Origin of the sequence: Amycolatopsis sp. (assembly GCF_035276945.1) — a bacterium.
Classification (GTDB): Bacteria; Actinomycetota; Actinomycetes; order Mycobacteriales; family Pseudonocardiaceae; genus Amycolatopsis_E.
This window is the reverse complement of sequence record NZ_DATELF010000157.1, coordinates 1-54555: the sequence shown is the minus strand read 5'-3', so window position 1 is coordinate 54555 and position 54555 is coordinate 1. Positions and strand designations below refer to the sequence as shown.

The window sequence follows — 54555 nt, the reverse complement described above, 5'->3', positions numbered from 1 at the left end:
CGGTGATCGGATCGTTACCCCGTTACTGGCTACAGCACGTCCCCCGTGTCTGTGCCAGTGGTGGTCGCGTACCCACCCTCTATCGCCATGCGCGCTCCGTCGAGGTCGCCGGAGCCCGGCCGAGCGGGATTTCGCCGAGTTCCGGACCAGGCTGTGCGCCCACTACATCGCTACCTACGTCGAGTGGACGCTCGCGGCGTCGTGGGTCAAGGTGTCTCGGCCTAATGCTTTGCGGGTCGGGCTCGATGAACGCGACGACCCGCTGCTCGCCGCCCGGGGTAGAGGCCGCCGGTGTACTTCGTCGAGATCCGGTCGACGATCCCCCGGCGGCGTCGCCAGTGGCGGGCACGCGGCGACCGCGAAAGCTCAGCTCGGGAGCTGCCACGACGTTCGCGCGCAACGAGAGAACAACCCCGACCACAACGCTGGCCGTGCGCCGTCGTCGACAGTTCCACGGTCGCTGTGACCAGCAAACCGTCCACGATCAACGGCCAGTTGGCAAGCGTCGTCTCATCCGCGCCGAACCGCATTGCGAATTCGCGCCCGTGCGGTGCGAGGCATAGGTAGGCATGCGAAACCCCGCTGTGCCCGGTCAGGTTCGAAGAGCCTGTTTGGCGCTGTGTGACGCGGCCTCGTAGCCGACTTGGCCGGCGAGCTCGACCCAGCCGTCAAACGCGTGGGCGAGGTTCTCCTCTCGGCGCGGGCCGTTCCATTTCAGCCCGTTGACGCAGAGGGTCGCCATGGCTGTGGCGGCTTGCTGAAGGTCGTCAAAGATGTTGAGCAGGGAGTCGATGATGATCGGTTCCATGACGTTGAGTTCGAGCTCTCCCGCGGCGACGGCGCAGCTGACGGTGTAGGCCGCTCCCCGAATTCGGTAGCTCAACTGCATGGCGTATTCCGGTACCACCGGATTGACCTTGGCGGGCATGATGGACGACCCTGCCTGCAAGGCTGGGATGGTCACTTCTGCCAGCCCGCCGTGCGGACCGGAGGAGCGTAGGCGCAGGTCCGCAGCGATCTTGGCAACAGTAATGGCTGCGCGGCCCGCCGCGTCGGCCACGGAGGCGTACGGGTCGAGGTGTGCCAAGGCGTCGAAGAGATCTTCTGCCCCGGTCACCTCCACGCCGAGCAGTGCCCGGAGCTCGTCGATGCAGGCCTGTGTGAAGCCCTCGGGGGCGCCGATAGACGTTCCGACGACAGTCGCGCCGATCGGCACCGCCGACAACTCGTGCACCGCTGTCTCCAATTCCCCGGCTCCCCGGCGGACGGCCCGTGCCTGGGCCCGCAATGTCTGACCCGCGCGGACGCTGACTGCGTCTTGCAGGCAGGTGCGCCCGAGATAGCGAGTCTCGTCGTACTCGGCCGCCTTCTCCAGCAATGTGCCGGCCAAGCTCCGCAACGCGGTGAGGGGTGCCCGAGCGAGGTCCATGATGGTCAACGCCATGACCGTCGGGATGGTGTCATTGGTCGATTGCGAGGCGTTGACGTGGTCGTTGGGGTGGACCGCGACTGACGCGAGCTGGGTGGCCCGTGCCGCGATGACCTCGTTGATGTTCATGTTCGTCGTGGTGCCACCGCCCCCGAGGACGAGGGCGGTGGGGAACTGCTCCACGTGCCGGCCTTCGGCGACCTCCTCACACGCCGCGATGATCGCCTCGGCGCGTGTGTCGTCCAGAACGCCGAGGGAGCGGTTCGCCGCCGCGGCCGCCCTCTTGATCAGAGCGTAGTTGCGGATCAGCGTCGGAATGTCACGGATGCGGCGACCCGGTGAGCCGAAGTTCTGCAGCGACAGTCGCGTCTGCGTGCCGTAGAGCACTTCCTCCGGTTCGGTCCGGGCAGGGTCTTGCGCCATGATGGGGATTCCTTCAGCAGGATGGTGGTGGTGATGTGACGCTAAGCAGCGGCCACCCCGAGGCGCAATTACTGTTGCTGTGGATGCACCAAGACGTGCTCGACCGCGCTTGCTTCGCTCAACTGGACCTAGGATGCTGTTGCGTTGACAGCACGGAGGTAGCGGAGCATGACGACATCGACCGCCGAAAAGGTGGCGCAGCTGCTCCTGGCGTTCGAGCCGGATGCCGCAGGCGGCAGTGTTGATCGCTCGGTCAGCGAGCTGGCGCGCATCGTGGGGCGTGAGCGCAGCCAGGTTTCCAGGATGTTGAAGTCCTTGAGCCAGGCCCGTGTCGTCGAGCAGGATCCCGAGTCCCGGCGTTACCGGTTGGGCTGGAGGGTTCGGGTAATGGCCGCTGGAGCCGGTGACCAGGTTCTGGTGCGCGCAGCCCGCCCGATGCTGCAGACCCTGGTCGCGCGCACTGGCGAGGTCGCGCTGTTGTCGGTCCAAGAGGCCAATCGGTCACTGACCGTTATGCGGGAGGAGTCGCAGAACTCGCTCCGGGGCGGCGGATGGGTGGGAAGGCGCTCTGCGATGCACTACACGGCCTCGGGTCGTGCCCTGATGTTCGACGCCGACGACGACATCGTCGAGGCGCTGACCGCAGACGACTTCGGCGCCGATCCGCGGTCGGCGCCGAAGTCTCCGCGCAATCTCGGCGAACTGCTCGAACGTCTGCGCGTTGAGCGCAGGCGGGGCTATGCGCTGGCGTCGGAGGAGATCGAGGTCGGGTTGACGTCGATCAGCGTGCCGGTGCGCAATGTGCAGGGGCATCTCGTCGCGGTCGTCAACGTGTCGGGCCCCACGCCACGCATGATCGACCGGGTGGAAGGCACGGCGAAGCTCCTGATGTCTGCGAGTGCGGCGATCACGAAATCCCTCGGCACCAGGCAGACGGGCTAGTCAATGGGGCGCGATAGGACGGTCGCGGTGGTGACGCTTGGCGGCACCATCGCATGCGCGCCGCACCCGCTCGGCGGCGTAACGCCATCGGACGACCCGGCCTTCATGGCCGGCGTGCTAGCCGACGCCCGCCTTTCCGCGACCGATCTTCCCGGGACCCACGTGATCTCGGCACCTCCGCTCGCGTCGGCAGTCCTCGATGCCCCGCGGCTGGCTGCTGTTGTCAGATCCCTCGAACGGGTCGTGGACGAGGGGGCGTGTGGAGTCGTTGTCACGACTGGCACCGACACGCTGGAGGAGGTGGCGTTCATGCTCGACCTGCTCTGGCGTCGTGCCGAGCCGGTCGTTGTCGTTGGCGCGATGCGCCACGGTGGGCTCCCCGGCGCGGACGGACCGGGGAACCTTCGCGACGGGCTCCGCGTGGCGGCACACGATCAGGCGCGCGGCATGGGCTGCCTGGTGACCTTGAACGGCCACATCCACCAGGCGTGGCAGGTTCGGAAGAGCCACACAAGCTCGCTGTCGGCGTTCGAGTCCTTCGTGTCAGGTCCGGTCGGGTCGGTTCACGAGGACACCGTCCGCATCACCTCGGCTTCTGTCATCGATCGGCCGCTGTTCATCCTCGACACCGTGACCGTGGTGCCTCCGGTCGCCTTGGTCACGGCGGCGTTGGCAGACGACGGGCGGCTGCTGGGTGTGGTGGGTGGCTTGGGTTATCGCGGGTTGGTCGTGGAGACGATGGGTGGCGGCTCGGTGCCGCCGCAATGGTCATCGCTGCTGGAACGCCTCACGGCGAGGATGCCAGTTGTCTACAGCTCGCGGACCGGCGGCGGACCAACCCTGCGTTCCACGTACGGCGGTGCCGGCGCTGAGCGTGACCTGCGCAGGATCGGCATGACGCCGGCCGGACTTCTGGACGGCCTCAAGGCGCGTCTACTGCTGGGGCTGCTGCTCGCAGTGAGGGCCGACCGGGCGTCCATGGACGAGGTCTGGGATCTGTTCGACTCGCCCACGACCCGTGGGCGACGATGCGAGTTCGTGGACCTCGCCGCACGCTGAGGAAAGTGGAGTCCGAGGTGAGCCGGTCGCGGACAGCCGGTGCGCATGATGTTGTTGCTGCTGCAACGCCCGCACTACTCTGTGTCCAGTCTGCTCTTGAACGGGAATCTTCGCCAAGTCCGCGTTGCTCTGAAAGCAACATCGGTCGGCACAAGGTCGCGTCGTCGCTACCTTGTTCAAACACATTCAGGTGGCCCGCAACACAGTCAGCGGTGAGGAAGAGATGACCGACAACCGACTCGACGCGCCGACGAACGACCCCGTGGTGATGGTCGAACTCAGAGACGTCCACAAACAGTTCGGAGACAACGTCGTGCTGCGAGGCGTGAGCCTGGCGGTCAACCGTGGAGACGTTGTCGCGGTCATCGGGCCGTCCGGTGGCGGCAAGAGCACCCTCTTGCGTTGCGTGAACCTGTTGGAGCGGCCCACCTCCGGTCAGGTCCTGATCGAGGGCATGGACATCACCGATCCCGCCACGGACCTGAATGCGATTCGGCGCCGGGTCGGAATGGTGTTCCAGCAGTTCAATCTTTTCCCTCATCTGAGCGTGATCGATAATCTCACCCTTGCGTCGCGCAAGCTCCTGAAGAAGGAGCGTCGCGTCGCCGAGGACCACGCGGAACAACTCCTGGCCCGAGTCGGTCTGACCGGCAAGGAAGGGAGCATGCCGCATCACCTGTCCGGCGGCCAGCAGCAGCGTGTGGCCATCGCGCGCTCATTGATGATGGAGCCCCACGTCATGCTGTTCGACGAGGTCACCTCGGCGCTCGATCCCGAGCTCGTTGGTGAGGTTCTCGACGTGATGCGCGAACTGGCCGACAGCGGCATGACGATGCTCGCTGTCACCCACGAAATGGGGTTCGCACGCGAGGTCGGGAATCGGGTGATCTTCATCGACGGCGGCGAGATCGTCGAGGATGGCGACCCTCGTATGGTCCTGACCGAACCTACGAGCGATCGCGCTCGTCGGTTCCTGAACAAAGTGCTCGCATAACCGGCCGAGCATCTCAAAACTCACCAAACAAGGAAGAAGAACAATGAGAATCACGCGCATTGCCAGCGCTGCCGCGTGTCTGGTTCTGTCAATCGCCGTCGCCGGCTGCGGCGGGTCGACAGCAACGTCGAGCGGAAAGCCCACGAGTCCGGTCGACGTCGGAGTCGTGGTACCTGCTGCCTTGACCAACCAACATGTGATCAAGGTCGGCGTCGCCTGCGACTACCCCCCGTTCGGTTACATCGACGTCAAGGGCAAAAACGCCGGCTACGACCCCGAGGTCGCGCGCACCCTTGCGGCTTACGCGTTCGGGGACGACTCAAAGGTCGAGTTCACCTGCGTTACGCCACAGAACCGAATCCCGTACCTCGAGACAGGCAAGATCGATCTCATCATTTCCACGCTCGGCTACACCAAGGAGCGCGAGAAGACCATCGACTACTCCGTTTCCTACTTCACCAGCGGCGCGAAGCTCCTCGTCCCCACAACCTCCGACATCACCGGGTGGGACAGCATCAAGGGCAAGCCCGTCATCACCAAGACGGGCACCACGTCGAGCACGTTCCTGACGAACTGCTACGCCGACTCGCAGCAACTGTTGCTCGATGGCACGAGCGATGCCGTGAAGGCCCTGAAGGCCGGCCGTGCCGCCGCGTTCGCGGAGGACAGCACGCTGTTGCTGGGACTGACCCTGAAGGACGACAGCCTCAAGGTCGTCGGCGTGGACAAGGCGCAGACACCGTGGGGCCTGGGCATCCGCAAGGGCGACACGGCAACAAAGAAATGGGTGGACGCCGTCCTGACTGACCTGCAGCAGAAGGACCGCCTCTGGGGTATCTTCACCCAGGTCGTGCCCAGCAAGGAGGCGGTCGAGGCGTTCGCCGGCAACATGCCGCGCCCCGGGCACGACATTGTGTACACCGACAAAGACACCCTGTCGGACTGTTCATGATGACCCCAGCGGCATTCACCAACCTCGCGGCCTTCGAGTACGCCGACGTCCTCTGGACCGGGCTACTGATGACGTTGCAGATCAGCCTGATCGGAATGGCGGGATCGGTCGTGGTCGGTCTGGCCGGCGCCGCCGCGATCACACTGCGGGTGCCCGTCCTCAGTCAGGCCATCCGGATGTACGTGGAAATCATCCGCAATACGCCGTTACTCGTCCAGGTGTTCTTCCTCTTCTTCGTCGCTCCACCGCTGGGATTGACCCTGAGTGCCTACGCGGTCGGCTGTATTTCCCTGATCGCGTGGGGCGGTGCGTACAACGTGGAGAACTTCCGCGCAGGGCTTGATGCGGTCGGACCTCGCTACCAAGAAGGGGCGCGGGCCCTCGGCTTCTCGCGGTTCCGCACCTTCGTCCACGTGACCGCACCGATCGGTGTGCGTCTGTCCATCCCGGGGCTGACGAACACGCTGATCTCGGTTCTGAAGAACTCGGCACTGATGCTGGGCATCGGCCTGGCAGAACTGACATTCGTCGTACAGAAACTGTCGGCGGACACTTTCCGGACCGTGGAACTGTACGTGCTCCTCGGTGTCGTCTACCTCGTTCTCGTACTGCTGCTGAGCTCGTTCATGCATCTGATCGGCCGACGCTACGCCCTGGCAGGAGGAGTCTGATGGACGACACCAGCTGGATCACCGAGACACTCGATCTCGTCGCCACCGGCGCCTTGCGCACGATCGCGCTCGCGGCCACGTCGGTGATCGTGTCCGTCGCGTGCGGTGTGCTGCTCGGGGTGCTCTTGTGCCTGCCGAACGGACGCTGGAGTACCCCGGCCCGGGGGATCCTCACGGCCTACTTACAGGTCTTCCGTGGCCTGCCCGTCCTCGTAACCCTCTTCATCGTGTTCTTTGTATCTCCCTCGCTCGGGGTCCAGTTGGCGTCCTTTCCCGCAGCGGTGGTGGGCTTGTCCCTATGGGGCAGCGCAAACGTGATGGAGGTCGTACGCGGAGCGGTGCGCTCGATCCCGACAGCCCAGTCCGAGGCCGCCTCCGCGCTCGGATTCGGGTGGACATCCGTCATGCGCTGGGTCGTGCTCCCGCAGGCGATCAAACGAATGCTTCCGCCGGTCGTGAACCTGATCGTGGACCTGATCCAGGCCACCACGCTGGCCTCGCTCATCGGGGTCGTAGAGGTCCTCCAACGATCTCGACAGGCCGTGGAGTACTACCAACTGTCCGAAGGTGACGGTCACGCGACACCTATCTTCGCCGCGGTCCTGTTGCTCTTCTTCCTCATCTGTTACCCACTCACTCTGCTCGCGAAGCGGATAGAGCGTCGGATCACAACCCCAGGGCGCCCGCCGTCCTCCTCGCTTCCGGCTGCCGAGCCGGCTCCAGCATCGACTGTTCACGCCGATCCGGCGAATCGCTGAACCGCACGAACATGGCTACGAGCGGTAGCCGCGAGGATCACCGCGCCCGCAACCGTCTGCTCCGGGCTGACCAGGCTCATGCGACGCATAGTCATCGCTGGTGAAGCGGCGACTGTGGCCCTCCTGGCGGTATCCCAAGCTCGAGCAGGCTTTCGTCGACAACAACCTCGTCCCGCACATGCGGGGCTCGAGCTACATCCACGCCTCTTCAGGCGGGCGCACCCTGATCTCTCCGTGGGAGACCGGCAGCGCCCACCCCGGCTTCCTCATGATCGACAGCCCGCAGAAGAACCTCGGCCAAGGCCGCGACCGTGACGCCGAGTTCGCCGACAGCGTCGCCGTCGCTGACTTCTACAAGCACCTACACGACTGGCCGGCCGGCCCCGGAGAAAGCGCCCAGATCTTTGTCGTGGATGATGTCCCGCCCCCTCTGCCGACAACGACATCGTCGTCCGCTTCTCGCGATGAGCTGACCAGCCACCGTACGGGCTGATCGAGGTCGAGGCGGCCTGATCACCGTGACGCCGAACCGCTTCACCGCCTGCTCCAGCCGGGCAGGCGCGATCGGCGCCCCATGATAGACGAGCAGCCGCAGACTGGAGGTGTCGGTTGTGTCGAGATCGGGATGATCGAGCAACTGGTACGAACACGACGGGAACAGCACCATCGCCGTGATCCGCTCCTGCTCGATGGTCCTGAGCACGGTGCACGCGTCAAAGCCTTCCTGGAGCACGATCGTCCCGCCGTGCAGCATCGTCGGCACCACGGACAGCCCCGGAGCCCCGATGTGGGCGATGAACCGCAACAGCCGGCACGATCCAGTGCTGTAGACGGCGTAGTCCGGGGTGTTCTCCCGCGCTGCGATGTTCCAGTACTCGGCCAGCGCCCCGATCCGCTCGAAGGTGTCGGTCGCGGCCTTGGGCTTGCCACCCGAACTGCCACCGGTGAACACCAACTCGGCAACGTTTTCGTTCCGTGCCAGCGGGGTCAGCGGATCCGCCGATCGCAGTGCCGCCAACTCCATCAGGTCACGCCCCGTGGTGCTCAAACCGAGCGAGAGCACCATGTCCACGCCGGACTTCTCCGCCAACTCGCGCATTCCTCCGGTGTCCAGCGCGGGCTCATACACCAGCGCGCTGGTCCGGGCATGGGCCAGCATCCGGGCCCGTTCCACGGTCGACGCGGCCAGCGGAACACCGACGTAGTAGCAGCCGATCAACTGCGCGGCGAAATGGACGAACATCATGCGCGGCGTATTGACGTTCAAGCCCGCCACCCCGTCTCCAGGCCGGAGCCCGCACTCGGCCAGGGCCCGCGCCAGACGGAATATCTCCGCCCGCGCCTTACCGTAGGTGATCTCCTGTCCCTCGTGCACGAACAGCGTTCTGTCCGTATACCGTTCGAATTCCTCGAGCAGAGCTGTCGGGTGCGCCACAGGGTGCGCCTGAGTGGTCCCGGAATGCATGTTTCGATCCTTTTCGCTTTGACAGCGCACACTGTCGATGGCGTCCAGGCAAATGATACGACAACCCTAGTTCGAAAATTTACCAGAAATGGTTCTTTCGAAAGAATTCTGATAATTTTTCCTAATATTACTGGGGAGGCCGCACGTCGACAAGCCGCCGACCGGACGAAATGAACGACAGCAGCAGAGAGGATCGCGGTAGGGACCGCCCTTGTTGCGACACGAGGTCGCACGTAGTGAGTGAGTTCGTCAAGGAGGTTCGACGTATGTCGAAGACGTAGCTACAGGTTTGTGTTCGACCTGTCCCCACCGCGACGTGCGTGGCCGGTTCCTGATCGGTCGGGTGCGAAGCTCGCGGGAAAGCCCAAGGGCCGCCGACCCGACCATGGCGGCTACAGGTGCGGGGAAGGGCTGGCATGGGGCGACTACCAGGAAACTCTTGCGGATGCCTCGACAAGTCCACATCCCGGGTTGGGTTGCGGTTCCGGGGTGAATAGGGACCGGCCGATGGAAGGCGGCAAGCGGCGGCCACGGACAAGGCGATGGCCAGCGAACACCGTTGTCCCCGGGGTAGAGAGAGCGCCCAACCCGGTCCGGGTCTCATGCGTGCGGAACGTGTAAACCCTGCCAGGGTCCGCAGCACATGCGCGGGTATGCGTGGTGCCTGCGGTAGGCCGACAGTGATGGGGGCGGAATCCCGTCTGGCAGGACAGGGTGTCCAAGAAGCGAACGCCGGCAGCCGAAAGGCAGCAGGAAACCGTAGGCCGAGTACCGGGAACTCCTCCCGGTGGTGGGCGGATAACTGGCCGGATACCGGGCTCGGTGCCCGGCCCTGAAAGGGGTGCTGACGTGGACAGGTGAGCCTTTGAATCGAAGTAGACGCATACGCCAGAACCAAGGGGCAAGTTGGACACTTCGGTGAACGGACCTGAGGGCCCGCACTCGGTCTTCGACGGTGATGCCTGGGATCAGGTGGACTGGCCAGAACACGAGGAACGGGTACGGCGGCTGCGGTGCAGGATTTTCAAGGCGGTCAAGAACGGGGACCTGGCCACGGCCAGGAACCTGCAAAAGTTGGTTCTGCGGTCCTGGTCGAACACGCTGATCAGCGTACGACAGGTCACGCAACGCAACACGGGCCGACGGACCGCGGGGATCGACGGGCAGGTCGCGCTGACCAGCCAGGCCCGGGCCGAGGTGGCGGTGCAGGTGCACGCCACCCGGGACTCGTGGCGGCCCCAAGCGGTTCGACGGGTGTACATCCCGAAAGCCAGTGACAAAACCAAAATGCGACCACTCGGCATACCAGTGATCATGGACCGCTGTCACCAGGGCAGGGTCCGTCACGCGCTGGAACCCGAATGGGAAGCCCGGTTTGAACCCCGATCTTACGGGTTTCGGCCGGGTCGCGGCTGCCACGACGCGATAGGTTCCCTGTTCCAAACCCTGTGCGGGAAATCCAAACGGGTGTGGATCCTTGACGCCGACTTGGCCGGCGCATTCGACAACATCGACCACGATCACTTGCTTAAGACGATCGGTGACTTCCCTGCAAGAAGGATGGTCGCCGGCTGGCTGAAAGCAGAGGTGATCGAGGCCGGGAAAGGGGTCTTGCCCACTACAGCGGGGACCCCGCAGGGTGGTGTTATTTCACCACTGTTGTTGAATATCGCATTGCACGGGCTGGAGGAGGCCGCTGGTGTACGTTACTACCTGACCGGCAGTCACGCCGGGGAGGTGGTCGGCACCAGTCCAACGCTGACCAGGTACGCCGACGACCTGGTCGTCTGCTGTCGTTCCAGGCAGCAAGCCGAACAGGTCAAGGCGAAGCTGGCCGCATGGCTGGCGCCCAGAGGGCTGGCCTTGAACGAGGCCAAGACCCGTATCGTTCGCCTCGATGAGGAGGGGTTCGGGTTTCTCGGGTTCCATCTGCGTCGCTACCCCAACGGCAAGCTGCTGATTAAACCGAGCGTCGAGGCCATCAAGAGGTTCCGCAAACGGCTCGCCCGGGAGTTCCGCGCGCTTCGCGGGGCCAACGTTGCGGCGATGCTGGCGAAGATCACCCCGATTGTTCGGGGGTGGGTCGCCTACTACCGCACGGTGGTGTCGTCCAAGGTGTTTGCCGCCCTGACCGACTACCTGTGGAAACTCACGTACAAGTGGGCGTGCTGGAGCCACCCGAACAAGCCGAAACGCTGGATCATCCAGCGGTACTACGGAAAGTTCAACAAGTTCAGGAACGACCGGTGGGTGTTCGGCGATCGGGACACCGGCGCCTACCTACCGAAACCAGCCTGGACGGAGATCGTACGGCATGCCCTGGTCAAGGGCGGGGCGTCTCCCGACGACCCCGACCTGGCCGCCTACTGGGCGCAGCGTCGCCGCAAGGTCACACCCCCACTGGATGCCTACACCGTGCGCCTGCTATCCAAGCAGGACGGGCGATGCACCCTGTGCGGGGAGAACTTGCTCATCCCCGACCAGCCACCCCAGTCCCCCGAGGGCTGGGAATGGTGGTTTCTGTGTGTGACGAAGAAAGCGATCAAGGTGGATTACCTGGTCCACCACAACGCACCCAACACGCCACGCGGTGACCGAACACACCTCGTACACGCCACCTGCAGCCGCACGGGCACACCCGCCCGGGCGGCGAACGCAAACACCGTGCTGCAGCCAACCATCTGAGCCGCCCTCGTGGCTTGCTTGGGCCGTGTGCCGCGACGAGTGGCATGCACGGTCCTGAGGGGACCCCGGTGCAGTAATGCACCGGGGTTACCCGGCCGGACGCCCTCCGCACAGATCCGAGCGCGCGGTCGGCGACCGGCCACCACCCGGTCGCCGATACCGCTGGCGCATGTCAGACCCGAAATACACGCTCGTCGGCATGAGCGGGCCTACTCGGCATCAATGCCGAGGCGCCACCGCCGAAACGACCACCCGGAGATGTCGACTACCCAACGCTACCGGTCGTCAGGAATTTCGACAGCCGCCACGCCGAACCTTCGCGTGAGCCGGCTTCACTGCCACCGGCAAGCCGCTGACCAGCAGGTTCAGATGTCGTAGTGATCCACTTGATCGCGACTGCTGAGCAACTCGATGCCGCATTACTCAGGTTGACGATCTTGGCGGTCGCTCGCGTTCGTCGGCCACCCGCTGTTGACTTGAGTGGATCTCGGTACGCACCGGCTGTCGAAATCCGTCCAACCGCTCGCCCCGCCAAGCTTGTGCCCTTGGGCGACCGAACCCGGGTGGGCGTCGGTCACCACATCACCGCGGGGCGGAGCACTGGTGTCAGAAGTCGGCTCGATGGTCGGCGGCCCACTGCGCGAAGGTGCGTCCCGGGCGGCCGGTGACCCTTCTCGATGGCGTCGGGGACCGGCGCCGGACGGTCGACGTGTCGTGCCCAGTCGTTGAGAGGTACGTCCGCAGGGGCGTGCGGACCCATGGCCTTCCTGGCCGCCTCCGGTGAAAGTTCCTCGTACCGCAGCGGCCGCCCGAGTGCCTTGCCCGGCAACGCGATCTGCTCCGCGTGGGTCAGGGACTGGGGGCCGGTGACCGTGTACGTCCGACCGGCGTGTTCGTCGTCGGTGAGCGCTTGGACCACGATGGCGGCGAAGTCGGCCGGGTGGATCGGCGCCCCGGCGGCCTGCGCGTACGGTCCCCGGACCACGTCGCCCGCCTTGACCTGCCCCGGCACGTCGAAGACCCATCGCAGAGCGTTGGCCGCGGACAGTTCCAGGCGCAGGACCGTCCATTCCAGACCGGAGGCGCGGATCTCCTGCTCGACGTCACGGTGGAAGGCGGCGATGTCGTGGTCCGCAGTTGTTCACATTAGTCGTGGGTTCACCCGGCAGTTGGTGTGGAGGTATCGGGCGGTGCTGTTCGTGAAGTCGTAGATCGCGATCGTCTGGGTGTCCTCCAACGGGTTCGCTGGCGGTATCAGGAAATGTGTTTCGCTCACCGGGAGCAGCTCATAGTTGATGTGGTCTGGTTTGTTGAGGAATTCTGCGTGCATGGGGTCAAGGACCAGGGTCAGGTACAGTTTTCCGTCTTCGGCTGATACCTCGTACCGGGCGCCGGGGCGTTCGTAGACGCCAACGTAGCTGGACAGGTCGAGGTTCAGCGTCGGGTCCGGTGTGGGCAGGTCGGGGATGGTGACCATGCCGAGGTCGGTCAGGATCTCGTTGAACACCTTGCGGTAGAAGCTTTCCCTTGGTCCGCCGTTGGTCAGCATCGCGATGGCGGTGTTGGAGTCCGGCAGGAGCCGTAGCCGGGCGTTCTGGCCGATCGTGCTGCCGTCGGTCGCGTAGACGGTTTCGCCGTGCCAGTCACACACGATGAGGCCGAGTGCCCATTCGGGCCCGAACATGTACGGATCCGGTACGGGCACCCGCGAACGCGTCATCTGTCGAATGCTTTCGGCCGAGACGATGCGCTGCCCGTTCGGGGCTGTGCCATCGTTGAGCAGGGCGTGCGCCATCGCGAGCACCTCGCGGGCCGTCGAGGTGATGTTGCCGCCGGGGCCGAAGGCACGCGGCAGGTAGTCCACCGGTGTGACGATGGGGCCTTCATCCATGGACCGGATCAGGTGCCCGGTTGCCGTCCGAGTTTCGTCCACCTGCTCGTGCCAACTGTTCGTGCTGGTCAGGCCCATGGGGTCGAAGAGGCGCTCCCGCATGACGTCGTCCCAGGGTTTGCCGTCGTGCACCTCCAGGATCCGCGCGAGAATGGCGTAACCCAGCGCCGCGCTGTATCCGTGGGTGTGGCCCAGCGGGAAGACCTGGGGCGCGTCGGCGATGTTCTCGACCATGCGCTCGTAGACGTCGTCGTCTTCGCCGGGGTCGCCGTAGGCTTCCTCGATACCGTTGGTGTGGTACAGCAGGTGACGAGGGGTGACCTTGGCACTCGCCTCGGGATCGGCCACCGTGAAACCGGGCAGGTAGGTCCGCACCGGCTCGTCCAGATCGACTTTCCCCTCGTCGACGAGTCGCATGAAGGCCAGCGCGGTCCAGGTCTTGGTCATGGAGCCGCACTGGTAGACGGTGTCCGTCGTCGCGGGTTCCCGTGTTTCCACGTTCTTGACGCCGACCGCGAGCTCGGCGAGCTCTCCGTCGTGGAGGACCCCGATCGCGGCGCTCGGGATTCCGTACTCCGCCAGCAGTTCGGCGACCCGGGCTTGAATTCGCGGTACGTCGATCGTCATCGCGGGAGACCGACCGCGTTCGCGGCGTCCGCTTCGAAGTACTCCGTCGTGGCGTAGGCGCCGGCGTGTGTTTCGAAGAAGTCCCGAACACCCTCGATGGAGTCGTGGGTGATGATGTTCACCGCCTTGGCCCCGTCCTTGCTCGCGACCGCCAGCTTCCACTTGGCGCCCTTGGGGAGCTTGGCGTGCGCCTTCTTCAGGCCGCTCCAGAACCTGCCATCGTCCGAGACGGTCGACACGGCCATCACGTGCATCGTTGTGTCCTCCCTTTCCGAATGAGCAAAAGCTACGTTGCGTTTCAGAAAGTGTCAACGAAACGAAGGCGCAAAATGTGATTTGAACGGCAATCGTTGCAACAGAAATGTGAGTGAATGCAATCACCTCAATCCCGCCGTTGCAATGTACTGTTGATGAACGCAAGGAGAGGAGGTGTGCCGGTGCCAGGAGGCAGGCTGACCCACGAGGACCGCCGGCGAATCGCGGCATGGCTGGCTGGCGGGCTCGGGTACGCCGAGATCGGCCGGCGACTGGGCCGACCGACGTCCACGATCAGCCGCGAGGTGGCGCGCAACGGCGCCCCCGCCGACTACCTGGCCGACCACGCCCAGCAGGCCGCCGGCCACCGTGCCCGCCGGCGCAAGCCGGCCCGGACCGCCGAACCGGCGACCGACGGACAGCCGACCGAGGTGGTGCGCGGCTTCGTGGGCCGGTTCGCGTCCCTGCTGGCCGCGACCGGCCTGCCCCGGATGACCGCCCGGGTGTTCGTGTGCCTGCTCACCGCTGACACCGGCGGCTTGACGGCGGCCGACCTGGTGCGCCGGTTACAGGTCAGCCCGGCGTCGGTGTCGAAGTCCGTCGGCTACCTCGAAGCCATGGAACTGGTGGTGCGCCAACCGGATCCCGGCCGGCGCCGCGAGCGGTACGTCATCGACGACGACGTCTGGCTCCGGGCGTGGCAGGCCGATACCGGCGCACACGGCGAGATCGCGACCGCCGCACAGCAAGGCATCGAGATCTTCGGCCCCGACACGACCGCCGGCGCCCGACTCAGCAAGATGGGCCAGTTCTTCGCCCGGCTCAGCGAGCAGATGAGCGGCAGCACCCTCACCGAGACCGCCGTGTACGACGCGCTGACCGTGCTCGCCGCCCTCGTGCACACCGGTCGACCGCTCACCCTGGACACGCTGGCCACCGCGCTCGGCTGGCCCCGGGACCGCGCCACCGCCGCCCTGGACGCGATCCAACACCAACCAGCCATCGCCGACCCCCTCGCTCTGCAGACCACCGGCCCCGAGACCTACACCTTCACGGCAAGACCGGACCGCCTGAGCCCGGCACAACGCGACGCACTCCAGAAGTGAGACACGCGAGTCCGCGGCCCGATACGGACTGGTGAAAGTCGAGGATCCTGTCCAGAACGATTGACCAGTTGGCTGTGGCACCGCCGTAGCTCCGATCACCTGCAGACCGCCGACGCGTGATCGTACGCGACGACCTGACCATCATCCCCGCTTCGATCGCGCTGTCCCGCGCGCTAGGTCATCACGAAATATGGCCGTTGATCGTGTAGCTCACCGATGTGGTAAACCCGGACGACGCGATCGGAGTCGCGCTGCTTGAAGACCTGTCCACCGTTCGGGGGGAACCTCATCCGGCAGTAATCCCGGAAGAAGCAGTACGTCATGTCCCTCCTTCACCGCGCTCGCAATGAACCTCGAGTCGAGCTCACACCGCAACCTCCGGACACCGACGCCACGGCGACAGCCGAACACGTGACACAGCCCGCCGAGACATCGCCAGTGCCGTCGCAGCGCGTGCCGCGCACCCGCACCGGAAGCGCTTGGGCCGGTATTGTGGCCGCGACTCTCATCGCCGTCGGTTTGATCGTCTTCCTGGCGCAAAACACCCGCAGCACCGAGGTTTCATTCCTGTGGATGACGACCAGTACCTCACTGGCCGTGGCGCTGGTGATCGCCGCCGTCGGCTCGGTCCTGCTCACTCTCATCGTCGGCACAGCGCGCATTACCCAACTACGCCATCTCATCCGCAAATCCCGCGGCTGACACCTGAGCAGACGCAGGTACCGTCCGGCTTCGCAAACACCCTTCGAAGCCCTCCCTCCATCGCACGGCAAGCGCTCTCGGAACAACACGATGGGAACGTGACGACACCTCTGCCAGGTCCTCAGTTGAGCGACGATCGCCCGACCGAACCACGGCCGCCATTCACGACCGAGGGCCACCAGACCGCTTCCGACCCGTTGGTGCCGCACGGTGATCAGATCGAAGGACGCGCCGCCGTGCCCGTCGGCACGCGCATACGTAGGGACTCCGGGATCGACTCACTACCCGACGCCAGAGCCGTCAGGACGGCGAAGACGTATCCGAGGGCCATCCGGCCAGTATGGTTCCGACGGTCCGTGCTGGTGTCCTGGGTTTGATCTCTCCGCCATCGCCCCCAGGGCCGTGATCTGCCACCGTTGTCGGCAGGTCAGCCGCGCCTCGACCGGCGAGTCGGTGACCGGTGGGCGACCTCGCCGCGTCCTCGGTCCAACTCGCCCAGCGCGGCGATGTCATCCCCGGCACCTCGCCTGATGTCGTCGTCGGCAAGGACTATTTTGACCCGGAAGGACGGCCGGGCGGAGTTGTCCGGGTGGCGGCCGGTTCTGGTGGGGATCGGGCCCCCGGGCGGCCTACACGCGACGACCATGGCGGCGCACGTCTGATGTTTGGTCCGGTCCGGTGCGTCGGTCCCGCATCGGCCCTGTCCGGCGGCACGGTGGAGGTCTATGCTGAGGGGGCGCCATCCGGCACGGCGTTCTGTCGAGCCTGCGGTATTCGACGGGAGCGGGGTCGTGGTGGATCGGGCGCCGCTCCGGACCTTGGCGACGCACGCGTCTAGTCGCAGACGCGCCAAGGAGGTCATGGACATGTTCTCGCGAACGATCAGCCGACGCTCCGCGCCGTCCCGCCAGGGCGTCCGCGTTGCCGGGAAATCCTTTTCTCCAGGCTTCGGTTCCATTCGAGTGGTTCGACGAAAGTCCGAAGTGGACTGTGTGGAAGCAACCGTGAGGTGATCACCGGAAACGTCCGTGACGGCGTTTCCGGAGCCCGATGGCACCGAACACCAAAGAAGGTGACTGCCACAACACGTCAGGTGAAAACCGCTCTGTTCGACCTGCCGCCGGAGCCGGACTTGATCTGTCCATTGTGGATTGATTGTGTCGGGACTGGCACCGAAATTTTCCCGGACGTTGGGAAAATCCCTGGTGGAGCGCGTAGTGTTTCAGGCAAGTGCCCTGGACCCCGGCATTCCGCAAGGCAACCGAGGGATTAGTCCTATGGCCCATCTCGACTTGATTCTCACTACCGCGCAGGTCACGGGGATCGCGGAACCTCATCGCAGCACGGTCGCGGCCATCCTGCGCGCAACCGAACAGGGTCTGTTCAGCGCCGCCGAAGCCGAACTGATGATCGACCGGGTCCGCACGCAGGTGACCACGTCGCCTTTGCCCACGGGCGGTCTCCCCTCCACGGGCAGCGGGCAAACATCGGGGGCCAGCATCCAGAACAGTCCAGATAGGGCAGTCGCATGACTTCGTCCACGGTAGTTCACCCGGCACCACGACCCGTCCCCGATCCGAAGCCGTTGATCCTTCCCGGCCGGTCGGTGCGCGAGCAGATCCTGGTCAAACTCTTCGTGCTGCTTCCGTTCGTCGCGCTGGTCGCGGCGGTGCCGATCGCCTGGGGCTGGGGGCTGGGTTGGACCGACCTCGCCCTGGCCACCGGCTGCTACGTGGTGGCCTGCCTCGGCATCACGGTGGGCTATCACCGGTATTTCACCCATCGCGCGTTCAACGCCAAGCGCGGTCTGCGCATCGCCTTGGCGGTGACCGGCGGTCTGGCCGCGCAGGGCCCCGTGATCGGGTGGGTGGCCGATCACCGGCGGCACCACGCGTTCTCCGACCGCGAGGGCGACCCGCATTCGCCCTGGCTGTTCGGCACCGGGCCGGTGGCGCTGGCCAAGGGGTTCTGGCACGCCCACATGGGCTGGCTGTTCGAACGGGTCAGCACCAACGCCGAACGGTTCGCCCCGGACCTGCTGGCCGACCGGGACCTGCGGGTCATCGACCGCCTGTTTCCCCTGTGGGTCGTGGTGAGCGTCGGGGTGCCCGCCGCGCTGGGTGGGGTGATCACCTGGTCCTGGTGGGGTGCGCTGACCGCGTTCTTCTGGGCCGGGCTGGTGCGGGTGTCCTTCCTGCACCACGTGACCTGGTCGATCAACTCGATCTGCCACCTGATCGGCGAGCGGCCCTTCGCCTCCCGCGACAAGGCCGCGAACTTCTGGCCGCTGGCGATCCTGTCGATGGGCGAGTCCTGGCACAACTCGCATCACGCCGACCCGACCTGCGCCCGCCACGGTGTGCTGCGAGGCCAGATCGACATCTCCGCCCGGGTGATCTGGATCCTGGAGAAACTCGGCTGGGCATCCGAGGTGCACTGGACCAACCCCACCCGACTGGCCCGCCTCGCCCGGAAAAACCGGACTGGGCACACCGGTGCCCCGACCAAGGAGACGACTTCATGACCGCTGTCCTCCCGTCCGTATCGACTGACCCTCCCTCGCCGGTAGTCGCGGTTCTGCCGACGGGCCGTCCGGGCAAGGCCCTCCTGACCCTCACGGCGCATCCGGACCCGCCCGGCGCGGTCGTGGTCGCCGTGCGCGGTGAGGTGGACCTGTTCACCAGCCCGCTACTGCGCGACGGTCTCCTCGCACACCTGCGACACACCGGCCCGCAGCTGATCATCGACCTCTCCGACGTTGGTTTCTTCGGAGCGGCCGGCATCACCGTCCTGGTCACCGTGGGGGAGGCGGCGATGGCGGCGGGAGTTGGGTTGTCCGTGATCGCGCGCACCCGCCCGGTCCTGCTGCCGCTGAGGATCACCGGGCTGGACGGCGTGTTGAACATTTACCCCGACCTCGCCCACGCTCTCCGCCGCCCGGGCGGCGGCCCGGACGGATGACACCATGCACAACCCCCGGGTCGCCGAAATCCTGTCGGTGATCGCCGACGGCCGAGGCGGGCAGGTCGCGCTGCCCGCCAGATTGTGTGCGGAATGTCTGTCGGTGTTGCCGGTCAGTGGAGCCGGGGTCGCATTGATGACCGCTGAAGGGCCTAGCGGAGTCGTGCTCGCGGCCACCGACCAACGGGCCAGGCAGTTGGAGGAACTGCAGTTCACCCTCGGTGAAGGTCCCTGCGTTGAGGCGTCCGGCAGTGGTCGTCCCGTCCTGCAACCAGACCTGGTGGCGGCTGGGCCGGCTCGGTGGCCGGGGTTCGGCGCGGCCGTGCTCGAGGCCGGCGTGCACGCCATCTTCGCGTTCCCGTTGCGGGTCGGCGCCATCCGCGTCGGCGTCCTGGATCTGTACCGCGACACTCCGGGGCACTTGACCACGCACGAACTCGCGGAGGCGGTCGCTTTCGCCGAGGCGGCGACGGTCGTGGTGCTGCACCTGCAGGACCACGACAGGCGCGACGGTTCGCATGCCGCGCTCGCGGGGCCGATCGATGGCCGAGCCGAGGTCCACCAGGCGACCGGGATGATCACCATCCAACTGGGTATCAGTCTCGCCGAGGCACTGCTGCGGCTACGAGCGCACGCGTACGCTTCGGGACGGACAGTGTCCGCCATCGCCGCGGAGGTGGTCAACCGACGTATGCGCTTCGACGACAGCGAGTCTGGCACCGCGACGGAGCGGGAACGGCCATGATCCGCAACGCAGCAAAGACAGTGGGCTCATGACGAGCCGGGAACAACTTCTTGCCAGCACCTTCGTGGATCTGGCCGATACCCTGGTAGCCGACTTCGACGTCATCGACTTCCTGCACACGCTGGCCGCACGTAGCGTGCAGTTACTCGACGCCGACGCCGCCGGGATCATGCTGGCCGACCAGCACGGTGGCCTGCACGTAATGGCCTCCTCCGCCGAGGAAGCCCGCCTGCTGGAACTTTACGAGCTGCAGAACAACGAAGGCCCCTGCCTGGACTGTTTCCGGTCCGGACGCCCCGTGGCACGGGATGACCTGCCCGCGATGCGCGCGTCGTGGCCGGCCTTCACCCAGCGGCTACAGCAACTCGGGTACCACTCGGCGCAGGCACTCCCGATGCGGCTACGCAACGAAACCATCGGGGCGCTGAACCTGTTTCGCACCGAACCCGGCCCGCTGAGCGAGGCGGACCGGGGGATCGGCCAGGCCATGGCCGACGTGGCCACCGTCGGCCTGATCCAGGAACGCGCCATCGCCACCCGCGAACTGCTCGCCACCCAGCTGCAGACCGCCTTGAACAGCCGCATCCAGCTGGAACAGGCCAAGGGCATGCTCGCCCAACGCACCGGCCTACAGATGAACCAAGTGTTCGAGCTCATGCGTGACTACGCCCGCGGCCGCAACCGCCGCCTCAGCGACGTCGTCGCACAGATCATCGACGGGTCGTTCGACGGCGAACTGCTCGAGAAGGGCCCGCGCACACGGCCCCGCACATCGCCCCAGCCATGACCGGCATCGCGCAACCTCGATCGACCCCACCCTCATCGGCACCATCTACGGAATGAACTTCCACCGCATGCCCGAACTGAACTGGGTGTGGGGCTATCCGTTCGCGCTGCTGCTCATGGCAATAGTCCGCATGGTCCGCATGGTCCGCGCCGGCCTGTACCGGATATTCAAACACCGCGGTTGGCTCTGACCACCGTGCTCGTTGTCCGTGGCAGCGAAATTTCGGCACCCCTGAAGACGAATTCCGGGAGCGAGCGTCGCAGGTTCTCGCGGTCGATCGGACGACGCCCCGGTGATCTGATTCTGCTGGCGATCGCCGGTGAGCTGGTGGCGTTACTCGCTCCGAGCGAAGCAGTGAGCTGATGAAACCTGGACCGGCAACGCGCGGGCATGGCAGGACAGGCGATTACACCGATGCCGGGTTTGGCGTCGACGACTGCGTCCAGGTTGGCGCGGCGGCCAGGATCGTGGGTGGTGCCGCCCCTGCCGTCTTCGACCTCACCTGACTCGAATGGTCTGAATGCCGAGATCGGTTCGCACCACGGCGGTCCGATGATCGGCGAGAGCGAGCTGCCGCACGGGCGATCCCAGTCGCACCACCAGGTCGACGCTGTTGTTGCCGTACCAACAGAGCAGCCTGCCGTCCTCGGTTCCCGCGACCACCAGGGACAGGTCGTCCAGGGCCGCGACAGCGACGATCTCGACCCACGGTACCCCGTGGAACTCGACGGCCACGTTGTCGCGCGTCAGGATGTCGGGGTTGCCCAGCCGTTCGGCCTGCACGACGGCGCCTCGGGGGACCACGATCACCGGCTCGCCAAGGTGCCGGGCTGCGGTCGGAACACGCTGCGTGAACACGCGTTCGTGAGTGAAACGCGCGGTGTCCAGCGAGACCGAGTGGGCGACGACGAAGGTGCCGTAGACGACGTGTCGTCCGGCCGATCCGGGTATCTCGATCGCCCAGTCGGGCCGGATCACGAACGCATCGGCGTCCTCCAGCGCGGTGGGCGTTCGGTCCCAGCCATGATCGGTCGGCGTGAGCAGCCACAGCGACGCCAGGACGTCCGGTTGGGACCACGCGATCGCCAGCAGGCCGTCGCCGCACGGGGTCAGGCCGCATACCTCGGTGTGGTCGGGAAAGGCGACGTCGAACGATGATCCCGCGTCAGCGTCGGCAGGCCATAGCCGGACTCCGCCGCTCCCGCCGCTCCCGTCGGACGCGCCGTCGGCGTCGGTCCCATAGAACTCGCCGTGCGCGCCGACCCACAACCGCGATCCCGTTTGCCACGTGCCGATGCCGAGCGGTCGCAGCCCCGTGGTGTCCAGCTCGCGGACGTCCGGACCGCGCCACAGATGGGCGGTGCCGTCCTGGAGGAGAATGGCGATGGTGTTCTCGTCGACACACGCGAAGTCACTCGGGGTGGTGTGCAGGTCGCCGATTTCCGGCGGTGGCGGCAGGCGCCACTGACGAATGAGGCCGGCCCTGGCGGACTCGGCCGCGAGCATGACTTCGTCGTCGTCGATCCGGGCGAACGCCACGGCGGAGATCGGCTCGCTCTCCAGTTGCACCGGGCCTTCGGCCGGCTCGCCGTCGACCAAGCCGAACAGTTCGACCCGACCGCCTTCACAGCCGGCGGCGACGAGCACCCGGTCGCCAAGGACCGTGGTCACGGCGACCGAGTTCACCCCTCCGGAGAGCTGCGCGATCTTCTCGGCAGGCCACTCGTCGGCCGCAGCGGCCTCGAACGCACGTGCCCTCTCGGCGGCGGTCGTCGACAGCCGGAACTCCAGACTGTGGCGGCTGCCGTAGGTGGTTGTGATTGCCCCGATGCGTTCGGGGTTTCCGACGTCGGCGAACAGTTCCTTGCGTACCTCCGTGTTGACGTACCAGGCGAACGCGTAGGTGTACTCACCGGACTCCCGGGAGATGATTTCGGTGAACCCACCGTCGGGCGCGACGGACCGGATCGTGGCGAGACTGTCCGCGCCATCCAGCACCGGTGTCTCGTACTCGCCCGTGCCGAACCCACCCCGGGTCGTCAGCTGAGCCACCCCGTCGCTGAAACCCACAGCGAGTGCGATCGCATCCTCGACCACCAGGCATCCGATCGCGGTGGTCCACGGCGGAAAGACGGTTGGCGACTCCCACTGCCGGCCATCCCTGGCCGCGGTCCATGGCCGTCCTTCCCGGCGTTCGGCCACCACGTACGCTTCGGTGGACACCGGCCACATGATCACTCGGCCGTCGGTGCCGCCGGACACCACCGCGTCGGCGTAGGCGCCGGCAATCTTCAACACCGGCCCGTCATGCCCCTTCTCCGGGGCGCGCACCGACTCACCAGTCAGCGGGTCGACGGCTTCGACCACGCCGTCGTGGTAGCCGAGGACGACAGCGTCCAACCCGTTCGCCTGCACCACGCCGACCGCGGTGACAATCGATTCGGCCCTGGTCGGAACCGCTCCGGCGATCTCCTCGCGCCACGCGTCGACCAGCCACACCGTCATCGGGCTCGCCACCACGATCCAGTGCTCGTTGCCTCGGCTCACCAGGGCGAGCCGGGCGGTCGCCAGCCGGGCGGGCAGCTCCACAGAGCCAACCTCGGTTCTGGTGGCCAGGTCCCACAGCCGCAGCGTGTTGTCCCCGCCGATGGTCGCGACCACCGTGCCGTCGTCGTAATGCAGCACCAGCAGGTCGAAGACCCCACCCGCGTGCGCACCGACGACGAGATTGGGTATCCGGCGCAGCCGCCACGCCTTCACGGGTCGCCACGCGCGTTCGAGGGAAAGGGCCGCCAACGCGGACGCGAGTTCGTCGTCGCCGACATCCTGGGCAGCCAGCTCCAGATAGGACGCGCGGGCGCCGCTGTCGTGACCGGCGAGCAGCCATCTTGCCTGCTCGTAGGCGTCGACGTGCACACCCTGCTGTGCCATCGCGTGCAGCAGGGCGACCGGTTCGGCGACGACCAGGAAGGCCGGGGCGCCGACCAGCGACGGGAGGTCGCCGACAGCGGCGGCATGGGTGGCGAGATGGTCGCAGGCGTACTCGTCCGCAGTGAGCCAGTCCGCGCCGTGACGTGCGACGAAGAAGTCGGTGACGGCCTGGTGCGCTTCCTGCTCGGAAACCTCGTCGGCGGCCAGGAACTCGCGAAACGAGTCGTGGTACAGCCGGAAGCGTTCGCTACCGACGAGGAACTGGCTGGACTGCTCCAGCGCGCGGCGCACCGAGCTGACCGGCAGTCCGGTGATGCCCACGAGCTGATCTCGGGTCAGGCCGTCCCCTCGGGCAACGGTCAGAGCGGACAGCACCGGCAGTTGACAATCCCACCAGAAGTCCCGCGATCGTGCCAGGACAGTGCGGACCCATGAGCGGTACAGGTCGGTCAGCCCGGACGGCAGCGCGTGTTCGGTCGGCGCGCTGGTCAGGCGGTCGTCCTGCGCGACCAGGTAGTCCACCGCGAAGCGCGCGTACAAGAAGTTCCCGTTGGCCGCGGCGGTGACGTTGTCGACCCACAGCCTGCGCACCAGGTTGTCCACGGTCGACAACCGCTGGTCGACGTAGCGACGGACGTCCTCGTTTCCGTCGGGCGGATCGGCGATCAAATCCAGCGCGGGTGGCGGCAGGTCGCGCAGCACCCAGGGGTCGGGACGGCTGGTCACCACGAACCGCAGCGGCGCTGGCAGCTCGGCGGGATTGCTGGCCACCACGCCGATGAGCCGGGCGATGTTGTCGTCCGAGTCGTAGCTGTAGCCGCCGGACAGATCGTCCACCACGACGAGTACACGCCGCTGGAAACCATCGGCAACCACGGCTTCCAGCGGACGACGAACAAGCTGCGCGAACGCCTGCCGGGTCGGCACATCCCGGGGCAGGCCGATCGAGACGTTCGTGACTGACGCCCCCGCCTCCACCGTGCCCACCGTCTGGCTCGCGTCGATCGAAATCATCGCGGACGCGCCGACCGCGGCACCGGCGAGGGCGTCGGCGAAGCCCGGTATCACGGCGGCCAGCCCGCGGGACAGCGAACGCACGAATTCCAGCGGGTCGAGCGTTCGCTCGTTGCTCGAGTCGCAGAAATGGGTCAACGCCAGTGCCGCCGCGGCAAGGTGCGGGTGGTCGCCGCCGCGGATCACCAGTTGGCGTACGAACGAAGTCTTGCCACTACCGGGCGGACCGGTGATCAGGAAGATGCGCGCGTCCTGCTCCCGCAGCCAGGTCTCAAGCCGCGTGAGCACCCACGACCTCGGTACGAAACCCGGATCATCGACCATGGTCGTCGATGTCGACGCCGACAGCCTGACCGCCGGCCGCCACCCGCTTGACCTTCAGGTCGGCGCGCACGTCGTCCGGGAGGACACCACGCGCGCGCAGCGCGGCCACGTACCCTTCGACGACGTCGGCCTCGACACTCACGTCCACCCTGCTGCCGGTCCGTTCCCGCGTCTCACCCCGGAACGTGATCCGCTGCCCGTATGCGACTTCCAGCAGCCGACGCAGGGCATCGACCGACTCCAGGAGTTTCGGGTCGTTCGGGTCCGGCACGACGCCCTCGTCGGCGTACTCGATGAGGGACCGCCGCAGTTCCGAAAGTGTTTCCGCGTGCTGCGCGACAACCGTTTCGGGCACTTCGGCCTCGGCCAGCGGAGCGTCCAGCCCCTCCGGGGCGGCGGCCTGCAGCGTGATCTTGACCCGCTTCTCCCGCCACTGCTTGAGCAGTTCCCTGGCCTGGTCGTACAGGAACTTAATGCCTTCGGTCAGCGCGACGGCTCCCACCGCGCCCAGGGTCAGCGGATCGGCCACGGTACCCACCACCTCTCATGCTGCGCTATTTCCTGTCGGCGCGCGGGTGGGTTCTGTTACCGACCAGGGCCGGACGGCGACGCTGCGGGGACTGCTGGCCGAACTCGGCTCGAACTTCGTGACCTGCGGCGATGCCGACGACGACCTCTGGTTCGCGAACACCGACCCGTGGCTGCGGCCCTTCACCTCGATCGTGCCGTTGCAGAGGCTCACCGCCGAGCTCGCCCGCGTGCGGGGCACGGATGACACCCTCCACGGCAACGTCGAACCATGGTGGTCGGCCATGACCAAACTGGAGCTGTGACATGACCACGACCGAGTTCCCCACGACGGTACCCACCGAGCGATACCGGCCCCGTCGGATGGAACCGCTCGGCGTGGTCGAGCGGGCCAGCTGGACGATCAAGGTAGGTGACCAGTCCTCGCGGCGGCTCCTGGCGAGAATCAACGCGGTGACCGCGGCGGAGACGGTTACGAAGCTCACCCCGTAGGTGAGGGGACCAAGACGGAGGATCCCGTCCCGATCGCTTTCACGAAGCGGTTGCCAACCTCACGTAATCAACGGCCGACTGGGTATCGACAGCGCGAGACTGGCCTCCACGACCAAGCGCCGTATGAGAACCGCAGGTCACCCCAGGTCCCATCCTTTGCCATGCCGCGAATACTCGAGGCCGCAACCGCCGAACCTTCAGCAGGCGCCTACGAGCACGAGCCGCGGAGTTTCACGGAAGGCTCTCGTCCAAGCGGAGGAACCTTGACCTCGGGACCGCCCGCGGCGGGCGAAGCTGGTGTGTTCAGAGTTTCTTTACCTGTTTTTTTCAAGGCGACCCGTGCGGGTCCGTTCATCCGGCCCTCATCCTGTCGAACCGCCAGACGCGGCAAGGAGAAGAAGAACATGCCCTCGCTGGGCAGGCAGGCTCCGGGATGACCCCCAAGCAGCGGCTTGGCGGGGACGAGCGCGTCCGGCGAACCCGGCCGTGGACCTCCTGATGCGTCGGCCGACTACGACTTCTTCTACGTGAATGGGTTTGGCTGTCACTCCTCGCCGAGAAGCACGTTGTAGACCTGAGGTGCGTAGAATCTGCGCGCACCACCAGATCCAGTAGGCAGTGGGGCGATTACTTCCAACTGCACAAGCTGACTTACGAGGCTATTAGCTCGACCGTAGGATATCTTCAACTCTTTCTCGACCGCTCTAACGGTAAAAGATACGTTTGAAACGGAAAAGTCAACCAGGGCGTGTGCGGTATCCGCCCGGAGTGTCGATTTTCGTACACGTTCTTTCATTTCCGCCTGTATCTCGACAAGTGTAATCATGCGATCGTGCGTTCGTTGCGCCGACGCTCCCAGGCCCTTCGCGAAAAATTGCACATATGGGTCCCATGCCGCTTCTGTGCTAACCGCGAACAGGTGGTCATAGTACTCAGTGCGCCGTGCCTCGAACCACGGCGACACCGTCAGTGTCGGCTCGAGCAAGACCCCTTGCTCATGCAAATTTACGACAATCAACATCCGGCCAATTCTTCCGTTACCATCATGGAACGGATGCAGGGTCTCAAACTGGTAATGAGCGAGTGCGGCAGTGACAACCGGGTCGATCTCACGCCCCACCTCTTTGTTTGCCATCCAATCAAGAAGATCACGGAGGTTTGCCTGGAGATCCAGACCGGGCGGTGAAGGCACAAAGCGCGCCGCATGTACGGGCAGGGCTCCGGGTCCTGCACCCTTGCGCTGCCCTATCACGACCTGGTGGTCGCGTACCTTGCCCGAAGATTGACCCTCTCCTTTTGTCTTGTGGACGAGGATTCGTTGGAGTTCTTCCAGCATGTTCACCGTCAAGGGGTGACCCGACTCGATCCAGTCGAATGCCCTTTCGGCCATCAGAACATAGTTGAGAACCTCCTGCATATCAGTGCTTTGCGGCCGTTCTTCGTCGGCCGTAAGCACTTCTGCCAGAGGTGCGTAAGTGCCCTCCAGCGCCGAAGTACTTTGCGCCTCGGCTCTCAACGAAGGCCTGCGAAAAAGGCGTGGATTCGGCAATCGCCGTGCAGTGCTGTCGAGCGCGGCAAGGGCAGCGCGAGCGTCCGCCACTGCGCGATAGGTCGCTCCACTTAATATCGGCGACTCCGCTGGCAACGGATTCGGCACAAATGCCTTGTGAGACCACTCGCCACGCTGTGGGTCCGTGCCATGGATTGCGACGAGGTTGCCAGGGGCATGTTCGGTGAAGGCGTGAAGGTCCACGATGTCACTCTAGCGCAGCATGTCCTACATCGTTCGGTTGTCTATCATCGCTGCGTTGGGTGACACGATGAGGCCGTTTGTGCGAGATCCGCCTGTCCACGTGTCTCCTGGATGCGCACACGTGGCATCCGAGCATGTCTGTCATGTGCAATGCAGGCGCCATCCATGTCACACAACCGCCGGATCACGGACATGGTTGGCGAGGCATGTCCGCGCGCCCTGCGAGTCCGTCAATCTCGGGAACGCACACATGTGGCATCCGAGCATGTCTGTCATGTGCAATGCAGGCGCCATCCATGTCACACAACCGCCGGATCACGGACATGGATGACCGGGTATGTCGGCGGATGACGCAGGTCGACCGAGGCGCATCGCAGGATGCTGCAGCAGGCCGAGCGGACCCTACTGGCGGGGCAACCGGCAAAACGCAGTCCTGGCGTCTGACGCTTCCGTGGCCTATCGGCGTGACGGACCCGCAAGTCCGTCACGATCCGTACCGTTTCCGAGAGGTCCTGCCCTACCTCGTCCTCGATGATCAGGGCCGGGTCGACGTGCTGAACGTGACGTGGCGCGGATACTGTAGCGCCCATCCCGCCAAGCAGGGCGCTCGATCTCCTACGCTTTACCCTCGCCAATCAACGGCGGATGAAGACGTTCGAGAGCGACAGGTCACCATTTGCATTAGCGATCAGGTCGGCTCATGGCCGATGTCGGCGACCAACTGGCAACAACGGCAAGCGCCACGCCGTAAAGCGGGTGTCGCAGGTTCGATCCTGCCGGGGCACAATTTCGCTGGACGATCTTGAAATCTGGGCTTTCAGCTGCGGAAACACCGAGCTACTTGCGGTCAGGCGGTCCAGTCGGCGTGCGAGCTTTACGCTCCGTAGTACCTGTGGCGGGGCTTGGCCGTATGCCACTGCGCGCTCATGCGGCTACTGCTTTGGCAACAACCGGGTGCATTCTGTGCCTGTTTGAGCTGACTGCCGCTTTAAGCTGACGGTCGCGCAGGACATGTGTCTCGCTGCTGTCCCCGCGTCGCGTGTCGCCGTCGTGCAGCCCACCACCCGCAACCGGGTCGACCTCGGCGTGTGATGGTCGATGTGACGCTGGGGGTCGCTTGGTGGTCGACCGGCACTTCCAGGGTGATCCGGTCGCGTGGGATACCGCCGCCTTCAGTGCCGCGAAGTCTAGCTCACAGTTCGGCCGGCCCGTGATCGTGTACGGCCCAAGTATCATCGTGCCACAATTATGCCCGAAAATCTTTACCGTAATGTCGAATTTCCGGGTGTAGCGCCCTCGGGAATAATTTCGTCAAGTTTCACCACCGACCTCTGGACGCCGCCGGGACCCTGCTGTGCGGCCGCGGTTTCGGCTACCAAGGCGTCGGCAAGCAGCGAGCACTGGGCAGAGTAAGCGCAGAAGGTTGCCGGGAGTCCTACCGCCGACGGAATCCAATTGACTCGATCCGCAGCGTACTCGACCATGGTCGCCCGGCCCTCTTATGCGTCGTCCCCTCGGTGCTGAGGCATGACGGCGATCTTTGGCGCCGTTACCAACGCCAGATCGCTACCACCAGTCAACGTCTACCTGAAGGACGCCGGTGCCGCCGACGACCAGACCGGCGCAGACGGCACCAGAACAGCGCGAGTGTGGGAATGCGGGAGCGGTGACCCCCACTGGTGTCGGGCTTGCGCGGAGGACGGCGAACACGGTGGTTTTTCCGATCTCCGGGTGCCCATGCGGAAGCGCGTGGTCCAACAGATCGCTTTGGTGCGAGGCGTGCCTTCCCGGGATCCGGAACACGCGCGGGGGTGCGGATTGGTCTGGTCGAGGACCCGCTCGCGCACGAGCACGCCGCACGTGCGGATGGGTGACCGTGGTTGCGTGCCCGATCATCGGCCGGTAGCCTTGGGGCGTCTTCCGCTTGCGGGCTCAGGACGATCGTCCCCCACAAGCATTCGTGAGTTCCCTGTTCTGCTCAGCTGAACGTGGCTTCGCTGAACGCCTTTTCCAGCGCGAACGGGGCCTCTCTCGGCGGTGTGTGCCGGAGTGTTCCGGCCGGTTACCGCATCCCCACTGATCAACCAGACTAGGAAGAATCCACTATGTACAGCAACGATACCCCGCACGAACCGCACCAGAACGATTCTCAGCTGCCTGTCGCCGGGGTCTTCGACACCCTGGACAACCGATCGTTCGTCCGTGTCAACGGCTACCTGGCTATGCCACACGATGTCTACGTCCCGCCAGCGCTGGTCCGCACGCACGGGCTGCGCCGCGGCGACACCATCACTGGTAGAGCGCACCCGGCCGGCAACGGTCACAAGCGCCCGTCCCTGGCCCAGGTCGACACGATCAACGGGCAACACCCTCAACGAGCGGCCGCCCGGCCGGCGTTCTCCGAGTTGGTCCCCGTCTACCCGCGCGAGCGCCTGCGGCTGGAGACCGAACCGCACGCCCTGACTACTCGCGTGATCGATCTGCTCATGCCGGTCGGCAAGGGTCAGCGAGCCTTGATCGTGGCGCCACCGAAGGCCGGCAAGACCTCGGTGCTGCACGCGGTCGCGCAAGGGATCAGCAAGAACCACCCGGAATGCCACCTCATGCTCGTGCTCGTCGGCGAGCGCCCGGAAGAGGTCACCGACTTCGCCCGCGCCGTGCCCGGCGAGGTCATCGCCGCCACCTTCGACCATCCACCCGGCGAGCACACCGCGCTGGCCGAACTGGCCATCGAACGTGCCAAGCGCTTGGTGGAGATGGGCCGCGACGTGGTGGTACTGCTGGATTCGCTGACGCGGCTGGGTCGCGCCTACAACCTGGCCGCGCCCGCCTCCGGACGCATCCTGTCCGGCGGTATCGATTCCACCGCCCTCATACCGCCCAAACGTTTCCTCGGCGCCGCCCGGGCGATCGAGAACGGCGGCTCCCTGACCATCTTCGCCACCACACTGGTGGACACTGGTTCGGCCGGTGACACACTGATCTTCGAGGAATACAAGGGAACCAGCAACGCCGAACTCACGCTGGACCGCACGATCGCGACCAAACGTGTCTACCCCGCGGTCGACGTGAGCAGAACCAGTACCCGCAAGGAGGAGCTGTTGTGCTCACCCGCGGAACTGGCGGCCACCCGTGCGCTACGCCGCGCCCTGCACCGCCGCGAGTCCCACCAAGCCATCGACATGCTCCTCGACGGACTGCGCACCACTCCGACGAATGTCGAGTTCCTCACCCAGATCATCAACACCACGTCACGCGACGGCGGCAATTCCGGCGCCGCTGGCCGGTAATCCCGGCAAGCATCCGCTACGCGACAGAAGAGGGCGTGTTCGCCGGGCAGTAAAAGGGAGCGACCGGCCCGTGCGACCATCGTACTGTGCACCCGCCCGACGATCCTTATCCCGACGCACTCGCCCGAATCATCCAGGCCCGCATCCGCGGCGACGAAGCCACAGCGCTTGCCTCCGTGACCCAGATCCGCTTCATTCCACAGGAAAAGAAAAAGCAACGATGGCCCGCGATCTCCGTCATCGCGAGGGTCTACGCTCGCGACCACTACCAGTGCCGGTACTGCGGTGAGCGGGTCATCCTGACCGCGGTGATGCGCCTGGTATCCAGACTGTATCCCGAACAGTTTCCCTACCATCCGAACTGGAAAGCGGACTCAACCCACCCCGCCTTCGTTTCCCGGTCAGCGACGCTCGATCACGTCCACCCCATCGCAGGCGGAGGCGATCCCACGGCACTGGACAACCTCGTCACCGCGTGTTGGAACTGCAACCGGCGCAAAGGAGACCTCGATCTCACCGAGCTCAACTGGCCCCTGGTCGAACCCCGCGGCAAGAACTGGAAAGGCCTGACCGACCTGTTCCGCCCGCTCTGGGAGGCATCCGGCCGACCAAAGCTGAGCGCCGACGACTCCGCCTGGATGAACGCGGTCAAGAACTCGAGCCCGACCTGCACAAACAACACCACATCCGAACGTGAGCACCACCCCTGAATGTGACCGTGATCGTCGGCGGTTACGGCGTCAACGTGCGCGGGCCTTCACCCGCTTCGGTGGGCCGTTCCCGGTTTCCAGCTTCATGGTTCTGGTGCGAGGGCGAGTTTGGCGTGGACAGTTTTCGCGTCAGGATGGTTGAGGCCGGTCAGGATGGTCAACGCCCGTTGCCAGAAGTCGCGGGCCGTGGTGAAGTTGCCGGCGGCGTGGTGGGTGTCGCCGAGGTGGGTGAGGGCGTCGGCTTCGTGGTAGTGGTCGCCGAGGACCCGGAAAAGGGCGAGGGCGCGCTGGTAGCAGGTGCTGGCGCGGGTGTGGTGGCCGAGGTGGTGATGGGCGCTGCCGAGGCTGTCCCAGGCTTTGGCCTGCCCGATGCGGTCGTCGAGTTCCTGGTGCAGGGTGAGGGACTGCCGACAGGCGGTGAGAGCCTGCTGATGATCGCCAAGCAGGACGTGGCACCAGCCGGTCCTGTTCACGGCCCGTGCGTGACCCCACCGATGGCCGGCGGCTTGGAACAGGCCCAAGGCCTGTCGGGCATGGTGCAGGGCCTCGGTATGCCGGCCCTGCCGCTCGCGCACCAGGCTGAGGTTGAAGTGGGTGTGTGCCTCCAATGCCGGGTCGCCGGCCTTTGTGCTCAGGTCGAGGGCGTGCCGCAAGTTGGTGTGCGCGTCGTCGATACGGTCCAGATACCGGGTGTGGACGCCGGCGAGAGTCAGATGGGCGCGGGCCTGTGCTGCCGGGTCGGCCAGCTGCCGGGCGGCGGTTACCGCGGCGCTCCCCGCCGCCGCCAGGTCGTGCCAATGCCCCTGGCGTTCGAGGAAAGTCCACAGGATCCAGGCCAGTTGCCAGTTGTGGGTGTCGAAGCCGGTGGCGGCGGCGTGGTCGAAGGTGGCCAGTAGCCCGCGGCGTTCGGTGGTGAACCAGGCCAGGGCTTGTCGCTGGTCGGCGGGGTGGTCGACAGTGACGCCGGGTTGGGGGAGAGCGAGGGTGATCGGGTCCCGGGCCCGGCTCAGCAGCAGGTCGGCGGTGTGGGCCGTGTGCAGGTAATGGTCGAGCAGGCGGTGGGTGGCCGCACGGCGCCGCTCGTCGGGATCGACGTGATGGGCCAACTCGGTGGCGTAGGTGCGGAGCAGGTCGTGGAGGGCGTACCGGCCGGGGGTGTGTTCGACGATGAGGTTGGCTTGGGTGAGTTCGGTCAGCAGCGCACTCACCCGCGCTACCGGCAGGGCGGCAAGGCTGGCCGCGGCCGTAACGGAGGTGTCGGGGCCAGGGTGCAGGCCAAGCAGCCGAAACAGCCGCGCCGCTTGGGCGGACAGCGCGTGGTAGGACCAGGAGAACACGCTGCGGATGTCGGTGACGGGGTCGCTGGTCGACAGGGAGTCCAAGCGGCTGGCCGTATCGCTGAGTTCGTCGGCCAGGGTGCGCAGGGGCAGTTGTGGGTGGGTGGCGGCTCGGGCGGCGACGATGACCAAGGCCAAGGGAAGCCGGCCGCACGCGGTGGTGATCGACTGGGCCGGTTCCGGTTCGGCGGCGACCCGCTCAGCGCCGAGGCGGCGGGTGAGCAGGTCACCGGCCTCGTCGGCGGCGAGTGCGTCGAGGGAGATCGGGCGGGCGCCTTCGGCTGCGACGAGGCCGGTGAGCTGGGTGCGGCTGGTCACCAGGACCAGACAGCCAGCGGCGCCGGGCAGCAGGGGGCGGACCTGGTCCACGTCGCGGGCATTGTCCAGCACGATCAGCATGCGTTTGCTGACCAGCAGGCTGCGGTACAGCGCCGCCTGCGCGTCGAGACCGGTTGGGATCCGCTGGGGCGGGACGTCGAGGGCGTCGAGGAAGGCTCGGATCGCTTCCGTGGCGGGCATCGGCGTGCCGGTCGGGGCGAATCCGCGCAGGTTGACGTAAAGCTGCCCGTCGTCGAACTGGTCGGCGACCCGCTGGGCCCAGTGCACCGCCAGAGCGGTCTTGCCGACTCCGGCGGCGCCGTGGATCATGCTGATCACCATTTCGGTGAGCTGCCGCGCGCGTTCGGCGCTGGCGTCCAGGGCTTCGAGGTGCGCCTCCCTGCCGACGAACCCATGCACCGCCAAGGGTAGCTGCGCCGGCACTGTTCGTGGCGCATTCGGCACCGGGTGAGGTAGCGAGTCCGTGTGGCCGGGTGCCGCGGCGACGCAGAAGCGTTCCCGGTTGGCTCCGGTCAGGCCAAGTGCGTCGGCCAACTGCCGCACCGTGGAAGGCCGTGGCACCGCATGGCCGTGCTCGATGTTACGCACTGTCTTGACGTCGAGTTTGGCGCGGCGGGCGAGGTCCTCCTGAGACAGCCCGGACTGATGGCGATGCGTGCGCAGACTTTTCCCAAACAATGACAAGCGCCCCCCGCTTCAGACCTTCGTTCGGCTCCACCTCGATGGCTCCAGCGTCGCTGCGGGCTACCGACCGGGTGTGCCATTTCCCGGCCAGTTACCGGCCAACGCCCTGGGCACGGCGACCGATCTGCGTGATCGTGGACGTGCAAGCACAGGATGCCGCGAAGGGGAACCAGTGGGTAACCGCCGGCTGGACGCCGCATCCGTCCACGGACGGTCGAGCCCAGGACGACCAAACGGCGGTGTTTCCGCGCCTTCCGCGTCCTCGGGGCGGCAGTGTGAGCAACAGGTAAACCGAATTCGCCTTATCCAAAGGAGATTCATGATGCGTAACTCGTTGGTCGTCCGGGCGGGGCTTTCCGCCGCTGCGCTGGCTGCCCTCACCGGTGCGATGGTGGTCACAGCCGCCGAGCCGGCAAGTGCCGCACCGGGCTGCATTGTCGCCGCGACGACAATTCGGGACAACTTCGGGGTGTTTGATGTCGCCGCACACCACAACGCCGCCGATGGACTGATCTCGCACAACGACATGGTGGCGGTGGCGGGCGGGAACTACCCTGCAAACCTCCGGTCCGCCGCAGCGGTTTTCGCGAACAACAAGCACCTGTTCGACGAACTCGACACGGCAGCTCATGGCGGCGGTACCGACAACCGCATTTCCCACAATGATGTCGTGGCCTTTATCGCTCGCGGCACCTGTAGCTGACAGCGGGTGACCGCCGCCTGGCCCGTGCGGCCCACCGTAGCTGGAGGCAAGATCGGATCTTGAGTGGTGCGGTGCCCGGCAGGCGAGAGGTGAGAACGACCCGACGGTGCCTTGGGTGCCCGACACCCTCGTTATCTCCGAGTCCTCCGGTCTGTGGCATGAGCAGGCTCGTCGGGTCGTTCCCCTCGCTGAACCCAACTGGCGGGGATTCCCACATCGCACAGTATCCGCGAAATCTTTCCATGGAGCGGAGCCGGCAACCGGTCGGCTGTCCTCGGCACCTTGGACACCGCCATGATCACCATGAATGGCCAGAGCCGCGCCAGGTCCTGACCCGAGCCGTTGTCTGGCTGACCACCTTCACTCCTCCCTATCCGCCAGTGCCGTCGCGCTCGCGAAGCGCCCGGTGCTGCAACACCTTTACTGGAGCCAGATGCCGGGAACAGCGGGTCACGCGGGTGGTGTGAGCGGCTCGAGCAGGGCGACGGACTCGTCGTTTCCGTGATAGCGCGCGGCGCCAAGGGCAGTGGCGTGGAAAGACGGCTCGGTGACCCGGAGATCCTGGCCCCTGGTGAACAGGAATTCGGGCACCTGGTGGCGGTCGTGGGCGGCCGCCCAAATCAGCGCGTACTCGACGACCAGTTCCGGCACCAACTCCGGAGCGTGGGCGCCGATCCGTTCCAGGCGTGCGACATTGGTGGGCAAGCCGCCGTCCGCGTCGAAATATCCCGGACCTCGTCGAAGATCACCCAACGCTGCCGCGAAGCGGAGGTTGTCAACCCGGGCACGGCATCGGGCGAGTGACCGGAACCTCGGTCCCATCGACCCTCGGGGTCAGGAAACCCGACGTCGGCGCCACCAGAGACTACCACCGGAAGTACCACCAGCGAGCCGGTCAGCACGTCGGCAGGAGGCGGGCGCATCGCGCCGATCGACATGGTCGGTCGGCCTACCGGGCCGATGGGCCTTCTGCTACAAAGAGTGTGCGGTCGTGTGCTCGACTGTGACCGATGCATCGGGGGCCGCGCACACGGGCCGTGAAACCGGCGCGAGGGGGAGGCGGTATGACGCTGCGTGCTGTGCTCGCCGACGACTCGGTACTGATCCGTGGCGGAATCGCACGCGTACTGCAGGACGAGGGCGTCCAGATCGTTGGTGAGGTCGGCGACGCGACGGCTTTGTTGCGGACTGTCGGCGAGTACCAGCCCGACATCGCGGTGGTCGATATTCGGATGCCGCCGTCGAAAACGGTTGACGGGATCGAGGCGGCGATGAAGATCCGGGCGGAGTATTCGCACACCGCGGTGCTGCTGCTGTCGCAGTACGTGGAAACCGTCGCCGCGATGAAACTGCTGGCGGGTGGGGCGGACGGCGTAGGTTATTTGCTCAAGGACCGGGTCTCCGACGTCGACTTCATCTCGGCGGTGAACAGTGTGGCGACCGGTGGCACCGCCATCGACCCGATTCTGGTTACCCGCATGATGGACAGGCCGCACCGCGGGCGGCAACTGCTGGACTACCTCACCGATCGCGAGCGGGAGGTGTTGTCCTTGATGGCCGAAGGCAAATCCAACCAGGCGATCGGAGCCACCCTTTTCCTCGGCCGACGGACCGTGGAGTCACACGTCTCGGCGATCTTCGACAAGCTTGAGCTGCGGCCTGAGCCGGATGATCATCGTCGTGTTCTGGCGGTACTGACCTATTTGAAGGCGACCGGGTCCTGAGGGGTGTCCGGCTCGGCGCAAGGCAGGGTGGCCGCGATTGAGGTACCCCCGCCATGCGGGCTGTCGACGGTGAACGTTCCGCCGAGCGTGGTCGCGCGATCGGACAACCCGCTCAACCCACCACCGGGCACGAACGCCGCACCACCACATCCGTCGTCTAGCACAGCCAGTCGAAGCGTCGCATCGGCGAGTCGCAAGCGGATTCGCACGTGGCTGGCCTGAGCGTGCTTGCAGGCGTTGGTCACCGCTTCGGCCGCGATGAAATAGGCGGCCAGTTCTATGCGGGTAGGGAGTCTCGTCGTTGTGGTGTCGATGATCTCGACGGGCAGCGGGGTTCGCTCGGCAAGCGAGGTCAGCGCGCCGGCGAGACCGCCATCCGCCAGGGCCGCCGGGTACACGCCCGCGGCCAGGTTGCGCAACTCGGTCAGCGCGGCCTTGAGTTCGGCCGCGCCGCGCGCAATCAGGTCACGCACCTGCGGGTCCTCGGTTGCCTGCCGTGCGCGACGCAGGTGAATCGCTGAAGCGACGAGGTGCTGCTGTGCTCCGTCGTGCAGGTCGCGCACGATTCGTCGTCGTTGGACGTCGCCCGCGACAACAATCCGTTTCCTCGAACGCTGCGCTTCGCTCAACCGCGCCCGGAGTTCAGAACGCAGCCGCTCATGTTCCAGTGCGAGTGTGGTCGCGCTGCGCACCGCGGCGAGCAACTCGGGATGGGCGGACAGCGACTCGTCGTAGATGACCGCGCCGAAAGGAACGCCGTTGCGCCCCAAGGTGGTCACCCCCCGCGAAGCCGGCACCTGCGAAAGGCATCGTCGGCGGCCGTCCTCGTCGAAATAGCATCCGTCTTTGTTCGAATACGTCCAGAGTACCAGGCTGGGGTCACGCAAAGCACGGCGAAGCGCGTTGCCAAAACCTTCGGAGATCGGCGCTGCGCCGATCTCGATCACTGTGGAGCTGATCGCCGCGCGCGTGAAATGATTGCGGCTCACGGCGAAGGCAACGACAAGCGGGAGCAGAGCCATTGTTGGACTGCGCAAATTCAACAGCCAACCAATCCACGGCCCGGTGAGGGGGGTGTTCGCGGCGATGAGAAGGCCTGCGGTGAAAACCGCGAACCCGATCAGGCCGCCGACGGCGACCGGAGTGAACTCCGCGCTGTAGGCCCGCGTGCCCGAGCGCCAACGAGACACCAGGGCCCCGACCAACACCACGGCCAAGGCGAAGGCCGCCACCCCGACCGCGAACTGCACAGTGACAGCGATCGTCGGAGCGTCCCGGACCAGCAACAGGTTGTGCGAGGGCGAGGCATGGACGGCACGAGCCGATCGAGGGTCGAAGAACAGCCACTCGCCGGCGACCCCAGCGGTCGCCAGAAACCAGCACCCGCCCACATACCAGCGTTCCCACCGCCTGCGAAGCTGACCCGTCGGATAGCCGAGACCGATCTGTATCAACAGCGGTATCGGCGTATAGGTCAGAACCACGCCCACGGTGAACAACATCGGATCAGCCGAGCGTCGAAGCCCTGACGCGAGCCAGAGCAGCCCGGCGAGCAGGACCAGTCGCCCTGTGCGGGCCTGCGGTCGAAACCGCATGACCACGGCGCCGGACACGACGGCCGTCACCCCGACGACCAGAAACATGATCAGCTCCGTGGCGCCGAAGGCCGGCAGGAAGCCACCGCGGTCGGCTACGAAGGCCATGAGCGGCCCCAGCGTGAGGGCGCGCGCCGGATCCTGCCTGCCCGCCTCCGACCAGTCGGTCGCCGAGATCACAGCGGCCACCAGCAAGGCCGTGGTCGTCGCGACGAACGCCGCCATGTTGCGACCCACAGTCCTCCCGCATTCCACGTCGCACACGCCGCCCGCGTGCGCACAGCAAACCACGCCACCTCTCCCGCGCAGAACCGTGCTGGCACGGATGCCGTTTTGCGTGTTCGCACGGGTCCGACCGGGGACGTCTCACCCTACGTTTTACGACGACCACGACAAAATTTCACCGAAAGGACCAAATGGACGTGAGGACGGCAAGGTTCGCCGTGACGGCCGGAGCCATGCTTGCCGTGACGCTCGGCGTGCCGGCCATCGCGCAGGCGGAGCCACAGACCCGGCAGGCGCACTACTACATCGAGATTGGTGGAACCTGGGATCCCACCGCCGACAACACCTACAACCTGGCCAACACCCGCCTCGACGGCGGCATCGCCGTCAAAGTCGACTATCCTGCCTCGCCCGGCCCCGGTATCCCGTTCGTCCAAACCAGTTACGACGAGAGTGTGCACCAGGGCTGGCTCAACGCCAGCCGCGCGCTGCAGGGCACCTACAACAACGACCCTGGCGCGCGGTTCACCATCGTCGGATACTCGCAAGGCGCGCACGTCGCAAATCTCGTGCTCAACGACGTGGCCGATGGCCGGATCGACATCCCCAGGTCGCAGGTGGACGGAAAGCTCTACGCGGACCCGATGCAGCCAGGCACGGGTATCGGTGCGATCGTGCCGCGGGGCTTGAGTGCCTTCGGCTTCACCTCACCAGGCCCTGGCCGGGTGGACTTCGCCGGTATTCCGGTCCAACGGTACTGCATCAACACCGACGGCGTGTGTGACTTAGCCTCGGGCCTTCAGGCACCCGGTGGCTACATCGCCCAGCACCCTTGCTATCCACGCTTCGAGTTGCCGGACACGCTGGCCTTACCAGTCGTCCACAATGCCTCGCCGTGGATAACGCCGCATCCGTTGCCGGCGTGTGCGCAGATACCGGGACTGCCCTGAAGTACGGACGGTGAACGCCGCCGTCGGCAGGTCACGTCAGGGGCGGCCAACGGAGGGATCGGCACACCAGGAGGCGGTTGATCGCCTCCTGGTGTGCGTCCGTGGGGGTTGCAGGTTGCGCGGCTATGGAGCGGAACAGGGCCGGAAGGCGTCGAGGACCGCGGAGTGGACGCCGCGGGTGCTGATCGCGTCACCGATGCCGAACAGGTGGAACGTCTCTCGCTCGTTGCGTACCTGGGTTCGCGGAGCGAGATCCAAAAGCTGCTGGTAACGGATTTCCCCTCACAAACCGCCGCCTACGATCACGGGCTTCAATGGACCCGGTCGGTGCCGAGCAACACGAACGCCATCCGAGCGATCTCCGAACCAAAATTGCGCCATGCATGCCGCGTCCGCTGCTGCACCACGATGTCACCCGCCTCCAGCAACGTCGGCTCGCCGTCGTCAAGGTCGAGCCAGATCTTTCCCTGCAGGACGATGGCGTAGTCCACAGTGTCCGTCGTGTGCATTCCGGGGTTGTCCACTTCGAAGCGTTTCGTCATTTCGGGCGATTGCTGGATCTGCTCGGCACCCAGAGCCGCAGGATCGAAACCGGGCTGCGCCATCACCGACTCCGGCGGAAAATCCACTATCGAAAACACCGTGTGACCCGGCGCCGGATGGTCCGGCCCTCCCACCGGCGCCCCTTCCTCCACATCCACCTCCGGCGGGGACCCCGTCGACCACACGACCGCCGACATCAACCCCGGCAACGCCGCGAAATGGTGTTCCGTCGGTACCGGTCCATCACTGAGCACCACCGCCTTCCCCGAACGCTGGCCCGTCACCAACCGCCTGATCGTCATACCACTCACTCCTCATCCATCATGGACGTTTCATAACGCTCGCCGCCCATCTCACAGCAAGGTGGCACTCGAAGGGAACCCGGCGCCCCCTTCTCGCAGATGCGGCGGAGACAGGCTCGCCGACGCGGTCTGCCGCATCGCGCCGTACATGCGGCGGAGGAGATCACCGTGCCCGCGCCGAGGGCCACCGCGGTCGAGGAGGCGGCACCCACATCAGAAAGTAGACGGGGAAAACCAGGACTGTCGAGCCGGCGAACCCGACGCGGAACAGGGTCGCCGGTCCGATCCGGTCCCCCGACGAGGCCCGGCGGGACCCGTAGAAGACCGATCGCGAGTCCGGACCCGGCTTGCGCCCGAAGTGGCCGGAAGTCCTCCCCAACAGGCGTCAGGCGTTCACCTCGGCCATGACATCGGCCCACCGTTCAATCATCTCGTGCTCGTGGCCGGCCGCCGTGTGGAACTTGGCCTCCTTGACGCCCAGGGCCTTCATCTCCTTGATCTGCTCGGCCAGCTCCTTCTTGGTACCTGTCATGCTGAGTGCCTTGATGACGTCTCCGGTCAGGTGCGTTCCTTCCGGTCGCAGGTACATCGTGTGGCCGCGATGGTTGGCGAGATATCGAGCGTCCGCCGGCTCATACCGCTCGTACACCTTGCGATATTGTTCGAGCTGCCCGGGGAACGGGAAGTCGCCGGGAAGAAGCGAGCCGAACTCCGCGGCCTCGACGGCGGCGTGAAACATGACCGAGGCGAATGGCCCGGCCTGTGCCTTTTTGCTGTCGGGCGATTCGCCGTCGTCGAGCACGCAGCCGCCGATGGAGCAGATCGGGTAGAAATCCTCCGGTCGCGGCCGCTTTCGGCCCACCGGGATGATCGCGAGCCTGTATCGGCGTCATCAGCCGTCGCGCTTCTGTTTCGAACGTGCGGCGGAAGCCGCCTCGCCGGTGTCGCACGTCGCGTCTGCGCAGGAGGAAAATTGCCCGCTTTTCGTTGCGGCAACGGGAACTGACCAGCCTCCGGGACCATCCCTCTCTCGCAGGCGAGGCCTGCGCTCAACTACGCTCGCTCACAAACCAGGGGCAGGCAGATCCCCGAAATCGCCGAAAAGTGGGTAGTCGGGGAACCACAGCACGTCAACGTGCTTCTCGCTCTCGCGCAGTCGTTCCGCCGTGGGCGGCTTGTCGGGTTCCAGGAAGTGCACCACGTTCTCGAAACCGTCCGGAGCGACCATTCCCATGAAACGGCTCCTGGGCGCCGCGAACGCCCACGAGTGGATCCAGTTGCGCGGCAGAAGGCCGAACTCACCCTCCTTGAGGTCCTTGACGATCTTCGTCCCCTTCTGGTCGTCCAGGAGCACGCGCACGAGACCGTCGAGCACGAAGACCGCCTCCGTGGTCTCCCGGTGGACGTGCGCAACGGTCGGCACGGCCACGTCACCGGAGCACACCATCGCCGCCAGGTCCCCGTCGGTGTCCGCCGCGCGTGTGAGCATCGTGCGCAAGGTGTTGTTGGCCAGGTTCTGTTCGCCCTCTCCGGGCCCGAGGATGTACGGGGCACCGAGACCCACGTCGTCCAAGGACACGTGGGCGGGAATGTGAATACGCTCCGGACCCATGATCCGCCCTTCTGCCGGTCTGCACTGACACGTTCGCGCACCGATGCGCGTCGCTTTCGACTGCTGCCGGTCCGCCGGGCATCCGAGCGGAAGACCTCGACCGTGCGCTGGTTCGTCATCGTGGCCCGCGGCTCAGGCGCGGAGCCAGGACGACGGGACAGGGTGATCGCCGAAACATTTGGACCGCGCGGTGAACGCGGACGCCGTCAGCCCGGCGGGCCCCGCACCCACCACAAGAACGTCGGTAGTGACGGTGCGCATGAGCGGAAAACCTCCAGCAGAGTCAACGGCGGGTCGCGGTGGGTGTGTTGATGGCCGGCACCGAGGCTGCGCTTGTGGCTGTCGTGTCCTGGATAACAACGAGTTGCGGCCGAGCGCCAGTGACCAGTCCCATTGGGCGGGAGCGCCACCACCTTCGTCTCGACATCGCTCTTGACACGTCCAGAACGGCGCCGGCGGTTTCAGTGCAGCGGTCGACCTTGGCGAACACCTGCGAGCGGTCACGAGCCAGCCGTGCGCAGGTAGTCCAGTCCGTAGCAGACGCAGGCCGGCCCATCGGCCTGAACAGGAGCCAAGCCGGGATGATCGTGCATACCACCGCCCGACACCACACGGCGGGTGTCCACCGGCTTGGTCCGGACCCCCGGGTCTTCCGCCGTTGGGGCGTTCAAGTTGTGAAGCGTTAGTACTGCTGCCGCGGGGTGTGATCCTTCGGTGTGTCGTGATCATCGAGACGGTCACCGCGTGATCAACTTCTAGGTGTGTTGGGACTTGAAGAGGGCTCGGTGGCCGCGTAGGGACTGTAGTTGATGATCGCCTGGTGGCCGATGAGACGGGTTTTCTGAAAAAGGGCACCGCATCCGCCGGGGTCCATCGGCAGTGTTCCGGCACGGCCGGGCGGATCGAGAACTGTCAGCTGGGCGTGTTCTTGACCTACGTGTCGGGCCAGGGGCCGGGCATTGATCGACCGGGAACTCCACCTCCCCACATCCTGGGCAGAGGATCGCCAGCGGTGCGCCGAGACCGGAATCGATGACGATGTGCCAGTTCGCGACCAAGCCCGAACTGGCACAGCGGATGCTTCAACGGCTGCTGGATGCCGGCGTCGAATGGTTCACCGCCGACGGACCCTACGGCGACAACCCTGGCCCGCGCGCCTGGTGCGAAACAGGCCGGGCTCAGACGGATTCCGACTCTGCGCGCGTGGACGATCAGAGGTGGGGTCCGAGGACGCTGACGGCTGACCGGGTCATCACGATATCCATCCTGTCCGCCGTCTCGAGCGGTCAGCTCGAACTCTCGTCGCCCTGGTTCGGCCTGGCGGTTTGGGTCTACTCGCTGAGTGCCTCGCAATACCGGCGTTGAATCAGTTGCCGGCGCGCGGCCTCCCATTCCTGTGCCGGCGCGATCGGCGGCGTGTCCATTGCGATATTCGCTTCCGGTTCTCCGGACCTGGTCGAGTCCGGCTTGCGCGGCCGGCCCTGCGATGCCGTTAACGGCTCGATGTCGAAAAACACCCTTGACCGCAGGGTTCTGAACACTTCGTCCATCGCCGCCTCCGTAAGATGCGGCCATTTGGCCGCGTAACGGTTCACCCGATTTGGGCGATATCACAAGAAATTTACCTGAACAGCGGACAATGGGGGCCGTGATGGGCGTTGTAGTCCAGGCAACCGCGCCAGGCGCTGTCGAGGTGCCCGCCCGTCGGGCGTTGGCGCCAGCGCTGCTTTACCTGGCCGTTCGTGCAATCGGCACCTTGATCTGGTGGGGCATGACGGCCGCCAGCGACCGCGTGAACTGGCGACCGTGGGATGCCGACTGGTATCTCGCCATCGCCGAGCATGGTTATGCCACAGCGGGTGCCGGCATGGTCGACGCGCACGGTAGCCCGGCTCCTGACGGCACATACGCCTTCTTCCCGCTATATCCGCTGGTCACGCGAGCGTTCGCGGTTGTGCTGGGCAACTACGTCGTCGCGGGCATCGCGGTGTCGACGATTGCCGGTATCGCCGGCGCCTACGGGGTGGCGCGGCTGGCTCGGGCGATGCGGGGGGATCACCGGGCCGAGTTGATCGCCGTCGTCCTGGTCGCGGCCGCGCCGATGTCGGTGGTGTACACGCTCCCGTACCCCGAGGCACTGCTGATCGCGCTCGTCGTGTGGACGCTGGTCAGCCTGTTGGAGGGCCGATGGTGGCTGGTGCCGTGGCTGGTCGCCGCGGCGGGCCTCGCCAATCCGATGGCCGGCCCGCTGCTTGTGGTGGTCGTTGTCGCGGCCTGTCTGGCCGTGTTCCGGGAGCGCGGCGAGACTCGCTGGTGGGCCGCCCTCTCGCCGTTGTACGCGGCGGCTGGGATGGTGGGCTATCTGCTGTGGGTCTCCGCCACCGCACCTCACTCCTACTTCACGATCACGGAGAAGGGGTGGGGAAACAACGTCGATTTCGGCGTCACCACCACGGAATGGGTCTTCCAAGAGTTGACCATGGGCACGCACGCCTACTTGGTGGTGACCGCGGCGGCGATCATCGCCTCGGTGGTGGCGGTTGTAATGGTGCGGCGGCGGATGCCGTGGCAGGTGTGGCTTTACACCGCGGGCACGGTCGCGCTGATCGTGGTGCACAGCGGCCTGGTGCAGGACCGGACCCGACTGCTGTTGAGCGCTTTCCCGTTGCTTGTGCTCGCGGCTGTGCGGCTGGCTCGCTGCTCCACCCGGGTCGCGGTGGTGACCACCTGTCTCATCGCGTTGGCCGGTCTGTGGTTCAGTGCCTACTCGTTGAGCGCCTGGAAATACGCGATCTGAAGGCCCCGCTACGGCTTTTCCGGGGTCGCGGTGAACAGGTGCGGGCGGGGTTTGATCAGGTTCGGCAAGGTGATCGACGCCAGCTCGCGCGCCGGGTCGAGCGGCACCAGTTGGTGGAAGATCGCGAGTTGGACGTTCACCGGATCGGTGCGCGAGTGCATCTGGCCGGTCCGGATGGCCTCGGTCTCGCCGAAGGCGGCTCCGGACCGCCACCCGGTGAGTCGGAGCGGGACCTGGGCCGTCGAGCCGTCGGTGTAGGCGACGATCAGGGTCGAACTGACGTTGCCGTTGTCGCTGGGCCCGAGCAGATGCAGCCGTTCGTAGCGGTCCGCGGGCACGTTGATGGTCTGTCCGGTCGCGACAACATTGTTTTGGCTTCCCTCGCTGCCATTGGTGAACAGGAACGGCACCCCGTCGGCGGTCAGCTGCCCGGTCTGGGGCAGTTGGGCGGCGGGGTAGGTGTTGCCGGTGCCGTCGAAACCACCGTCGCCGAAATAGAACTCGCTGGTGATCGCGTCGTCGTTGTCGAGCACCGAGGACAGATCGACGGTCACGGCCTGTCCGGCGGGCGGGAGCGGCGGCAGGCCCCGGGGTTTCGCGGGGTCGCTGATCGACACCGGTGCGATCGTGAGGTCCGGCCTCGCTCCCGCGGCATGCACGAGGACTTCACCGCCACGCGGCACCTCGATCTCGAGCGCGCCGTCCGGCAGCTCGTGCCAGTGCGGCCGTCCCCACGAAGCCCGAACCGTCAGCGGTCCCGGGATTCCCGTTCGGAGGCGCAGGGGTTCGCCGGCAGGACCGTGGACGCGGACGAACTCGGTGCAACCGCGCGACACCCCACTCGTTGCCGAACTCCGGCCGGTGATCCTGCACCTGGCTGCTTCTGCCGGGCAGTCTTGGCTCCACTTGTCCGACGAATCCGGGGAGATTTGGCCCCACCGGCTCAACTGGAAGTCGGGCCGGCAAACCGGCTCTGAGCAGGACTCCCCGCCCGTCCTTGCTGCTTTGGAAGTGACCACAGGTGGAGCTGAGACCGGCCGGACAAGTGGGGCCGGACTGGGGCGGCAAAGACACCTGGCTGTGGTCGACGGTGAACCGGACGGCGTTGGCGCCCGGCTCCTGGTATAGCCCGGTGGCGAGGAACCGTTGCCCAGGAACGGCCCCTCGTACCAGGTCCGCGGCACGCGCTGCCACTCAACGACGCGACCGCGCTGGTCGCGTTGCGTACCGCGATCGCGGCCATCGCCGGAACGGTGACCGTCTGGGAGGTCGGCGGCGACTTCCTGCTCGCCGCCCTCGGTGGCGCGGGACCAGGTCCTGGCCGGCGAGGAATCGGGCCCAGTCCTGGTCGCCGGCCATCCGGTCGCGAAGGCCCAGCCCGGCTTCCGCGGTGGTGTCGTCGGCTCCGGCGACTCCGGGGAGCGCGGCCAGCATGGCTCCCGCCAGCGTGCCACCGAGCAGGCCACGACGTGAAAATCCCTCGTGCAAGGTCGCTCCCGGAGTCGATGACAACGGCGACAACAGTGGGCGGCGCCAGATAGATCGGATGTCTAATCCGGTCGACAGCGCCCAATAACTATCGGAGGAGAAGTTCAGGAAGAGAGATCGGATGTTTCCCAAGCTGCGCGAGATCGGCGAGCAGGTCCTTTCCGGCTTGATGACGGCTGCGCTCAGCGTGGCCGTCACCACAGTTGAGCGTTCAATCGAATAGAGGTAGCGTCCTGATTGCTTACTTGAATTGTCAAGTAAATGTCGAGAGCCATGGAGGCTGCCGTGACGGACGCAACCGCGCTGGGGGCACCGCCCGCGAACATCAGGACCAGTGTGCGGGTGCCATTGAGCTTCGGCGACGGCTACCGGACCGCCGCCGACGTGTACACGTTCAAGGGTCTGGTGGATGGTAAGGAGCACCTCGCGCTGGCACTGGGCGACTACCGGAGCGCGGCGGTGCCGTTGGTGCGGGCGCATTCGGAGTGCATGACCGGCGACGTGTTCGGCTCCGAGCGGTGCGATTGCGGCCCGCAGTTGCGGGAAGCGGTGGAGCGGATCTCCAGTACCGGTGGCTACCTGCTTTACCTGCGTCAGGAGGGTCGGGGCATCGGCCTGTACGCCAAGCTCGACGCGTATGCGCTACAGGACGTGGGGCTGGACACCTACGCTGCGAACCGGGCGCTGGGGCACGCCGACGACGAGCGGGACTACACACCCGCCGCGCAGATGCTGGCCGCGCTCGGCGTCGAGCACGTGGATCTGTTGACCAACAATCCCGACAAGCCCGCACAGTTGCGTGCGCTGGGTGTCGATGTGCGCGCGGTCAGCCCGACCGCGGTGCACGCCTCGCCGCACAACCTGCGTTACCTGGCCGCCAAGGTCGTCCAGACCGCCCACACGATCGATCTCCCGTCGGCGAGTTGATGGCCATGTGGGTGGACGACCACGCCGAGTTCGACCAGTGGGGTCGGGAGGGGTGACGTCGACGTCGGGCATTTCACGCCGCTGTCAACACCCTGGGTGCTCGCGAGGACGAACTGGCCGGTCAGCGCACGGTCATTGATGGCTATTGGGCCGGTATGGGCAAGCGCTCCATCCGGCTCGGCTGAGCACGCGTGCGTCCATACGTTTCGACGGCGGGAACGATCTGGCTACCTTGTGAAATGGTGACGACGGGCGCGGCGAAAATATCGACTCATCGGCTACTTGTCGGTAGCCTGCCGTGACGCCGGGATGTGGAAGACCCACTTTCCGAGCGCCGGGAGGGCTCAGTGATCAAGCTCATGTTCGCGGACGACGAGGAACTGGTTCGGGCGAGCCTGCGCGCGATGATGTCGGGAGCGCCGGATATCGAGGTGGTCGGGGAAGCCAACGACGGCAGGTCGGCAGTCGAAGCCGCCCGTCGGCTGGCGCCGGACGTCGTGTTGCTCGACATCAAGATGCGGGCGCCCGATGACGGGATCCGGGCATTGCGGGCGATCCTCGCGCTGCCCTCCCCGCCGACCGTCGCCATGCTCACCACTTTCGACATGGATGAGTACGTGAGCCTCGCGTTGCGGCTCGGTGCCAACGGGTTCCTGCTGAAGGACATCGAGCCCGCCGCCCTGCTGAGGGCGGTTCGTGACCTCGCCCGCGGCGGCGCGGTGCTCGATCCCGGCGTCGCCGTGCGCATGGTGCGCGCGCATCGTGAGGGCCAGCGCGCCGCCCAACCCGCGCGCAAGCTGCTGGCGTCGCTGTCCGAGCGGGAGCGGGAGGTCGTCGGTCTGATCGGGCAGGGCCTGTCCAACGCCGAAATCGGCGCGAAGCTTCACCTGTCCGAGGCGACCGTCAAGGGGTATGTCTCGGCGGTGCTGTCCAAGATCGGCGCCGCCAACCGGGTGCAGGCCGCGTTGCTTGCCTATCGCGGCGGCCTGTTGGATCCGCTGTAGCCGGTTCTTAGGCGGGTCTCAGCACTGTCGGCGACACTGTCTACATGCGCATTCTCGTTGTCGATGACGACCGGGCGGTCCGGGAGTCGCTCCGGCGGTCGCTGGAGTTCAACGGTTACCAGGTCGAGCTGGCCGGCGACGGCGCGCGCGCGCTGGAGATGGTGGTGGCCGACCGGCCGGACGCGATGATCCTCGACGTGATGATGCCGAGACTGGACGGCCTGGAGGTCGCCCGGCGGTTGCGCAGTACTGGTGACGACCTGCCCATCCTGGTGCTGACCGCGCGGGACACCGTGTCCGACCGGGTCTCGGGCCTGGACGCGGGCGCCGACGACTACCTGCCCAAGCCGTTCGCGCTAGAGGAACTGCTCGCCAGACTGCGCGCGCTGTTGCGCCGGGCCGCGCCCGACGCACAGGCGGGGCCCGACGCCGAAGAGCTTTCCTTCGCCGACCTGACACTCGACCCCGGCACTCGCGAGGTTCGCCGGGGCGGCCGGGAAATCAGCCTCACCCGCACCGAATTCGCGCTGCTCGAACTGTTCCTGTCCTACCCCAAGCACGTGCTGACACGGGGGCGGATCCTCGAGGAGGTCTGGGGCTACGACTTCCCGACGTCGGGGAACGCGCTGGAGGTCTACGTCGGCTACCTGCGGCGCAAAACCGAGGCAGACGGTGAGCCCCGGTTGATCCACACCGTGCGCGGGGTCGGCTACGTCCTGCGGGAAACACCGCCGTGAGCCAGATTCTGAGCCGACCGACCACCGTGATGCACGTGGGCGACCAGAACTACGCCCAGCGCGGGACGAAGCGGCGGATTTCCCTCCGCACGAGGGTGTCGCTGCTTTCCGCGGCGTGCGTCGCGGTCGTGATGGCGCTCGTCTCGATCGGCGTGTACATCACCGTGTACAACAACCTGTACCGGCAGATTGACGACAACCTGACCCAGCGGGCCAGCGCCGTGCTCAACGACCCGACGGTGACCAACAGTGCCGGACAGTACCTCGGCTATGTCACACAGCTGGTCGATGTGCGGTTCGATCTGGTCGATGCCATGGGACGGGACCGGGTCGGGCGGGTCACCGAACGCCCGCCGATCGGACCGGAGGAGCGGGCGGTGGCCGCCGGCACCCGTTCCTCGTCGCTGCGCACCGAGGCGGGCTACCGGGTGCTCGCGGTCCCGTACCAGTACCAGCCCGGACTCGCGCTGGTACTCGCCCAGCCGCTGAACGCGACCAAGCAGGCGTTGCAGCAGCTCGCGGTGGTGCTCGCGCTGATCGGCGGCGGGGGGATCCTGATCGCCGCGGTCGCGGGCACGGCGGTGACCAGAACCGGCCTGCGGCCGGTCGAGCGGCTGACCTCGGCGACCGAGCACGTCACCCGCACCGGCGACCTGCGGCCGATCCCGATCAGCGGCGACGACGAGCTGGCCCGGTTGACCCACAGCTTCAACGCGATGCTCGGGGCGGTCGCCGAGTCGCAGGAGCGGCAGCGGCAACTGGTCGCCGACGCCGGTCACGAGCTGAGAACCCCGCTGACCTCGCTGCGCACCAACCTCGAACTGCTCCTGTCGGCAAGCCGATCGGACTCGCGCAACCTGTCCGAAAAGGACCAGATGGAGATCGAGGCCGACATCAAGGGGCAGCTGGACGAGTTGACCCAGCTCATCGGCGACCTGGTGGAGCTGGCCAGGCAGGATGCGCAGGCCGAGGCGTTCGAGCGGGTCGAGCTGGTGGATGTCGTCGAGCGTGCCCTCGACCGGGCCCGCCGACGGGCCGGGGAGATCGAGTTCGCCGTGTCGCTCCAGCCGTGGGTGCTCGTCGGCGACTCCGGTGGCCTCGAACGTGCCGTGCTCAACCTCCTGGACAACGCGGTGAAGTTCTCGCCGCCGGGTTCGGCCGTGCGGGTGTCGATGTACCCGCTCGGCGACGGCTCGGCCGTGATCGAGGTGGCCGACGCCGGCCCCGGGATCGCCGACGCCGACCTGCCGAAGGTGTTCGACCGGTTCTACCGCTCCTCCGAGGCGCGTACGCTGCCTGGCTCCGGGCTCGGTCTGTCGATCGTCAAGCAGGCGGTGGAACGAAACGGCGGTACCGTTTACGCTGGCCGCGCGCCCGAGGGCGGTGCGTTGATGACCATTCGCCTCCCTGGCTCTCCCGGCTGAGTTCGTCACCCTGACCGGCGCGTTGTTTGATCGTGTAGGGTTTTGTGTAATTGGTGGTGGCGACGGGAGTGGTGGTGCTGGCGCGTCAACGGCAGGCGGTCATTCTCGAAGAGGCGCGCAGAACCGGCGCCGTCCTGGTCAGTGACCTGGTGGCCAAACTCGGCGTGTCCGACATGACGATTCGCCGTGATCTGGACGTGCTCGCCGGCCGTGGCCTGGTCGAGAAGGTCTACGGGGGCGCCACGGCGATCCTCGGCAAGAGCACGGACGAACCGGGCTTCGAGGCGAAGTCCGTTCAGCAACGTACGCAGAAGGAGGCCATCGCCGAACTGGCCGCCAAGCTGGTCCGGCCGGGCACGGCGATCGGGATCTCCGCGGGCACCACCACCTGGACGCTGGCTCGCGCGCTCGGCTCGGTACCGGGCCTGACCGTGGTGACCAACTCCATCCGCGTGGCCGACGTGCTCCGGGACTCCCCACAACCGGACCGCTCGGTTGTGCTCACCGGCGGGGTCCGCACGCCGTCGGACGCGCTGGTCGGGCCGGTCGCGGTGCACAGCCTGCGCCGACTGCACCTCGACCTGGTCTTCCTCGGCGTGCACGGGATGGCCGAGGGGCCGGGTTTCACCACGCCGAACCTGACCGAGAGCGAGACCGACCGCGCGCTCGTCGAGGCAGGACGCCGGTTCGTGGTGCTCGCCGATCACACCAAATGGGGGATCGTCGGCATCTCGACCATCGCCAGCCTTGACGAAGCCAACGTCGTGGTCACCGACGACGGCTTGGCGGAGCCCGCTCGGCAAACTCTGGCCGAGCACGTGGGCGAACTGCTCATCGCCCAGGTGGAGGACGCGGACCCGGAGGGCGACGGTGCGGGCTGACATCACGAGCGGACCCGCGATCCCCGCGGAAAACGGAGGAAAGGTGAAGCGCACGGTTCGGCATCTCGCCGACGGCAGGGAAATCATCTATTTCGACGAGCGCCCGGACGCGCCCGCGGGCACCGCCGAGGACACCCGTGATCTGCCCCCGGTGGCGGCGACCTCGGAGATCCGCTTGGATCCGTTGAGCGGCGAGTGGGTCGCGATGGCCGCACACCGGCAGACCCGCACCTACAAACCGCCCGCCGACCTGTGTCCCCTTTGCCCGAGCAAGCCGGGCAAGCCCAGCGAAATTCCGGAATCCGACTACGACGTGGTCGTGTTCGAGAACCGCTTTCCCTCCTTCTCTCAGGGCGTTTCCGAAAGTCCGTCCACAGTGGATGATCTCGGCCTTGTGCCGACCGCACCGGGCCGCGGGCGGTGCGAGGTCGTGTGCTTCACCAGCGACCACAACGGCTCGTTCGCCGGCCTGCCACCGAGCCGGGTGCGCACGGTGATGGACGCGTGGGCGGACCGGACCGCGGAACTGTCCGCCATGGATGGAATCGAGCAGGTCTTCCCGTTCGAGAACCGGGGCGAGGAGATCGGGGTGACCCTGCATCACCCGCACGGACAGATCTACGGCTACCCGTTCGTCACACCCAAGACCCAGCGAGCGTTGGAGGTGGCCCGCTCGTACCAGGAGCTGCACGGCCGCCCGGTACTGGGCGACGTGCTCGCTGCCGAGCGGAAGGTGGGCACCCGGGTGGTCGCCGAGGGCGAGCACTGGACCGCCTTCGTGCCCCCGGCCGCCCGGTGGCCCGTGCACGTGCTGCTGGTGCCGCACCGCCAGGTGCCGGACATCCCGGCGCTGAGCGCGGACGAACGGGACGACTTCGCGGAGGTCTACCTTCGGGTTCTGCACAGCTGTGACCGGCTCTACGACCGACCGCTGCCCTACATCGCGTCCTGGAACCAGGCACCGGTGCGGACCGGCCGGGATCTGGGCTGGCTGCATCTGGAATTGTTCTCCGTTCTGCGGTCGAAGGACAAACTCAAGTACCTGGCGGGCTCGGAGTCGGGTATGGCCGTGTGGATCAACGACGCGACCCCCGAGCAGATCGCCGACCGTCTCCGCGCGGCGGGCTGAGAACCTCGGCATACTTCATGTTGGAACCTCAGCCTGGCCTCAGCCGGCTCTCAGGACCGACACGCAAGGTGTGGATATGACCGAGAACGACCCCAGCGCATCCCAAGGCGGCGATGCCCCCCAGGATGCCGCTCAGCGGCAGCCGGCGCCCGCGCCGGCGCAGGAGGACGAAAAGACGCCCCCGCGGGGTACGCCACTCGGTGGCCAGCAGCAGCCGAACCCGTGGTCGGCGCAAGCACAGCAGCAGACTTCCGGTTACCAGTGGGCGCACCCCGCCACCGGTCCGCAGCCCTCGCCGTACGGCGCAGCGACCACCTACCCGGCACCGGGCATCCCGCACCAGCGCCGGCGCGGTTCCGGAAAGCTGGTCGCGGGGGTGGCGGTCCTCGCCTTGGTGGTCGGCGGAGGAGCCGGGTGGGGCGCGAGCTACATCGCCACCCAGAATTCGAGCAGCAGCAGCGCCTACAACGCGCTCAACCAGCCCTTGCCGAGCCAGACGAGCAACACAGCTCCCGCGGGCAGTGTCGAAGCCGTGGCGCAGAAGGTGTCGCCGAGCGTGGTGGAACTCGTCGTGGCCGGTAGCCAGGCGCAGGGCGAGGGCTCCGGGTTCGTGGTCTCCACCGACGGTTACATCGTCACCAACAACCACGTGGTCGAAGTGGCCGCCAACGGCGGCACGATCCAGGCGGTGTTCCAGGACGGGACGAAGGTGCCCGCCTCCATCGTCGGTCGTGACCCGACGACCGACATCGCGGTGGTCAAGGCGACCGGGGCCAAGAATCTCACGCCGGTCGAACTGGGGAACTCCGACAACCTCAAGGTCGGCCAGTCGGTGGTGGCGTTCGGTTCGCCCTTCGAGCTCACCGGCACCGTTACCTCCGGCATCGTCAGCGCGCTGCACCGCCCGGTGCGCGCCGGGGGCAGCTCGGGCGACCAGACGACCGTGATGAGCGCGGTCCAGACCGACGCCGCGATCAACCCGGGGAATTCCGGCGGGCCGCTGACCAACCTCACCGGTCAGGTCATCGGGATCAACTCGGCGATCTACAGCCCGCAGTCCTCCGGCGGCCTCGGCCAGAGCGAGGCCACCAACGCTGGTATCGGCTTCGCGATCCCGATCAACCAGGCTCAGCGGACCGCGCAGGAGATCATCAGGACCGGTAAGGCCACCCAGACCTACATCGGCGCCGGCGTTGCCGAAGCCCAGCCGGGCGGCGCGCTGATCCAGCGGGTCGAAGCCGGCAGTCCGGCGGACCAGGCCGGACTCAAGGCCGGTGACGTGGTCACCAAGGTCGACAACCTGATCATCGACGACGCCGACGGCCTGGTCGCCGCGGTCCGGACCAGGGCGCCGGGCGAGAAGGTGACGCTGACGCTGAGCGACAACCGGACGATCCAGATCACCCTGGGCGGCCAGCCCGTTCAGGTCAACTGACTTCCAGCGCTCGGCCGGAGGCCCGGCCGAGACCAACCCCGGCTCCGGGCAACCTGTCCACAGGTTGCCCGGAGCCGCTTTTGGTCGCCCGTGAACCGGCTTGTCGTCACCCTGGTCAGGCGCTGAGCAGTTCGGGGCGGTGTCGTAGCGCTTCACGGACTCTCTCCACCATGCCTTTCGGATCGGTTAGTAGCTGTTCTGGTGTCACTACGACGAACTGCCAGCCTTCGGCCCGCAGGCGCTGATGCCGCCACCGTTGGTGATGTGCCGGCGCGGAATCATCGCCGTACTCGACGGCCAGCTTGTCGGCGGGAAAGCAGAGACCGAGGCGGAAGCCGAGCACCTCGGCTCGAATCTCCGGGACGAGCCCGCCGAGCCGAAGCCAGACCCGGATTTCGGATTCGGGCACCGAATCCGACCGTGGATCGGCCAGGGCCAGCGCCTTCCTGGCGCGGACGACGCCGTGGTCGCGACGGCCCTGGAGGAACATCGAAAAGGTCGTGACGTCGATGAAGCCGCCGCGGAGAAGCACGTCGAGCCAGCCAACCGTGTGCGGCAGCGACCTTCGGAGTTGGTTGTCGCGCAAGATGTCCAGCGTGGCGCGCAGGGGTGTCGCGAGCCGGATCCCCCGCCAGGACGCGCTCGTGACCGAACCCAGGGTGGATCGGCGGATGTGCATTCCCCGTCGCACGGTGAACCGGTCACGTTCGGGCACGACGAGCTCGACGGGATCGAACGGGGCGGCCAGGTCGTGGCCGTGGACGGCGGCGGCGGACGCGCCGGTGATGGTCGCGGTGGCGGGCGCGATCAGCGCCGCCGCCTGGCAGCGCAGCTCATGGGTCAGTGGCAGGTGCGCGGGCACGTAGACGTTGTGGAAAAGGCGAGTGAACAGTTGCGAACGCAGCTTGGCCGCGCTCAGCAGTCCAGTGCCGGTCACATCGCTGCCCAGAAAAGGCTGGGTCATCCAGGGCGGGTCGGAAATGGCTTGTCGGGTCATGGACTCCACGATGGGGCAAACCACGACATTCCGCTCGAACTCAAGATCAAAAAGGCCGAGTTGTGCACAGGGTTGAGGTTGTCCACACGTAAACATTCACCTGTTGGGTGGTGTTTCGGCGGCTGCCGCGGCGGTGGTGAGGGCGACTTCGTCTATTCGCCAGCTGGTGTAGCGGCCGCTGTCGTTATCTTGGGTTTTGAGTAGTCTGGCTCGTTCAAGGCGGGACGC

49 protein-coding genes and 1 pseudogene are annotated in these 54555 nt (G+C 66.3%); 32 read left to right on the top strand and 18 right to left on the bottom strand.

Going from position 1 to position 54555, the window contains the following annotated elements; translation table 11 throughout:
• Positions 1-592: 592 nt before the first annotated feature.
• Positions 593-1852 (bottom strand): lyase family protein, encoded by a 1260-nt coding sequence (locus tag VJT49_RS28470; protein WP_324168019.1) that lies wholly within the window; start codon positions 1850-1852, stop codon positions 593-595.
• A 192-nt stretch (positions 1853-2044) separates the two neighbouring features.
• On the opposite strand from VJT49_RS28470, the gene VJT49_RS28465 reads away from it, so the two are divergent.
• The 6 genes from VJT49_RS28465 (at position 2045) to VJT49_RS28440 (ending at position 7228) form a co-directional block, all read left to right on the top strand.
• Positions 2045-2794, top strand: a complete 750-nt coding sequence (locus VJT49_RS28465; RefSeq protein WP_324168018.1) for an IclR family transcriptional regulator — start codon at positions 2045-2047, stop codon at positions 2792-2794.
• A 3-nt stretch (positions 2795-2797) separates the two neighbouring features.
• On the top strand, positions 2798-3853 hold the full coding sequence (locus tag VJT49_RS28460) for an asparaginase domain-containing protein (RefSeq protein WP_324168017.1): 1056 nt from the start codon (positions 2798-2800) through the stop codon (positions 3851-3853).
• 223 nt (positions 3854-4076) lie between these two features.
• Complete coding sequence (locus VJT49_RS28455) at positions 4077-4847, top strand: amino acid ABC transporter ATP-binding protein (protein ID WP_324168026.1); 771 nt, start codon at positions 4077-4079, stop codon at positions 4845-4847.
• A gap of 43 nt (positions 4848-4890) precedes the next feature.
• Positions 4891-5799 (top strand): transporter substrate-binding domain-containing protein, encoded by a 909-nt coding sequence (locus VJT49_RS28450; protein ID WP_324168016.1) that lies wholly within the window; start codon positions 4891-4893, stop codon positions 5797-5799.
• Entirely contained in the window at positions 5796-6470 is a 675-nt protein-coding gene (locus VJT49_RS28445) for an amino acid ABC transporter permease (protein WP_324168015.1), read from the top strand. The genes VJT49_RS28450 and VJT49_RS28445 overlap by 4 nt, the downstream gene beginning before the upstream one ends.
• Entirely contained in the window at positions 6470-7228 is a 759-nt protein-coding gene (locus VJT49_RS28440; protein WP_324168014.1) for an amino acid ABC transporter permease, read from the top strand. The genes VJT49_RS28445 and VJT49_RS28440 overlap by 1 nt, the downstream gene beginning before the upstream one ends.
• 361 nt (positions 7229-7589) lie before the next feature.
• On the opposite strand, the gene VJT49_RS28435 is transcribed toward VJT49_RS28440, so the two are convergent.
• The gene (locus tag VJT49_RS28435; protein WP_324168013.1) at positions 7590-8693 is read right to left on the bottom strand and encodes an AMP-binding protein; all 1104 of its coding nucleotides are present in this window, start codon (positions 8691-8693) and stop codon (positions 7590-7592) included.
• A gap of 906 nt (positions 8694-9599) precedes the next feature.
• Here VJT49_RS28435 and ltrA point away from each other — a divergent pair.
• On the top strand, positions 9600-11378 hold the full coding sequence (ltrA, locus tag VJT49_RS28430; RefSeq protein WP_324168012.1) for a group II intron reverse transcriptase/maturase: 1779 nt from the start codon (positions 9600-9602) through the stop codon (positions 11376-11378).
• Between the two features lie 574 nt (positions 11379-11952).
• Here ltrA and VJT49_RS28425 read toward each other — a convergent pair.
• From VJT49_RS28425 to VJT49_RS28415, 3 genes are all read right to left on the bottom strand, one after another.
• A complete protein-coding gene (locus tag VJT49_RS28425; RefSeq protein ID WP_324168011.1) occupies positions 11953-12390 on the bottom strand; it encodes a hypothetical protein in 438 nt (145 codons plus the stop codon).
• 129 nt (positions 12391-12519) lie between these two features.
• Entirely contained in the window at positions 12520-13896 is a 1377-nt protein-coding gene (locus VJT49_RS28420) for a serine hydrolase (RefSeq protein WP_324168010.1), read from the bottom strand.
• On the bottom strand, positions 13893-14141 hold the full coding sequence (locus VJT49_RS28415; protein ID WP_324168009.1) for a hypothetical protein: 249 nt from the start codon (positions 14139-14141) through the stop codon (positions 13893-13895). Before VJT49_RS28415 ends, VJT49_RS28420 begins: the two co-directional genes overlap by 4 nt.
• A gap of 192 nt (positions 14142-14333) precedes the next feature.
• Between VJT49_RS28415 and VJT49_RS28410 the strand changes: the two genes are divergently transcribed.
• The 8 genes from VJT49_RS28410 (at position 14334) to VJT49_RS28375 (ending at position 20642) form a co-directional block, all read left to right on the top strand.
• Positions 14334-15257 carry a MarR family transcriptional regulator gene (locus tag VJT49_RS28410; RefSeq protein ID WP_422652940.1) on the top strand — a complete coding sequence of 308 codons (924 nt, stop codon included), beginning with the start codon at positions 14334-14336 and terminating at the stop codon, positions 15255-15257.
• 411 nt (positions 15258-15668) lie between these two features.
• Positions 15669-15959, top strand: coding sequence for a DUF1049 domain-containing protein (locus tag VJT49_RS28405; protein ID WP_324168008.1), 291 nt, complete (start codon positions 15669-15671; stop codon positions 15957-15959).
• Between the two features lie 1277 nt (positions 15960-17236).
• Positions 17237-17491: a hypothetical protein gene (locus VJT49_RS28400; RefSeq protein ID WP_324168007.1), complete on the top strand. Its 255-nt coding sequence runs from the start codon at positions 17237-17239 to the stop codon at positions 17489-17491.
• A complete protein-coding gene (locus VJT49_RS28395; RefSeq protein WP_324168006.1) occupies positions 17488-18483 on the top strand; it encodes an acyl-CoA desaturase in 996 nt (331 codons plus the stop codon). The genes VJT49_RS28400 and VJT49_RS28395 overlap by 4 nt, the downstream gene beginning before the upstream one ends.
• Complete coding sequence (locus tag VJT49_RS28390) at positions 18480-18920, top strand: STAS domain-containing protein (RefSeq protein ID WP_324168005.1); 441 nt, start codon at positions 18480-18482, stop codon at positions 18918-18920. Before VJT49_RS28395 ends, VJT49_RS28390 begins: the two co-directional genes overlap by 4 nt.
• A gap of 4 nt (positions 18921-18924) precedes the next feature.
• Positions 18925-19665, top strand: a complete 741-nt coding sequence (locus VJT49_RS28385; protein WP_324168004.1) for a GAF and ANTAR domain-containing protein — start codon at positions 18925-18927, stop codon at positions 19663-19665.
• A gap of 28 nt (positions 19666-19693) precedes the next feature.
• A complete protein-coding gene (locus VJT49_RS28380; protein ID WP_324168003.1) occupies positions 19694-20452 on the top strand; it encodes a GAF and ANTAR domain-containing protein in 759 nt (252 codons plus the stop codon).
• 19 nt (positions 20453-20471) lie between these two features.
• Entirely contained in the window at positions 20472-20642 is a 171-nt protein-coding gene (locus tag VJT49_RS28375; RefSeq protein WP_324168024.1) for a CorA family divalent cation transporter, read from the top strand.
• A gap of 308 nt (positions 20643-20950) precedes the next feature.
• Here VJT49_RS28375 and VJT49_RS28370 read toward each other — a convergent pair whose 3' ends face one another.
• Positions 20951-24685, bottom strand: a complete 3735-nt coding sequence (locus tag VJT49_RS28370) for a hypothetical protein (RefSeq protein ID WP_324168002.1) — start codon at positions 24683-24685, stop codon at positions 20951-20953.
• 25 nt (positions 24686-24710) lie between these two features.
• On the bottom strand, positions 24711-25250 hold the full coding sequence (locus tag VJT49_RS28365; protein ID WP_324168001.1) for a hypothetical protein: 540 nt from the start codon (positions 25248-25250) through the stop codon (positions 24711-24713).
• Positions 25251-25296: 46 nt separating this feature from the next.
• Between VJT49_RS28365 and VJT49_RS28360 the strand changes: the two genes are divergently transcribed.
• Positions 25297-25554: a hypothetical protein gene (locus VJT49_RS28360; protein ID WP_324168000.1), complete on the top strand. Its 258-nt coding sequence runs from the start codon at positions 25297-25299 to the stop codon at positions 25552-25554.
• Position 25555: 1 nt separating this feature from the next.
• A complete protein-coding gene (locus VJT49_RS28355; RefSeq protein ID WP_324167999.1) occupies positions 25556-25741 on the top strand; it encodes a hypothetical protein in 186 nt (61 codons plus the stop codon).
• Between the two features lie 544 nt (positions 25742-26285).
• Here VJT49_RS28355 and VJT49_RS28350 read toward each other — a convergent pair.
• Positions 26286-27494, bottom strand: a complete 1209-nt coding sequence (locus tag VJT49_RS28350; RefSeq protein ID WP_324167998.1) for a Fic family protein — start codon at positions 27492-27494, stop codon at positions 26286-26288.
• A 2105-nt stretch (positions 27495-29599) separates the two neighbouring features.
• Here VJT49_RS28350 and VJT49_RS28345 point away from each other — a divergent pair.
• Positions 29600-30784, top strand: a complete 1185-nt coding sequence (locus VJT49_RS28345) for a transcription termination factor Rho, short form (RefSeq protein WP_324167997.1) — start codon at positions 29600-29602, stop codon at positions 30782-30784.
• 86 nt (positions 30785-30870) lie between these two features.
• Positions 30871-31494 carry an HNH endonuclease gene (locus VJT49_RS28340; protein WP_324167996.1) on the top strand — a complete coding sequence of 208 codons (624 nt, stop codon included), beginning with the start codon at positions 30871-30873 and terminating at the stop codon, positions 31492-31494.
• An 83-nt stretch (positions 31495-31577) separates the two neighbouring features.
• Here VJT49_RS28340 and VJT49_RS28335 read toward each other — a convergent pair whose 3' ends face one another.
• On the bottom strand, positions 31578-33848 hold the full coding sequence (locus VJT49_RS28335; protein ID WP_324167995.1) for an ATP-binding protein: 2271 nt from the start codon (positions 33846-33848) through the stop codon (positions 31578-31580).
• A gap of 325 nt (positions 33849-34173) precedes the next feature.
• On the opposite strand from VJT49_RS28335, the gene VJT49_RS28330 reads away from it, so the two are divergent.
• Positions 34174-34557 carry a hypothetical protein gene (locus VJT49_RS28330; RefSeq protein ID WP_324167994.1) on the top strand — a complete coding sequence of 128 codons (384 nt, stop codon included), beginning with the start codon at positions 34174-34176 and terminating at the stop codon, positions 34555-34557.
• 450 nt (positions 34558-35007) lie between these two features.
• Here VJT49_RS28330 and VJT49_RS28325 read toward each other — a convergent pair whose 3' ends face one another.
• On the bottom strand, positions 35008-35262 hold the full coding sequence (locus tag VJT49_RS28325) for a hypothetical protein (protein WP_324167993.1): 255 nt from the start codon (positions 35260-35262) through the stop codon (positions 35008-35010).
• A gap of 359 nt (positions 35263-35621) precedes the next feature.
• Between VJT49_RS28325 and VJT49_RS28320 the strand changes: the two genes are divergently transcribed.
• Positions 35622-36281 carry a response regulator transcription factor gene (locus VJT49_RS28320; RefSeq protein WP_414636106.1) on the top strand — a complete coding sequence of 220 codons (660 nt, stop codon included), beginning with the start codon at positions 35622-35624 and terminating at the stop codon, positions 36279-36281.
• Here VJT49_RS28320 and VJT49_RS28315 read toward each other — a convergent pair.
• Positions 36257-37783, bottom strand: a complete 1527-nt coding sequence (locus VJT49_RS28315) for a sensor histidine kinase (protein ID WP_324167992.1) — start codon at positions 37781-37783, stop codon at positions 36257-36259. The genes VJT49_RS28320 and VJT49_RS28315 overlap by 25 nt on opposite strands.
• A 551-nt stretch (positions 37784-38334) precedes the next feature.
• On the opposite strand from VJT49_RS28315, the gene VJT49_RS28310 reads away from it, so the two are divergent.
• Positions 38335-39051 (top strand): cutinase family protein, encoded by a 717-nt coding sequence (locus VJT49_RS28310; RefSeq protein ID WP_414636108.1) that lies wholly within the window; start codon positions 38335-38337, stop codon positions 39049-39051.
• A gap of 311 nt (positions 39052-39362) precedes the next feature.
• On the opposite strand, the gene VJT49_RS28305 is transcribed toward VJT49_RS28310, so the two are convergent.
• From VJT49_RS28305 to VJT49_RS28290, 4 genes are all read right to left on the bottom strand, one after another.
• Positions 39363-39752, bottom strand: coding sequence for a cupin domain-containing protein (locus VJT49_RS28305; protein ID WP_324167990.1), 390 nt, complete (start codon positions 39750-39752; stop codon positions 39363-39365).
• A 529-nt stretch (positions 39753-40281) separates the two neighbouring features.
• A complete protein-coding gene (locus VJT49_RS28300; RefSeq protein WP_324167989.1) occupies positions 40282-40698 on the bottom strand; it encodes a hypothetical protein in 417 nt (138 codons plus the stop codon).
• Between the two features lie 261 nt (positions 40699-40959).
• Positions 40960-41508 (bottom strand): hypothetical protein, encoded by a 549-nt coding sequence (locus tag VJT49_RS28295; protein WP_324167988.1) that lies wholly within the window; start codon positions 41506-41508, stop codon positions 40960-40962.
• Between the two features lie 500 nt (positions 41509-42008).
• Entirely contained in the window at positions 42009-42179 is a 171-nt protein-coding gene (locus VJT49_RS28290; RefSeq protein WP_324167987.1) for a hypothetical protein, read from the bottom strand.
• 146 nt (positions 42180-42325) lie between these two features.
• Between VJT49_RS28290 and VJT49_RS28285 the strand changes: the two are divergent.
• Positions 42326-42675 (top strand): annotated as a pseudogene (locus tag VJT49_RS28285) (transposase); the annotation flags it as partial.
• 164 nt (positions 42676-42839) lie between these two features.
• Here VJT49_RS28285 and VJT49_RS28280 read toward each other — a convergent pair.
• A complete protein-coding gene (locus VJT49_RS28280; protein WP_324167986.1) occupies positions 42840-43058 on the bottom strand; it encodes a hypothetical protein in 219 nt (72 codons plus the stop codon).
• Between the two features lie 221 nt (positions 43059-43279).
• Between VJT49_RS28280 and VJT49_RS28275 the strand changes: the two genes are divergently transcribed.
• The gene (locus VJT49_RS28275; RefSeq protein ID WP_324167985.1) at positions 43280-44305 is read left to right on the top strand and encodes a hypothetical protein; all 1026 of its coding nucleotides are present in this window, start codon (positions 43280-43282) and stop codon (positions 44303-44305) included.
• An 8-nt stretch (positions 44306-44313) separates the two neighbouring features.
• On the opposite strand, the gene VJT49_RS28270 is transcribed toward VJT49_RS28275, so the two are convergent.
• Complete coding sequence (locus tag VJT49_RS28270) at positions 44314-45141, bottom strand: hypothetical protein (protein WP_324168028.1); 828 nt, start codon at positions 45139-45141, stop codon at positions 44314-44316.
• Positions 45142-45604: 463 nt separating this feature from the next.
• On the opposite strand from VJT49_RS28270, the gene VJT49_RS28265 reads away from it, so the two are divergent.
• The 8 genes from VJT49_RS28265 to VJT49_RS28230 all read left to right on the top strand — a co-directional run bounded on the left by VJT49_RS28265 (position 45605) and on the right by VJT49_RS28230 (position 53330).
• Complete coding sequence (locus tag VJT49_RS28265) at positions 45605-45778, top strand: hypothetical protein (RefSeq protein ID WP_324168027.1); 174 nt, start codon at positions 45605-45607, stop codon at positions 45776-45778.
• A gap of 300 nt (positions 45779-46078) precedes the next feature.
• Positions 46079-46720, top strand: coding sequence for a GTP cyclohydrolase II (locus VJT49_RS28260; RefSeq protein ID WP_324167984.1), 642 nt, complete (start codon positions 46079-46081; stop codon positions 46718-46720).
• A 347-nt stretch (positions 46721-47067) separates the two neighbouring features.
• On the top strand, positions 47068-47724 hold the full coding sequence (locus VJT49_RS28255; protein WP_324167983.1) for a response regulator transcription factor: 657 nt from the start codon (positions 47068-47070) through the stop codon (positions 47722-47724).
• A gap of 44 nt (positions 47725-47768) precedes the next feature.
• Entirely contained in the window at positions 47769-48461 is a 693-nt protein-coding gene (locus VJT49_RS28250) for a response regulator transcription factor (protein ID WP_324167982.1), read from the top strand.
• Positions 48462-48490: 29 nt separating this feature from the next.
• Positions 48491-49885, top strand: a complete 1395-nt coding sequence (locus tag VJT49_RS28245; protein ID WP_324168021.1) for a HAMP domain-containing sensor histidine kinase — start codon at positions 48491-48493, stop codon at positions 49883-49885.
• A gap of 74 nt (positions 49886-49959) precedes the next feature.
• Positions 49960-50766 carry a DeoR/GlpR family DNA-binding transcription regulator gene (locus tag VJT49_RS28240; RefSeq protein ID WP_324168020.1) on the top strand — a complete coding sequence of 269 codons (807 nt, stop codon included), beginning with the start codon at positions 49960-49962 and terminating at the stop codon, positions 50764-50766.
• A 43-nt stretch (positions 50767-50809) separates the two neighbouring features.
• Positions 50810-51895, top strand: coding sequence for a galactose-1-phosphate uridylyltransferase (gene galT, locus VJT49_RS28235; protein WP_324167981.1), 1086 nt, complete (start codon positions 50810-50812; stop codon positions 51893-51895).
• A gap of 76 nt (positions 51896-51971) precedes the next feature.
• Positions 51972-53330: a S1C family serine protease gene (locus tag VJT49_RS28230; RefSeq protein WP_324167980.1), complete on the top strand. Its 1359-nt coding sequence runs from the start codon at positions 51972-51974 to the stop codon at positions 53328-53330.
• 115 nt (positions 53331-53445) lie between these two features.
• Here the strand turns inward: VJT49_RS28230 and VJT49_RS28225 are convergent, their stop codons facing one another.
• Positions 53446-54327 carry a hypothetical protein gene (locus VJT49_RS28225; protein ID WP_324167979.1) on the bottom strand — a complete coding sequence of 294 codons (882 nt, stop codon included), beginning with the start codon at positions 54325-54327 and terminating at the stop codon, positions 53446-53448.
• Positions 54328-54555 lie beyond the last annotated feature (228 nt).

Bases quoted from the DNA above. Each gene is read 5' to 3' on its own strand.
- VJT49_RS28470 (WP_324168019.1), bottom strand. From the start codon at position 1,852: ATGGCGCAAGACCCTGCCCGGACCGAACCGGAGGAAGTGCTCTACGGC.
- VJT49_RS28460 (WP_324168017.1), top strand. From the start codon at position 2,798: ATGGGGCGCGATAGGACGGTCGCGGTGGTGACGCTTGGCGGCACCATC.
- VJT49_RS28455 (WP_324168026.1), top strand. From the start codon at position 4,077: ATGACCGACAACCGACTCGACGCGCCGACGAACGACCCCGTGGTGATG.
- VJT49_RS28450 (WP_324168016.1), top strand. From the start codon at position 4,891: ATGAGAATCACGCGCATTGCCAGCGCTGCCGCGTGTCTGGTTCTGTCA.
- VJT49_RS28445 (WP_324168015.1), top strand. From the start codon at position 5,796: ATGATGACCCCAGCGGCATTCACCAACCTCGCGGCCTTCGAGTACGCC.
- VJT49_RS28440 (WP_324168014.1), top strand. From the start codon at position 6,470: ATGGACGACACCAGCTGGATCACCGAGACACTCGATCTCGTCGCCACC.
- VJT49_RS28435 (WP_324168013.1), bottom strand. From the start codon at position 8,693: ATGCATTCCGGGACCACTCAGGCGCACCCTGTGGCGCACCCGACAGCT.
- VJT49_RS28420 (WP_324168010.1), bottom strand. From the start codon at position 13,896: ATGACGATCGACGTACCGCGAATTCAAGCCCGGGTCGCCGAACTGCTG.
- VJT49_RS28415 (WP_324168009.1), bottom strand. From the start codon at position 14,141: ATGGCCGTGTCGACCGTCTCGGACGATGGCAGGTTCTGGAGCGGCCTG.
- VJT49_RS28400 (WP_324168007.1), top strand. From the start codon at position 17,237: ATGGCCCATCTCGACTTGATTCTCACTACCGCGCAGGTCACGGGGATC.
- VJT49_RS28395 (WP_324168006.1), top strand. From the start codon at position 17,488: ATGACTTCGTCCACGGTAGTTCACCCGGCACCACGACCCGTCCCCGAT.
- VJT49_RS28390 (WP_324168005.1), top strand. From the start codon at position 18,480: ATGACCGCTGTCCTCCCGTCCGTATCGACTGACCCTCCCTCGCCGGTA.
- VJT49_RS28385 (WP_324168004.1), top strand. From the start codon at position 18,925: ATGCACAACCCCCGGGTCGCCGAAATCCTGTCGGTGATCGCCGACGGC.
- VJT49_RS28380 (WP_324168003.1), top strand. From the start codon at position 19,694: ATGACGAGCCGGGAACAACTTCTTGCCAGCACCTTCGTGGATCTGGCC.
- VJT49_RS28355 (WP_324167999.1), top strand. From the start codon at position 25,556: ATGACCACGACCGAGTTCCCCACGACGGTACCCACCGAGCGATACCGG.
- VJT49_RS28345 (WP_324167997.1), top strand. From the start codon at position 29,600: ATGTACAGCAACGATACCCCGCACGAACCGCACCAGAACGATTCTCAG.
- VJT49_RS28330 (WP_324167994.1), top strand. From the start codon at position 34,174: ATGATGCGTAACTCGTTGGTCGTCCGGGCGGGGCTTTCCGCCGCTGCG.
- VJT49_RS28320 (WP_414636106.1), top strand. From the start codon at position 35,622: ATGACGCTGCGTGCTGTGCTCGCCGACGACTCGGTACTGATCCGTGGC.
- VJT49_RS28315 (WP_324167992.1), bottom strand. From the start codon at position 37,783: ATGTTGTTCACCGTGGGCGTGGTTCTGACCTATACGCCGATACCGCTG.
- VJT49_RS28310 (WP_414636108.1), top strand. From the start codon at position 38,335: ATGCTTGCCGTGACGCTCGGCGTGCCGGCCATCGCGCAGGCGGAGCCA.
- VJT49_RS28295 (WP_324167988.1), bottom strand. From the start codon at position 41,508: ATGGGTCCGGAGCGTATTCACATTCCCGCCCACGTGTCCTTGGACGAC.
- VJT49_RS28280 (WP_324167986.1), bottom strand. From the start codon at position 43,058: ATGGACGAAGTGTTCAGAACCCTGCGGTCAAGGGTGTTTTTCGACATC.
- VJT49_RS28275 (WP_324167985.1), top strand. From the start codon at position 43,280: ATGACGGCCGCCAGCGACCGCGTGAACTGGCGACCGTGGGATGCCGAC.
- VJT49_RS28250 (WP_324167982.1), top strand. From the start codon at position 47,769: ATGCGCATTCTCGTTGTCGATGACGACCGGGCGGTCCGGGAGTCGCTC.
- VJT49_RS28245 (WP_324168021.1), top strand. From the start codon at position 48,491: ATGCACGTGGGCGACCAGAACTACGCCCAGCGCGGGACGAAGCGGCGG.
- VJT49_RS28230 (WP_324167980.1), top strand. From the start codon at position 51,972: ATGACCGAGAACGACCCCAGCGCATCCCAAGGCGGCGATGCCCCCCAG.
- VJT49_RS28225 (WP_324167979.1), bottom strand. From the start codon at position 54,327: ATGACCCGACAAGCCATTTCCGACCCGCCCTGGATGACCCAGCCTTTT.